Source organism: Parabacteroides sp. AF21-43 (assembly GCF_003635435.1).
In the GTDB taxonomy this organism is placed as follows: domain Bacteria; phylum Bacteroidota; class Bacteroidia; order Bacteroidales; family Tannerellaceae; genus Parabacteroides; species Parabacteroides distasonis.
In genome coordinates, this window is record NZ_QTMG01000031.1 from 1 (window position 1) to 57,671 (window position 57,671).

At 45.4% G+C, this 57,671-nt stretch carries 44 protein-coding genes (1 of these 44 running past the window's edge); 20 read left to right on the plus strand and 24 right to left on the minus strand.

What is annotated here, in order from left to right; all coding sequences use genetic code 11:
• Positions 1-146 precede the first annotated feature (146 nt).
• The 5 genes from DWX84_RS17795 to DWX84_RS17815 all read left to right on the plus strand — a co-directional run bounded on the left by DWX84_RS17795 (position 147) and on the right by DWX84_RS17815 (position 5,441).
• Positions 147-650 carry a DUF4494 domain-containing protein gene (locus DWX84_RS17795; protein ID WP_005855722.1) on the plus strand — a complete coding sequence of 168 codons (504 nt, stop codon included), beginning with the start codon at positions 147-149 and terminating at the stop codon, positions 648-650.
• Positions 651-654: 4 nt separating this feature from the next.
• Positions 655-1,323, plus strand: a complete 669-nt coding sequence (locus DWX84_RS17800) for a YggS family pyridoxal phosphate-dependent enzyme (protein ID WP_022193158.1) — start codon at positions 655-657, stop codon at positions 1,321-1,323.
• 29 nt (positions 1,324-1,352) lie between these two features.
• A complete protein-coding gene (locus DWX84_RS17805; RefSeq protein WP_005855718.1) occupies positions 1,353-2,330 on the plus strand; it encodes a dihydroorotate dehydrogenase-like protein in 978 nt (325 codons plus the stop codon).
• Positions 2,331-2,539: 209 nt separating this feature from the next.
• Positions 2,540-2,905, plus strand: coding sequence for a MarR family winged helix-turn-helix transcriptional regulator (locus DWX84_RS17810; RefSeq protein ID WP_005855716.1), 366 nt, complete (start codon positions 2,540-2,542; stop codon positions 2,903-2,905).
• 67 nt (positions 2,906-2,972) lie between these two features.
• Positions 2,973-5,441 carry an FAD-dependent oxidoreductase gene (locus DWX84_RS17815; protein WP_121961304.1) on the plus strand — a complete coding sequence of 823 codons (2,469 nt, stop codon included), beginning with the start codon at positions 2,973-2,975 and terminating at the stop codon, positions 5,439-5,441.
• A gap of 75 nt (positions 5,442-5,516) precedes the next feature.
• On the opposite strand, the gene serS is transcribed toward DWX84_RS17815, so the two are convergent.
• The 5 genes from serS to DWX84_RS17840 form a co-directional block, all read right to left on the minus strand.
• The gene (gene serS / locus DWX84_RS17820) at positions 5,517-6,791 is read right to left on the minus strand and encodes a serine--tRNA ligase (protein WP_009276314.1); all 1,275 of its coding nucleotides are present in this window, start codon (positions 6,789-6,791) and stop codon (positions 5,517-5,519) included.
• A gap of 47 nt (positions 6,792-6,838) precedes the next feature.
• Positions 6,839-7,378, minus strand: coding sequence for an NlpC/P60 family protein (locus DWX84_RS17825; RefSeq protein WP_121956657.1), 540 nt, complete (start codon positions 7,376-7,378; stop codon positions 6,839-6,841).
• Positions 7,379-7,507: 129 nt separating this feature from the next.
• The gene (locus DWX84_RS17830) at positions 7,508-8,218 is read right to left on the minus strand and encodes a LytTR family DNA-binding domain-containing protein (protein ID WP_011966047.1); all 711 of its coding nucleotides are present in this window, start codon (positions 8,216-8,218) and stop codon (positions 7,508-7,510) included.
• Positions 8,215-9,237 carry a sensor histidine kinase gene (locus DWX84_RS17835; protein ID WP_048928397.1) on the minus strand — a complete coding sequence of 341 codons (1,023 nt, stop codon included), beginning with the start codon at positions 9,235-9,237 and terminating at the stop codon, positions 8,215-8,217. Before DWX84_RS17835 ends, DWX84_RS17830 begins: the two co-directional genes overlap by 4 nt.
• A 98-nt stretch (positions 9,238-9,335) precedes the next feature.
• Entirely contained in the window at positions 9,336-11,327 is a 1,992-nt protein-coding gene (locus DWX84_RS17840) for a glycoside hydrolase family 97 protein (RefSeq protein ID WP_121961305.1), read from the minus strand.
• A gap of 82 nt (positions 11,328-11,409) precedes the next feature.
• Here DWX84_RS17840 and DWX84_RS17845 point away from each other — a divergent pair, with 82 nt between their 5' ends.
• Positions 11,410-13,149, plus strand: coding sequence for an SGNH/GDSL hydrolase family protein (locus DWX84_RS17845; RefSeq protein ID WP_121961306.1), 1,740 nt, complete (start codon positions 11,410-11,412; stop codon positions 13,147-13,149).
• A gap of 12 nt (positions 13,150-13,161) precedes the next feature.
• Here the strand turns inward: DWX84_RS17845 and DWX84_RS17850 are convergent, their stop codons facing one another.
• Both DWX84_RS17850 and tsaD read right to left on the minus strand, forming a co-directional pair.
• A complete protein-coding gene (locus DWX84_RS17850; RefSeq protein WP_005865405.1) occupies positions 13,162-13,698 on the minus strand; it encodes a CinA family protein in 537 nt (178 codons plus the stop codon).
• A 62-nt stretch (positions 13,699-13,760) separates the two neighbouring features.
• Complete coding sequence (tsaD, locus tag DWX84_RS17855; RefSeq protein ID WP_005865403.1) at positions 13,761-14,780, minus strand: tRNA (adenosine(37)-N6)-threonylcarbamoyltransferase complex transferase subunit TsaD; 1,020 nt, start codon at positions 14,778-14,780, stop codon at positions 13,761-13,763.
• A 139-nt stretch (positions 14,781-14,919) separates the two neighbouring features.
• On the opposite strand from tsaD, the gene DWX84_RS17860 reads away from it, so the two are divergent.
• Positions 14,920-19,383 carry a translocation/assembly module TamB domain-containing protein gene (locus DWX84_RS17860; RefSeq protein ID WP_005865402.1) on the plus strand — a complete coding sequence of 1,488 codons (4,464 nt, stop codon included), beginning with the start codon at positions 14,920-14,922 and terminating at the stop codon, positions 19,381-19,383.
• Here the strand turns inward: DWX84_RS17860 and DWX84_RS17865 are convergent.
• The 3 genes from DWX84_RS17865 to mtgA are packed head-to-tail and all read right to left on the minus strand — an operon-like array spanning position 19,340 to position 21,685.
• On the minus strand, positions 19,340-20,272 hold the full coding sequence (locus DWX84_RS17865; RefSeq protein ID WP_121961307.1) for a tRNA-dihydrouridine synthase family protein: 933 nt from the start codon (positions 20,270-20,272) through the stop codon (positions 19,340-19,342). The genes DWX84_RS17860 and DWX84_RS17865 overlap by 44 nt on opposite strands.
• A 1-nt stretch (position 20,273) precedes the next feature.
• A complete protein-coding gene (lipB, locus tag DWX84_RS17870) occupies positions 20,274-20,939 on the minus strand; it encodes a lipoyl(octanoyl) transferase LipB (protein ID WP_121961308.1) in 666 nt (221 codons plus the stop codon).
• The gene (gene mtgA, locus DWX84_RS17875; RefSeq protein WP_121961309.1) at positions 20,885-21,685 is read right to left on the minus strand and encodes a monofunctional biosynthetic peptidoglycan transglycosylase; all 801 of its coding nucleotides are present in this window, start codon (positions 21,683-21,685) and stop codon (positions 20,885-20,887) included. Before mtgA ends, lipB begins: the two co-directional genes overlap by 55 nt.
• A 140-nt stretch (positions 21,686-21,825) precedes the next feature.
• On the opposite strand from mtgA, the gene DWX84_RS17880 reads away from it, so the two are divergent.
• Complete coding sequence (locus tag DWX84_RS17880; protein ID WP_005855687.1) at positions 21,826-23,484, plus strand: AMP-binding protein; 1,659 nt, start codon at positions 21,826-21,828, stop codon at positions 23,482-23,484.
• A gap of 50 nt (positions 23,485-23,534) precedes the next feature.
• Here the strand turns inward: DWX84_RS17880 and DWX84_RS17885 are convergent, their stop codons facing one another.
• Entirely contained in the window at positions 23,535-24,044 is a 510-nt protein-coding gene (locus tag DWX84_RS17885; protein WP_005855686.1) for an RNA polymerase sigma factor, read from the minus strand.
• Between the two features lie 265 nt (positions 24,045-24,309).
• Here DWX84_RS17885 and DWX84_RS17890 point away from each other — a divergent pair, with 265 nt between their 5' ends.
• Positions 24,310-25,689, plus strand: coding sequence for a nodulation protein NfeD (locus DWX84_RS17890; RefSeq protein ID WP_121773445.1), 1,380 nt, complete (start codon positions 24,310-24,312; stop codon positions 25,687-25,689).
• 6 nt (positions 25,690-25,695) lie between these two features.
• Here DWX84_RS17890 and DWX84_RS17895 read toward each other — a convergent pair whose 3' ends face one another.
• The gene (locus DWX84_RS17895) at positions 25,696-26,331 is read right to left on the minus strand and encodes a helix-turn-helix domain-containing protein (RefSeq protein WP_005865390.1); all 636 of its coding nucleotides are present in this window, start codon (positions 26,329-26,331) and stop codon (positions 25,696-25,698) included.
• 70 nt (positions 26,332-26,401) lie between these two features.
• Between DWX84_RS17895 and DWX84_RS17900 the strand changes: the two genes are divergently transcribed.
• Together DWX84_RS17900 and kdsB are read left to right on the plus strand one after the other, a co-directional pair.
• Positions 26,402-28,672 carry a cation:proton antiporter gene (locus tag DWX84_RS17900; RefSeq protein ID WP_008771717.1) on the plus strand — a complete coding sequence of 757 codons (2,271 nt, stop codon included), beginning with the start codon at positions 26,402-26,404 and terminating at the stop codon, positions 28,670-28,672.
• A 17-nt stretch (positions 28,673-28,689) separates the two neighbouring features.
• Positions 28,690-29,442: a 3-deoxy-manno-octulosonate cytidylyltransferase gene (gene kdsB, locus DWX84_RS17905; protein WP_121961317.1), complete on the plus strand. Its 753-nt coding sequence runs from the start codon at positions 28,690-28,692 to the stop codon at positions 29,440-29,442.
• A gap of 16 nt (positions 29,443-29,458) precedes the next feature.
• Here the strand turns inward: kdsB and DWX84_RS17910 are convergent, their stop codons facing one another.
• From DWX84_RS17910 to DWX84_RS17925, 3 genes are all read right to left on the minus strand, one after another.
• Positions 29,459-31,183, minus strand: coding sequence for a DUF6057 family protein (locus DWX84_RS17910; protein ID WP_121961310.1), 1,725 nt, complete (start codon positions 31,181-31,183; stop codon positions 29,459-29,461).
• Positions 31,184-31,432: 249 nt separating this feature from the next.
• Positions 31,433-33,334: a membrane protein insertase YidC gene (gene yidC, locus DWX84_RS17920; protein ID WP_121961311.1), complete on the minus strand. Its 1,902-nt coding sequence runs from the start codon at positions 33,332-33,334 to the stop codon at positions 31,433-31,435.
• Positions 33,335-33,344: 10 nt separating this feature from the next.
• Positions 33,345-34,952 carry a CTP synthase gene (locus tag DWX84_RS17925; protein WP_005865380.1) on the minus strand — a complete coding sequence of 536 codons (1,608 nt, stop codon included), beginning with the start codon at positions 34,950-34,952 and terminating at the stop codon, positions 33,345-33,347.
• A gap of 417 nt (positions 34,953-35,369) precedes the next feature.
• Here DWX84_RS17925 and DWX84_RS17930 point away from each other — a divergent pair, with 417 nt between their 5' ends.
• From DWX84_RS17930 to galE, 9 genes are all read left to right on the plus strand, one after another.
• Entirely contained in the window at positions 35,370-36,914 is a 1,545-nt protein-coding gene (locus DWX84_RS17930; protein WP_008778497.1) for a DUF3078 domain-containing protein, read from the plus strand.
• A 101-nt stretch (positions 36,915-37,015) separates the two neighbouring features.
• Positions 37,016-37,432, plus strand: coding sequence for a SoxR reducing system RseC family protein (locus DWX84_RS17935; RefSeq protein ID WP_121961312.1), 417 nt, complete (start codon positions 37,016-37,018; stop codon positions 37,430-37,432).
• Positions 37,433-37,441: 9 nt separating this feature from the next.
• Positions 37,442-38,374, plus strand: a complete 933-nt coding sequence (locus tag DWX84_RS17940; protein WP_121961313.1) for a Fe-S cluster domain-containing protein — start codon at positions 37,442-37,444, stop codon at positions 38,372-38,374.
• An 11-nt stretch (positions 38,375-38,385) separates the two neighbouring features.
• Complete coding sequence (rsxC, locus tag DWX84_RS17945; RefSeq protein ID WP_005865372.1) at positions 38,386-39,717, plus strand: electron transport complex subunit RsxC; 1,332 nt, start codon at positions 38,386-38,388, stop codon at positions 39,715-39,717.
• Positions 39,718-39,729: 12 nt separating this feature from the next.
• Positions 39,730-40,698, plus strand: a complete 969-nt coding sequence (locus DWX84_RS17950; RefSeq protein WP_005855664.1) for an RnfABCDGE type electron transport complex subunit D — start codon at positions 39,730-39,732, stop codon at positions 40,696-40,698.
• Positions 40,699-40,700: 2 nt separating this feature from the next.
• Positions 40,701-41,315: an RnfABCDGE type electron transport complex subunit G gene (locus tag DWX84_RS17955; protein ID WP_008771710.1), complete on the plus strand. Its 615-nt coding sequence runs from the start codon at positions 40,701-40,703 to the stop codon at positions 41,313-41,315.
• A gap of 17 nt (positions 41,316-41,332) precedes the next feature.
• Complete coding sequence (locus DWX84_RS17960) at positions 41,333-41,917, plus strand: RnfABCDGE type electron transport complex subunit E (RefSeq protein WP_005865370.1); 585 nt, start codon at positions 41,333-41,335, stop codon at positions 41,915-41,917.
• 12 nt (positions 41,918-41,929) lie between these two features.
• Complete coding sequence (gene rsxA, locus DWX84_RS17965) at positions 41,930-42,502, plus strand: electron transport complex subunit RsxA (protein ID WP_005855659.1); 573 nt, start codon at positions 41,930-41,932, stop codon at positions 42,500-42,502.
• Between the two features lie 25 nt (positions 42,503-42,527).
• A complete protein-coding gene (gene galE, locus DWX84_RS17970) occupies positions 42,528-43,568 on the plus strand; it encodes a UDP-glucose 4-epimerase GalE (protein ID WP_005855657.1) in 1,041 nt (346 codons plus the stop codon).
• Positions 43,569-43,637: 69 nt separating this feature from the next.
• Here galE and DWX84_RS17975 read toward each other — a convergent pair whose 3' ends face one another.
• The 9 genes from DWX84_RS17975 to DWX84_RS18020 all read right to left on the minus strand — a co-directional run.
• The gene (locus tag DWX84_RS17975) at positions 43,638-46,019 is read right to left on the minus strand and encodes a hybrid sensor histidine kinase/response regulator (RefSeq protein WP_121961314.1); all 2,382 of its coding nucleotides are present in this window, start codon (positions 46,017-46,019) and stop codon (positions 43,638-43,640) included.
• A gap of 38 nt (positions 46,020-46,057) precedes the next feature.
• Complete coding sequence (locus DWX84_RS17980) at positions 46,058-46,690, minus strand: HAD family phosphatase (protein ID WP_057327143.1); 633 nt, start codon at positions 46,688-46,690, stop codon at positions 46,058-46,060.
• A 122-nt stretch (positions 46,691-46,812) separates the two neighbouring features.
• Positions 46,813-48,060: a DUF1015 domain-containing protein gene (locus DWX84_RS17985; RefSeq protein WP_005855651.1), complete on the minus strand. Its 1,248-nt coding sequence runs from the start codon at positions 48,058-48,060 to the stop codon at positions 46,813-46,815.
• Between the two features lie 72 nt (positions 48,061-48,132).
• Positions 48,133-49,056: an NAD(P)-dependent oxidoreductase gene (locus tag DWX84_RS17990; RefSeq protein WP_005855649.1), complete on the minus strand. Its 924-nt coding sequence runs from the start codon at positions 49,054-49,056 to the stop codon at positions 48,133-48,135.
• Positions 49,057-49,073: 17 nt separating this feature from the next.
• Positions 49,074-50,141 (minus strand): 3-phosphoserine/phosphohydroxythreonine transaminase, encoded by a 1,068-nt coding sequence (gene serC, locus DWX84_RS17995; protein ID WP_121961315.1) that lies wholly within the window; start codon positions 50,139-50,141, stop codon positions 49,074-49,076.
• 132 nt (positions 50,142-50,273) lie between these two features.
• Positions 50,274-51,545 (minus strand): replication-associated recombination protein A, encoded by a 1,272-nt coding sequence (locus DWX84_RS18000; RefSeq protein ID WP_005865358.1) that lies wholly within the window; start codon positions 51,543-51,545, stop codon positions 50,274-50,276.
• A 481-nt stretch (positions 51,546-52,026) separates the two neighbouring features.
• On the minus strand, positions 52,027-53,595 hold the full coding sequence (locus DWX84_RS18005; protein WP_008780940.1) for a SusD/RagB family nutrient-binding outer membrane lipoprotein: 1,569 nt from the start codon (positions 53,593-53,595) through the stop codon (positions 52,027-52,029).
• Positions 53,596-53,617: 22 nt separating this feature from the next.
• Positions 53,618-56,815 (minus strand): SusC/RagA family TonB-linked outer membrane protein, encoded by a 3,198-nt coding sequence (locus DWX84_RS18010; RefSeq protein WP_005865354.1) that lies wholly within the window; start codon positions 56,813-56,815, stop codon positions 53,618-53,620.
• 688 nt (positions 56,816-57,503) lie between these two features.
• On the minus strand, positions 57,504-57,671 hold the final stretch of the coding sequence (locus DWX84_RS18020) for an IS1595-like element ISBbi1 family transposase (protein ID WP_005807145.1). Its footprint extends 741 nt past the window's final position; only the last 168 of its 909 coding nucleotides appear in the window; the start codon falls outside the window, past its right edge; its stop codon occupies positions 57,504-57,506.

Here is a 57,671-nt window from a genome sequence, read left to right on the forward strand (position 1 = left end):
TTTTAAATTCCAACTGAAAACAAACACGCGAAATTAGACATCCTGACAAATTATATCTTTTGCGGCAAGTTGTTTTATTGACGAATAGCCACTATATTTGTACGTTGTTTTAAACAGAGTACAGACTAAATTAAAAAGTAAAGCATATGCACAATTGGTTTGAATGTAAGGTCTCTTACGAGAAAATGCTGGAAAATGGCATGCAGAAAAAAGTAACCGAGCCTTACTTGGTAGACGCCCTGTCTTTTACGGAAGCGGAAGCTCGCATCATCGAGGAGATCCGCCCCTTCATCACGGGTGAATTCACGGTAACAGACATCAAACGAGCTCGTTTATCCGAATTATTCTTCAACGAGAATGGTGATCGGTTCTATAAGATCAAGGTTTATTTTATCACGTTGGACGAGAAGAGCGGAGCGGAAAAGAAAACCGCCGCACAAATGCTTGCCCAAGCCACTACGCTGAAAGAGGCCATCGCCGTATTGGAAGATGGAATGAAGGGTACATTGGCGGATTATACCATCGCCTCGGTAACGGAAACCCAGTTGATGGATGTATTCCCATTCGATGCGAACAGTATTCCCGGCGAGAAGAAAAGTGGCGAGGAACTGATAGCGGAGCAAAAACAACAAGCTGAACAAAGAGGATAAAAACATGAGTATCGCTCAAAACATAGTACAACTGAAAACGTCGCTCCCGCAAGGGGTGACGTTGGTTGCCGTCTCTAAGTTTCACCCGGTGGAGGCTCTATGGGAGGCTTACAACGCCGGACAGCGGGTGTTTGGCGAAAGCAGGGCACAGGAACTGAGCGCCAAGCAAAAAGTACTACCTGAGGATATCGAATGGCATTTTATCGGCCCGTTACAAAGCAATAAGGTAAAAGATATCGCTCCTTTTATTCATTTGATCCATAGCATAGACTCCTTGAAGCTTTTGGCTGAGGTGAATAAACAAGCGAAAAAACACGACCGCACGATCCGGGTATTATTGGAGATCCATGTGGCGCAAGAGGAATCCAAGCACGGACTCAGTCCTGAGGAATGCAAGGAGTTGTTGCGTGACGAGTCCTTGGCCGAATTCCAGCATATTCGTATTTGCGGATTGATGGGCATGGCTACCAATACCGATGATACGGGGTTGATACGGGAAGAATTCCGCAAGATCCATGATTTATTTATCGAACTGAAAGAGACGCTCTGTAAAGATAATGTCGATTTCAAGGAGATATCCATGGGGATGAGCCACGATTACCCGATCGCTATCCAAGAAGGAAGCACCTTGATACGGGTGGGTACCAGTATCTTTGGCGAACGGGAATATTAAAGTAATTATTAAATCTAAATATAGGCAACATGATTGACATTAAAACCCAATACGCGGGGTTAACACTTCGCAATCCGATTATCGTAGGGAGCTCCGGACTCACCAATAAGGCGGAACGTAACAGGGATTTTGAGAAAGCAGGTGCTGGAGCTATCGTATTGAAATCTCTTTTCGAAGAGCAGATCGAGATGCAGAGCGAGGCTTTGATGCAAGACTCCGATTACCCCGAAGCGGCGGATTATATCCGTGGTTATGTAAAAGCGAATCAAGTAAATGATTATCTGGAACTGATCAAGAAGAGCAAGGAATTATGTACGATCCCCATTATCGCCAGCATCAATTGCTATAAGGCGGACGCTTGGATCGACTTTGCCCGCCAAATTGAGTTAGCGGGAGCGGACGCTTTGGAATTGAACGTGTTCTTCATGGAAACCGAACTGACCGAAGATTTCGAGAGTATCCGGGATACGTATGTCAGTATCATCCGCAAGGTAAAAGAGACCGTATCGATTCCGGTTATCATGAAGATCGGAAAGAATTACAGCAATATTCCTTCACTGGTTAATTTGTTGAAAGTAAACGGTGCTGATGGTGTCGTGCTATTCAATCGTTTCTACCAGCCGGATATCGACATCAATAATATGCAGATCGTTTCAGGTAATGTATTTAGCAATCATTCCGATTTGAGTGACACGATTCGCTGGACGGCTATCGTATCCGGAAAGATCCCGGGAATCAGTATCGCTTCCTCTACCGGTGTGCATGATTGGGAAGATGTCGTTAAATGTCTATTGGCCGGCGCTTCCGCCGTACAGATGTGTAGCGCTGTCTATACACATGGAGCGGAAATCATCTCCCAAGTATTGACTTGCGTGGAAGAGTGGATGCATCAGGCACATTACCAATCCCTTTCCCAATTCCAAGGCAAATTGAATTACGCCAATATCCCGAACCCGGCGATGTATGAGCGTTCACAATTCATGAAATATTTCTCCAACAGAGATTAAAAGAAATACCTAGTAGTAGAGACGGGGCGTGCCCCGTCTCATCCCAGCTAAATGGTAACTTAAAGATACTATTCAGACGGTGATGAGACGGGGCACGCCCTGTCTCTACTATAGGGTAATATACAATAGTCTTAATTATTTTCCACTAGAAAGTATTTTTATTAGAAAATAGTTATATCTTTGCATCATCAAACAAGTTATAAAGAAATATGGAACCAATTTGCGCCATAAAGGATATCTATAAGATACTGTACCAGTTCGAGAAAAATTTCTCGGAAGTACATGCTATCACCATCAACGAGGCCATGTTGCTTTGTTGCTTAAAGGATAATGAGGCAAAGTCGGCAGGAATGATTTGCGATTATATCGGTCTTTCAAACTCCCGGGTCTCAAAGGTGATCACCTCTGTCGAGAACAAGGGGTTTATCCGCAGGAACATCAATAAAGAGGATAAGCGGCAAATGTTTTTCTCGCTCACCCCAAAAGGGAAAGAGAAAATACAACAGATGATGCAGGCCGAGCTAAACATGGACAGCCTGTTCAATCAACTCAAGGAATACATACAAAAGGGATGAATCCCTTTTTTTAACTAATTATTGTCTACTAACAAATATGTATAATATAAATTAAATATAAACGGATATGAAGTACTTGATTATTGGAGGTGTAGCCGGTGGAGCTACCGTAGCAGCCCGGCTGCGTAGGATGGACGAGAAAGCGGAAATCATCCTTTTCGAACGTGGAAAATATGTTTCTTACGCAAACTGTGGATTACCTTATTATATAGGAGACACGATCAACGACCGGAATAAATTATTCGTACAAACCGTGAAAGGCTTCACGGATCGATTCCGCATCGATATCCGTACGGAGCAGGAAGCAACCCGAATCCTTCCCGAATCCAAGCAAGTGGAGGTAAAGAAACTCGGCACAGGAGAAACCTACACGGAGACTTACGATAAACTAGTGCTCTCTCCCGGTGCGGAGCCTTTGCGTCCACGCATCGAAGGAATCGAGAGTAAAAAGATATTCACGTTACGTAACGTGCCGGATACGGACACGATCAAGAATTACGTGAACACGGAAAAGCCCCGTACCGCCGTTGTTGTAGGGGGTGGTTTCATCGGCTTGGAGATGGCGGAGAATTTGCATGAGCTGGGTATCCATGTCACCGTCGTGGAAATGGCTAACCAAGTGATGGCACCCCTCGACTATTCCATGGCCGCTATCGTACATCAGCAATTGATCGGCAAGCAGGTAGGCTTGATGCTGGAAGATGGCGTATCTCGTTTCGAGGAGACTTCCAGAGGCGTGACCGTTCATTTGAAAAGAGGGAAGCAGATCCCGGCGGATATGGTTTTATTGAGTATCGGTGTCCGTCCGGAAACCCGATTGGCCAAGGAAGCGGGACTTACGATCGGAGCACTCGGCGGTATCGCTGTCAATGAATATATGCAGACCTCGAACCCGGATATTTATGCGTTGGGAGATGCCGTGGAAGTACGCCACCTCGTGACAGGCAAACCAGCCTTGATCCCATTGGCGGGTCCAGCGAATAAGCAAGGACGTATCGTAGCCGATAATATCGTATCCGGCAATAAGGAAACTTATGACGGGACGATGGGAACCTCTATCGCCAAGGTATTCGACTTGACGGTCGCCACGGCGGGAGCTAACGCTAAGCTGTTGAAACGGGAAGGAATCGCTTATCAATCCTCCTATACGCATGGAGCCTCGCATGCGGGATATTACCCGGGAGCCGTGCCTTTATCGATCAAGATATTGTTCGCACCGGAAGACGGACGACTGTTAGGGGCGCAAGTCGTAGGTTTCGGAGGCGTAGACAAACGGATTGAGATGTTAGCGCAAGTGATCCAGCGGAAAGGTACGGTCTACGACCTGGCAGAGTTAGAACATGCGTACGCTCCTCCTTATTCAGCCGCTAAAGATCCCGTAAATATGGCCGGATTCGTAGCGGAGAACCTACTTACGGGAAAAGCGAAAGCGATTCAGTGGAGAGAGATCCAGAACTTATCGCCAGATACCGTACGTATCGATGTCCGTACCCGTGACGAGTACAGCTTAGGGACAATCCCCGGCTTCATCAATATCCCGGTTGATGAGTTAAGAGAACATTTGGCGGAACTGCCCAAGGATACACCGATCGTAGTAACTTGCGCCGTTGGATTAAGGGGCTATTTGGCTTATCGCATCCTGACTCAAAATGGCTTCACGAATGTCCGGAACCTATCCGGTGGTTACAAGACTTGGAGTGTAGCGACAGCAAAGATCAAGAATGAGCCGGCCTGCGCACCTTGTTCGTCCGAAGCTGTTTCTGATAAGGCATCTGGTAAAAGTAGCTCTTGCAAATCGGCTACGGCAGCTACGACGATTAAGGTAGACGCTTGCGGATTAATGTGTCCGGGACCGATCATGCAGTTGAAAAAGAACTATGAGAACTTGCGGGAAGATGAGTCATTGGAAATCACCGCAACAGATCAGGCTTTCGGAAAAGATGTCTCTTCATGGTGCAAGATAACCGGGGCAGAGTTAGTCTCTCTGGAAAATAAGGGAGGCACGATCGCCGCCACGGTACGAAAAAAAAAAGCTGAATGCAAAATAGCGACAGGTGGTAATAGTGCCGACAACAAGACATTGATCGTTTTCAGCGATGACCTCGATAAGGCGTTGGCCTCATTCGTCATAGCGAACGGGGCTGCCTCCACCGGAAAGAAGGTGACTATGTTCTTTACTTTCTGGGGACTTAACGTGATTAAGAAACGGGAAAAACCTGCCGTATCAAAAGATATCTTCGGCAAGATGTTTGGCTGGATGCTTCCGGCAAATAGCAAAAAGCTGAAACTATCTAAAATGAATATGGGTGGAGCCGGCAGTTGGATGATGCGCCTTATCATGAGGAAGAAACGGATCGACAGCTTGGAAAGCCTTATGGCACAAGCCGTAGAGAATGGTATCGAGATGATCGCCTGCACGATGAGCATGGACGTAATGGGTGTCAAAAAAGAAGAACTGATGGATAACGTTGTCCTAGGAGGCGTAGCCACCTATCTGGAACGTGCGGAAGATGCGAACGTAAACTTATTCATCTAATTCATTCAAAAAAAATATCCCAGCATACCCACAATAAGGACAATGCTGGGATATTTTATATAAATGATCTGATGCTTATTTAATCATATCAAACCCAGTGTAAGGGATCAACGCTTTCGGGATGCGGATACCTTCGGGGGTTTGGTTGTTTTCCAATAAGGCGGCTACGATGCGAGGTAAAGCCAAGGCACTACCATTCAAGGTATGGCAAAGTTGCGTTTTCTTATTCTCGTCACGATAGCGGCATTTCAAGCGGTTGGCTTGATACGTATCGAAGTTGGACACGGAGCTAACTTCCAACCAGCGTTGTTGTGCCTCGGAATACACCTCGAAGTCAAAGCAAAGGGCAGCCGTGAAACTCATATCACCCCCACAAAGACGAAGGATGCGATACGGCAACTCCAACTTCTGAAGTAATCCCTCCACATGATTCAACATCTCTTGGTGAGATTGCTTAGAGTGCTCCGGTTTATCGATCCGAACCAACTCCACCTTAGAAAATTCGTGCAAACGATTCAAACCGCGTACATCCTTGCCATAAGATCCGGCCTCACGACGGAAGCATTGTGTATAAGCGCAATTCTTGATCGGTAACTGCTTCTCATCCAGAATGACATCCCGGTAAATATTTGTCACGGGCACCTCCGCCGTCGGGATCAAATATAGGTCGTCTACCTCGCAATGATACATCTGTCCCTCCTTATCCGGAAGCTGTCCCGTACCATAACCGGAAGCCGAGTTCACCACCGTAGGCGGCATGATCTCCAAGTAACCGGCGTCACGGGCCTCATCCAAGAAGAAGTTGATCAACGCACGTTGCAAACGAGCGCCCTGTCCTTTATAGACCGGGAAACCAGCTCCCGTGATCTTAACACCCAGATCGAAATCAATCAAATCATATTTCTTCGCCAATTCCCAGTGCGGAAGAGCGTTCTTCGGAAGTTCCGTTTCCATACCTCCCATTTTCTCTACCACATTGTCCTCGGCGGAGGTACCCTCGGGCACCTCATCGTAAGGTACGTTCGGGATCGTATAAAGTAAGTTCTGCAGCTCCTCGGCAGCCTGATCCATCTCAACCTGCAAAGCCTTGCTCACCTCCTTGATCTCGGAAACATGTTTCTTAGCGGCCTCCGCCTCTTCCTTCTTGCCCTCTTTCATTAATTGTCCGATCGACTTAGAGGTTGCGTTTACCTCCGCTAGGTTCTTATCTAATTGATTTTGTGCGATACGTCTTTTATCATTCAATTCCAACACTTTATCGATGCTTTCTTTCGCACCCTTAAAATGTTTCTTTTCCAGTCCACGGATTACGGCATCCGTGTTTTCAGTGATTAATTTGATTGTCAACATATTCTATTTATGTTTAATAGTTTTTCTAAGACGCGAATTTAGTAATTTTATTTTACCCGACCACCCGTTAACCAAGTTCTTGTATAATAAGGTTCGCTAAGGTTACTTACCATCACGCCGCTAGAAGTACTGGTATGGATGAAGCGCCCATTTTTCAAGTAAATCCCCACGTGATTCGGAACGCCACGTTTCCCGCCACGACCCGTCTTGAAAAATACCAGATCTCCTTCCTGCAATTTGGCACGACTCACTTTCTTGCAATTATACTTCAGCATATCCGCCGAGGAACGAGCCAGCTGCTTTCCGTATACCTCCCGATAAACGATCGATACGAAACCGGAGCAATCCACGCCCCGTTTCGTGCTCCCTCCCAATTTATGACGTACACCCAACCAACGGGCCCCCTCGTTGTACAAGAATATATTATCTTCCGGAGTGATACGTACCCCATATAAGCGAGCCAACTCCTTCGGTCCCTTGAAATCGGCGGGCAAAGCTACTTTTTGTTGTTTTTTGCTACCGCACGAGGTCAGACATATAAGCAGGATAAAGATCCGGATAAACCCTAAAGGAATGCTATTCTTCATATCGTTTTCTCTTAATTAAGGCACGAATATACACATAAAGTTTAGAATGCCCATTATAAGGTTCCTACAATGGGCATTGTAAGGTCGTTAGAATGCCCATCGTAAGGAGCTTTGAATGGGCATCCAAGTTCAAGAAGGTTGAGCAGCTTTCAGATAAGCGTTGAACGCCTCTTTGTAGGCATCCGTCACGTGGATGATCTCCTTCCCGATATAAACGCAATTATTCCGGTCGACGGAGCGGATCTTATCCAACGCCACGATATAAGAACGATGTACCCGCATAAAGCGACCGGTAGACAGCATCTCTTCCATGGCCTTCATCGTCACGTGGGTGATAAGCGGACGGGCCTCCCCTTCCAGATAGATCATCACGTAATCCTTCAAGCCCGTCACGTATAATATCCGGGAGATTTCCACCTGCCGCAACTGGCTATCCACCCGCACGAAAAGGCTGCCTCTCTCCTCCTTCACGCTACTCATCTCAAACCATTGGCGGGCCTTCTCCGCAGCTCCGAGAAACTTATGGTATCGGATGGGCTTCAGCAGGAAATCGAGGGCATTCACCTCATAGCTATCAAAGGCATACTCCTTAAAGGCGGTCGTGAAGATCACCCTCGTACCGGGGGGCACCATGCGGGAGAGGTTCAGCCCGTCCAGATCCGGCATCTGAATATCCAAGAAAAGCACGTCCACCGAAGACTCACGCAACGTGGAGAGTGCCAGCACCGGATCATTGAAGGAAGCCGCCAGCCTCAGATAAGGCGTACGGCTTACGAAGTCCTCCAGCATCTTCACCGCCAAGGGCTCATCGTCTACGATCATGCAAGTCAGTGTTTTCATAAGCAGTCTCGAAGTGTTATTTGAACAAAGTAACTATTTTCCCGGAGCGCTTGATCATATCGGTAACGACCGGGATAAGCCAGATCCAGCCTACGCCTCAGGTTTTCCAACCCGATCCCCGATCCGCTACGGTTCACATCCGGTTTCGGATGGTCGCTATTCTCGCAGGTAAAAACAAGGTCATCTCCTTCCGCCTTGAAACGAATACGTACGAACGACGACTTACGGCTATTCACGCCATGCTTGAATGCGTTCTCTATCAAAGAAATAAACAAGAGCGGAACGATCCTCATCGGTTTAATCGGAATCTGCAAATCTACTTCCACGGTAGCCAACTCATTGCAGCGTAATCTCATCAGCTCGATGTAATTATTCATGAACTCGATCTCGCCTTCCACCGGTACCAGCTCATGGTTCGACTCATAGAGCGTATACCGCAGCAAATCGCTCAATTGCCCGATACTTTCTTGCGCCGTATCTTGGTCTATCTGGACCAAGCTGGAAATATTATTCAAGGTATTAAAGAGAAAATGCGGATTCAACTGGTTCTTCAGCCAAGCCAGTTCCGCCTCGGCGTTTTTCTGCCGTTCCTCTTTCAAACGCATCTGCATATCGCCCCAGCGTACGATATAACGGAATCCCACGGCACATCCAACCACTAGCAAATGTAAGAAGAACGCTCCGAAAGCGACCATATACATTCCCGAACGCCATTCGTCCGGGAAATCCGCCTTAGGAGAAAATATCCATAGGTTAGCCCCCGTGATCAATAGCAAATTCATCAACCCAAAGAGCATCTTCCGATCCCGATAAAGCAAATAGGGAACCAATACATAGAAATTAGCGGTGAAAACAATAGCCAACGGAGTAATGAACCCCGTATTAATCTTCCACACCTCGAAAGCCGAACTCGGATTAAAGCGTATGAAAAAATCGATCGCAGGAGGAATCAGCCATAAGGTGATCCACAATAAAGCCTGTCCTCCCGCCAATATATAATCTTGCCTCGTGAGTTTCATAATACGTTTTTTATAAAAGTAAGCGAATCTAACGCCTGCGCCTATGAACGCAAGCGTTTATTCGACGAGTGGCAGGGTCGCTTTAGACGAAAAAAGAATTATCGTTTCTGGATACGAGCCGCATAGCCTCCACCGGGAGCCATATGGATCTTTAATTTGCGATCTGTCGGGACTGGGATTACCTCTTTCTTATAATCACGGGCAGCACGATCGGCATTTATGCCATCCTTGAATAATTCCAAAGTATAATCACCTTCGCCCAAGAAAGACAAGTCTAAATCCAGCTCCCTCGGCGTCCAGTTGGTCAACGCCCCGATATACCAATCATTACCATGACGGCGGGCGATCGCTACATACTCGGAGACCTTTCCATCCAATGAGACCGTCTCATCCCAGATAGTGGGAATGTTAGAGATAAACTCCGTACATTCCTTTTCCCTCCTGTAATTAGACGGAGCATCGCACAGCATATTGAAAGGAGACTCGAAGATCACGTAAGTAGCCAACTGGCGGCAACGGGTTCCTTGGCTCATCGGCTCCGAGTTTACCGGGCGATAATTACCTTTAACGGCGTTACGCATAGCGCCTTGCGTATAATCCATCGGGCCGGCGATCATACGGATGAATGGGATCGTGACATCGTACGTCACCATATCGTAAGACTCGGGAGACCATTTCAGTTGCTCTAAGCCATTCACACCCTCATAGTTCAATACGTTCGGATAGGTCCGTTGAAGACCTGTCGGCTTGAATACACCATGGAAATCCACAAGCATCTTATATTTCGCGCATACCTCGGAGGCCTCATAAACAAAGTTCACCATTTCCTGATCGTCACGATCCAAGAAATCCACCTTGAAGCCTTTCACGCCCATATCCGAATAATGCTTCACGACATTCTCCATATCACGGGCGAAAGCCCAATAACCCGCCCAAAGGATAATTCCGACATTCTTGAACTTACCGTAATCCACCAATTCTTGAAGATCGATCTCCGGTATTACTTGCATCATGTCCGCTTGCAGGTTCACGGCCCAGCCCTCATCCAAGATTACGTACTCGATGCCATGCTCGGCGGCGAAGTCGATATAATATTTATAGGTGGGATTATTGATTCCGGCACGGAAATCCACACCGTATAGATTCCAGTCGTTCCACCAATCCCAAGCCACCTTACCCGGCTTGATCCAAGAGATATCGTTTACCCGGGAGGGAGAAGCCAGGCGGTAGACCATATCGCAATCGGCCAACTCCTTATCATTCCGGGAGATTATAAACGCACGCCAAGGGAAAGAACGGGTTCCGGATGTTTTGGCGATATAGTTCTCACGCTCTTTCACCAACATCTGTAACTGATTATGGCCGCCTTGCTCCTTCACTTTCGGATAAGGCGCATGAACCGCTTTCAAGGAAGTTTTTCCCGTCTCGTTATTCAAGAACATCCCGGGAAAATCCTCTAGATCGGCTTCCGTGATACAGACCTTGCGACCGTCTCCCAGATCCACCAAAAGAGGCAGGATCTTCAGGCGTTTATCATTTAGGCTAGAGATCGTCTCGTTTACGTAGGGCTGCTCGAAGGAGTTGAAGAATTGCTCCTCGAACGTCGGCTTCGTACTATTCACGTAAGCGGTGAATGTCTTATAATCCGAGGGGAAGTTATAGACGGCCTCCTCGTCGGCGATAACGATCGGTTCCTTTCTTTTCGTCGTGAAACGGTAAGCGACTCCATCGTTATACACCCTAAAAACCAGCCCGTAGTTTCCCCGGAACGAGATTTGCATCTCATTATAGATATCCTTTACTACGTCCTTCTTATAGAACGGAGAGGGTATTTCCTTGTCTACCGAGGTCTTCGTCACTTTCAAGACTTTCGGGTTAGCACCAAGTACCTCACCTCCTTGTAAAGTCATAGATACGGTAGAATTCATCACCTCCGAATGATCCTGTACGATAGCGAAAGTGACTTTATCGGCTACCGTAACCTCCACCTTTATATCCCGGTTCGGAGACTGGACTTGGTAATTCTTCTGGGCGATCGACGGGATAGCGCCCATTAAAAAGAGAAAAGCAAATAGAATGTTTTTACTCATGGTTTATTGATTTAAGTTTGTTTATGAATACAAATATATATTATCTTTGTCATATTCATAACAAAAAACAAATAATACCGAAATGATGAGACTTCACAAAATCCTCTTAACGCTCGTATGTTTCACGGTTCTCTCCGCTCACGCACAATGGAAATGGCTCAACCCGCTCGAATGTGGATTCCCTGTCATACAAAACCAAGGATGGACCGAAGAGATCGGAGACCGTTACGTTCGGCTTCCCCAAAGAGCCGAAGGCAAGGTACGTAAACCCGTCTGGGATTTATCGCGCAACTCCGCCGGGTTGGCGATTCATTTTTTCAGCAACGCCCCTGAACTAAAAGTACGCTATCAAGTAAGTGGACCGCTGAATATGCCACATATGCCCACGACAGGCGTATCCGGTGTAGATCTATATAGTATCGATAGCGATGGCCAATGGAGATTTTATTTCGGCGGTTATCCTTCCGGAGATACGCTTCAATATCATTATACGAACATAGGCAAAGATATGTATCATGACAGGGGCTATGAGTTCCGCCTCTACCTGCCTCCTTATAATACGATAAAGTGGTTGGAAATCGGCGTGCCCGAAAACGATGAGCTTACGTTTATCCCCGTATCGCCCGAGAAACCGATTCTTTTATACGGAACCTCGATCGCCCAAGGCGCATGCGCCTCTCGCCCGGGCATGACTTGGGGCACGATCTTGCAGCGTTCTCTGGGATATCCGCTTATCAACCTAGGCTTCTCCGGTAACGGACGTTTAGAGAAAGAGGTATTGGATTTTATTTGTGAGATAGACGCACGCCTTTATATCCTTGACTGCCTGCCCAACCTCACGCCAAAGAGCAAAGATGAGATCACGCAACTCGTATCGGACGCAGTCAAGCAAATACGTGCCACCCACTCCTCTCCGATCTTATTAGTGGAGCATGCCGGATATAGCAACGCACTCGCTGACGATACGAAGTTACAAGATTATACACGCATGAACGAAGGAGCTAAAAAAGCATTCGAGGAATTGCAGGCACAAGGGATAAAAGATATCTACTACCTTACACGAGAAGAGTTGGGACCGCACCCGGACGCTTGGGTAGATTACGTCCATCCTTCCGACTGGGGCATGGAAACACAGGCGAACGCCGTAGAGCGGAAAGTACGGGAAATATTACGCATCCCCGAAGGTAATCTCTCCACTACACAGCCTGTCACCCAGCGCCGGGAACCCAATAATTACGAATGGCAAAAACGTCACCGGGATATTCTCTCGCTGAATCAAAGCAACCCGCCTCGACGGGTGATCCTAGGTAATTCCATCACGCATTTCTGGGGAGGAGAGCCCAAAGGACCGTCCGTGCGAGGTATGGAAACATGGGAGAAAATCATGCGTCCGGCTGGATTCCACAATCTCGGATATGGTTTCGACCGTATCGAGAACGTACTTTGGAGAGTCTATCATGGTGAATTGGATGGATACAAGGCTGAGGAAGTAGTATTGATGATCGGCACGAATAACATCGGAATCAACAATGACAACGAGATCGTGGAAGGCATTCGTTTCTTGCTTTCCGCCATCAAGCAACGGCAGCCGGAGGCCAAGATCAAGGTAATCGGCATCTTGCCCCGCCGCAACCAAGAAGAACGGGTAAGGAATCTCAATCTCCGCATCCGTCAAATGGTCGAGACCGGATGGTACACGTTCAAGAACCCGGGTACGAAGTTGCTTCAGGAAGACGGCAAGATAAACGAATCCTTATTCTCAGACGGATTACACCCGAACGAGGAAGGCTATAAACAAATCGTGGACGAGATCGCCCATTAAGCGATAGTCCCTTTACTCACGAATCAATCCGAGCAACATACGCAACGCCGCCTCTGCCGACAAGCGAATGTTCTCCATACGAGGATTCTCCCCGAAATGATAGCACTCGGAGAGAATCCTTTCCTCATAAGCGGCGGCGATCCAGACCGTTCCTACCGGTTTCGAGGGAGTCCCGCCTCCCGGCCCGGCGATCCCGGAGGTAGCGACGGCACAATCACATCCCAATACCCGCATAGTTCCACGGGCCATCTGCTCCACGACCGGCTGGCTTACGGCCCCGAAAGTGTTCAAGTCCGCCTCGGAGACACCGAGCACATGATGCTTCACCTCGTTGCAATAGGCTACCACGCCCCCGGTGAAGTATTCCGAGCTGCCCGCCATGGAGGTTATCATGCTGGCGATCTTTCCGCCTGTACAACTCTCTGCCGTACCCATCATCAGGTGTCCTGATTTGAGTGCGTCCGCTACTTCTAACTCTATTGGTAAATCATCTACTTCCATTGTTATAATGATACTAGGAGTTTCATTATGGGAAAACAATAGTTTCATTAGGAAGAAACTTTTGTTTTCCCTAGAAGAAACTTTTGTTTCTCTATAGTAAAACTATTTTCCTATAAGACAACCCTAGAAAAAGGAGCGGCATCCATCGGACAGAACTCCTTATCCATATACTTATAATATCCCGTGATAGCTACCATAGCGGCGTTATCCGTGGTGAACGAGAACTTCGGGATATGCACTTTCCAGCCATAACGTTTGGCGTGATCCAAGAATGCCTCACGCAAACCGGAATTGGCCGATACACCTCCGGCGACGGCTACTTCCTTTATATGCAAATCCTTCGCCGCCTTACGCAATTTACTCATCAAGATATCGATTACCGTAGCTTGCAAGGAAGCGCATAGGTCTCGCTTGTTCTTCTCGATAAAATCCGGATCATCTTTCAAATGATCACGCAAGGTATATAAGAAGGAAGTCTTCAGGCCACTGAAGCTATAGTCATATCCGGGGATATGCGGCTTGCTGAACGTAAAGGCATTCGGATTGCCCTCGTTCGCCAAACGATTCACGACTGGGCCACCGGGATAACCCAGTCCCATCACCTTGGCGCATTTGTCGAAAGCCTCTCCCGCTGCGTCGTCGATCGTCTGGCCGATCACCTCCATATCATTATAAGCGTTCACCTTTATGATTTGCGAGTTACCGCCCGAAACCAACAAGCAAAGGAAAGGAAACGACGGAGCATGGTCGTCGTCCGGAGTCTCCTTGATAAAATGAGCCAACACGTGAGCCTGTAAATGATTGACCTCGATCATCGGGATATCCAAGGAAGCGGCCAACCCCTTGGCGAACGAGGTCCCGACCAATAAAGAACCCATCAAACCCGGCCCACGAGTAAACGCCACGGCACTCAACTCGGACTTATCGATGCCGGCACGCTTGATGGCCTCGGCTACTACCGGAATGATATTCTGCTGATGGGCACGGGAAGCCAACTCGGGGACAACCCCGCCATAGGCCTCATGAACGGCTTGACTGGCTATTACGTTGGACAGCATCACGCCGTCACGGATCACCGAAGAGGAAGTGTCATCGCAAGAAGACTCGATTCCTAATATCGTTATACTCATATCTTCATTCTTTTTTCCGCGAATTAACGAAATCTATCGCGATATTGTTGTAGATTTGCGCTAAATAAATAGAAAAGATATCAGAGGACTTAAATACATAATCATTACCCTGCTTACATTATTCTGGATATTCTATGCGTTGCCGGGCATCTTACTGAGAATTCCTTATATTCAAAACAAAGTATCAGAAGTAGCCACAACCCAGTTATCCGGCCACCTCGGTGTGCCCGTAAAGATCGGTAACGTGGATATCGAATGGTTCAATCGTCTGGTACTGGAAGGGCTTTATCTGGAAGACCAAGACGGGAAAGTCATGTTCGAGGCGAATCATGTGGCGGCGGGATTCGAGATCATGCCGTTACTGGAAGGGAAGTTCGTCTTCACGACGGTACGTTTGTTCGGTTTCTCCTTCAATCTACGGAAACACACGCCCCAAAGCCCTTTGAACCTACAATTCGTGATCGACGCTTTCGCCAGTAAGGATTCGATAAAGAAAGAGAAGAATATCGATCTCCGTTTCAACTCCATCATGATCCGAAGAGGTAATTTCAGCTATAACGTGGATAGCGAGAAAGAGACCCCGGGAAAGTTCAACGCCAAGCATATCGATATCAAGAACCTGAGTGCCAAGATATCCCTCAAGGCTTTTAACAAGGACAGCGTGAACGCCCATATCAAGAAGATGAGTTTCGATGAGGCGTCCGGTTTCTCCTTGAATAAGTTATCGCTGAACGTGGTCGGGAACCGGGATAGCGCTTTCGTGCAGGACTTCGAGGTACGCTTGCCGCAGACAGACTTGAAGATCGGGCGTGCCCGGATCGATTTAAGCGAGATCGATAGCCTTCCCGCTCTCTTGAACAACGCTCCGATCGATTTGAATATAACACCTTCGCAAATCTGCCTGAAGGACTTATCCCCTTTCGTCCCGGCGTTCAAGAACTTCGCCGACACGATCGAGTTATCGGCCGAGGCAAACGGCTACATCAATAATTTCAACTTGAAGCGCCTCACCTTGAAATATAGCGATAAGATGCTGTTTATCGGCCAGATGGAATTAAAGAACATCACCCATCCCGAGGAAACGTATCTTTTAGGGAAGGTGAATAAGATGTATATCACGACAGACGGCATCTCCAGTTTGGCCAATAACTTCAATGAGCGTCCGAAGAGTCTCCCGGCCCCGGTCGTCAAATTGGGGACGATCAATTTCACGGGCGAGATATCAGGCTTTTTTGATAACCTAGTCGCTTTCGGAAAATTATCGTCTTCCATCGGCTCCATACAGACAGACTTGATATTCGGTAGCAACAAGGATAAGAATATAGCCGCTTACCTACGGGGACGCATCGCCTCCAGCAACTTGCGGCTCCATGAGTTATTTGGCGAGAATAATCCTTTCGGGGAGGCTCGCTTCGACATCAATATCGATACCCGTAGACCTGTTGGCGGAAATTTCTCCGGAAATATCCAAGCACAAGTCAAGGAGTTCGATTATAAAGCTTATAAATACAAGGATATAAATCTTTCCGGTAATTTCAAGAAGAGTAGTTTCGATGGGACTATCCATGTAAACGATCCCAATGGCGAGTTATACGCCCAAGGTATCTTCCAGCACCAAGGGCAAAACTCCTTGTTTAATTTCACCGCCCGCCTCGATCATTTCCGGCCGGACCGATTGAACCTGACGGACAAATATGAGGCGCCGAATATCTCCTTGGCTTTAAACGCGGATTTCACCGGAGATAATATCGATAATCTGGAAGGTAGCATCACGTTGGACAGTCTTTCTTTCGAGACCACTCCCAGCAGCTTCTTCCTTAAGAAATTCGAAGTAGTTGCCTCGGGGCATAGTCTCGACCGGCAATTAACCATAACGTCCGATATCTTGAATGGAGAGGTCACCGGGTCTTACTCATTCAACACGCTAATCCCCAGCCTTATGAATACGTTCAAGGGATATGTGCCAGCCTTGATCAACACGACCCAGAAAAAACAAATCGTGAAGGAGAATAACTTCGCCCTCCTATTAACGATCGAGAATACGGAAGCGCTTTCTACGACATTGAAACTACCGTTCACGATGGTGCAACCCGGACGGATCACGGGACATTATAATAATATTTATAATAAGTTCCGTATCGAGGCGTGGCTTCCGAAGTTCAATCTCGGGAAATCCATGTTCGAATCCGGCTACTTGGTTTGCGACAATCCGAACGATAAGGTAAACCTCCAATTAAAAACGATTAATTACAACGACAAGGGACTGCGTAATTACCTTGATCTCAAGGCAGACGCTAAAGACAATCTGGTGAATACCATGATTGGGTGGGCGAATAATAAAGAGCGGTTATTTAAGGCCGACATCTCCGCCTCTACCCTTTTTGTCGAGGAGGAAAGCGAGAAAGGGCCGGCCAAGTTACGTACGGAAGTCACGTTGAATAAAAGCCCCCTCATTATTAAAGACACGCTCTGGACCATCAATCCGGCGAATATAACAATTCGTGAGGGCAAGATCGGTATCGAGCATTTCCGGGTAGATCATGAGACCCAGTATTTATCGATGGAAGGGACGATCTCGAAAGATCCGGCAGATACTTTATTGGTAGACTTGAAGCAAATAGAGCTGAGTTATGTCTTCGACGTATTGAATATCCCAGTCTTGCAATTCGGGGGTGAGGCGACCGGTAAGTTCTATGTGAACGACTTATTCAATAGCCGCATGCTAAATACGGATCTGGAAGTAAAGAATTTCTCATTCAACCAAACCCCCTTGGGTCGCCTCAATCTCTTCAGCGAATGGGACGACGCACAGAAAGGTATCCTTATGCTGGGAAGCATCTACAAGAACGACAGCACTTGGACGGATGTGAACGGTTATGTATTTCCAGTCGGGCCCAATGCGGGGCTATCCTTGTATTTCGATGCCAATGATATCAATCTGGCCTTCTTGCAACCCTTTGTCGATACGGTCATAAAGAACTTGCAAGGCCGGGGATTCGGAAGTATACATTTGCACGGCCCCTTTAAGGAGCTGAATGTCGAGGGAGATGCCTATGTCATGGATGGAGGGGTAGGCGTTGATTTCTTGGATACGTATTATACCTTCTCCGATTCCGTCCACCTTGACTCTACGTCCGTCAATTTACGGAATATCACGGTCAAGGATCAATTCGGCAACTCCGGAAAAGTCAGCCTTAAGTTCAATCATCTGCATTTCCGGGATTATAGCTTCCTCGTAAACGTGCAGGGTAATAAGATGTTGATGTATAACGCCAACCAGAAAAAGAATCCGCTGATCTATGGAACGGTATTCGCCAGCGGAACGGCGCAAATCAAGGGCAACGGTAAGTTGATAGACTTTGATATTAACATGAAAAGCGAACCTAAGACCGCTATTTATCTGGACTTCATGAATAATAACTCGGCTACGGACTATGATTTTATCACGTTCGTCGATAAAAGCAAGTTGGCCGCTAACGTAGATTCCACGTCCACACACCCATTGAATATCGTACACGAGACAGACGAGGGAGCCGAGCTACGAATGAACTTCCTCCTTGATATCACACCCGATGCCGATATAGAGCTAATCATGGACCCGATAGCGGGAGACCGTATCAAAGGAAACGCCAGTGGAAGTTTACAAATACAATATGGAACAAGAAGTGATCTTCGTATGTATGGCGACGTGAATATCGTACAAGGAAACTATAATTTCAGCTTACAGCAAATCATCCATAAAGACTTTAAGATCAGAGACGGTAGCACGATCAATTTCCGTGGCGATCCCTTTAATGCCCATATGGATATCAATGCGATCTACAATCTGACCGCAAATATCGGAGACTTGGATCAGAGTCTCTTACTAGAAAGTTCTCGAACAAACATACCCGTCAATTGCGTCTTAAACCTTGAAGGCGCATTGCGCAGCCCGTCTATTTCCTTCGACTTAGAATTTCCGAACTCTAACGAGGAGTTAGAGCGTCAAGTCAAAGCGTTTATAGACACAGAGGATATGATGACCCGGCAAATCGTTTATTTGTTGGTGTTGAATAAATTCTATACACCCGAGTATGCCCAAACGACTTACAAGTCTAGCGAGTTAAACGCCGTGGCTTCATCCGCTATCTCAGCGCAATTATCCAATCTATTAGGTAGTTTCACGGATAAAGTACAAATAGGGACAAACATACGAGCGGGACAGGACGGTTTCAAGGAAGACACGGAATATGAGATGATATTATCCAGCCAGTTGCTAAACAACCGCTTATTGATCAATGGTAATTTCGGTATGAGAAATACGGTCACTACAGGCAAAAATAACACTTTTATCGGAGAGTTCGACCTAGAATATAAGTTGACCCCCTCCGGTGAGATCCGGCTAAAGGCTTATAACCATGCCAGAGATATGTATTTCGGCCTGAAGCAAGCATTAACCATACAAGGTGTAGGTATCATGTACCGGAAAGACTTCACGAACTTCTCTGAGATTTTCAGGAGAAGAAAGAGGCCTCTTTTACCCTTGATCCCCAAAGACTCTACGAATGTCCCTCCCGTAGTCAAAGACTCAACAAATCTTTCACTGCCGACTGATAAGAAGTAAGGGAAGTACTTTTCAATACTTTCTTGCGAAGCCTTTTATCGGCCTCCGGCAAAAGATAATCCCAGATTGTCTTCATTTTAGATAATACCTGATGCTCGCCACCTTCCAACCGGGCAGCATATTCATCCATCAACGACTCATGGAACATGACTAGTTTATCCCGCCTCTCATTCACGGTCAAGACCTGTCCGGACACAAACTCAGTGGCCAGCCAAGGAGAGGCCAATAACCCTCGTCCCAGCATGATCCCGGCAAGCCCCGGAAAACGCTCCTTTATACCTCGGATATCTTCCAGCCCCACTAAATCTCCATTATAATATAAAGGAAGTTTACATTCCTCATAAAAACGGGAGAATCCATCCCAATCGATAGCTCCTTTATATTGCTGTATCCCTAACCGGGGATGCAAGGTTATATGCTTCAAAGGTAACTTATTTAATAAGGACAGAAGCACGAATGACTCGTCCGCACACTCCCACCCCAAACGCATTTTCACAGAAAAAGAAATATCCGGGAACTCCTCAATCGTACGTAATAAAGACTCGGCCTCTTCCTTGTACCGCAAAAGTCCCGAGCCTCTATGGGCACGGACCTGCATAGGGAAAGGGCATCCTAAATTAATATCCGCTTCCCGGTACCCATTCTCTTGGAATAAACGCACGATCGACCGAAACTCGTCTGGTGTGGAAGCGATCAATTGCGGTACGACATGTACCTGCCTATTTCTATCGCAAGCGATATCCTTCAAGTCCTTATTCCGGAAACCACCTTTCTCTATCCTTACAAAAGGAGTATAATAGGTATCTACGCCCCCGAATACTCGGGTATGCGCCTCTCTATAAACTGAATCCGTATATCCTTGCAAAGGAGCGAAATGAATGACTGCCATATCAAGCGAAGATTTCCATGAAAATCGATCTCAATTGACTTTTTGCCAACTCAAAGTCTTGGGGTGCCCCCAACTCCATAGCCAAGGAGGTAACGCCTTTATCCGTAAAGCCACAAGGGTTGATCAATGAAAAGTAACTCAGATCCGTATTTATATTCAAAGCAAAGCCATGCATCGTAACGAACCGGCTGCTTTTCACACCAATCGCACAGATCTTACGGGCACACCCCGGTACCTCAGGATCTAGCCATACACCCGTCGCCCCTTCCAAACGTTCCCCTTTCAAGTCGTAAAGCGATAGGAAACGGATGATCGTCTCTTCCAGCATATGGATGTATTGTTTCAATCCCAGATTCCAATATTCCAGATCAAATACCGGATAACCGGTAATCTGTCCCGGCCCGTGATACGTTATATCCCCCCCTCTGTTTATATGGTAAAACGAGATCCCTCGTTCCCGTAAAGTTTCCTCGGGAATAAGCAAATTGGAGTCCTTGCCACTTTTACCGATCGTCAAGACCGGTAAATGCTCACAAAAGAATAATTGATTATCCTCTTTCTTTCCCGTTGCCTTCGCATCCAATAAGACCTCGAAAGCAGCTGTCTGATATTCTAACGCATCGGCATAAGCGATTCGTCCCAAGTCATGATAACGGAAGCTCTCCATTTCTTTCTTTTTTTAACCTTTCCGGTACCGGGATCAACTTGCCCGGCACCATATCCCATTTCTACTTTTATCAGTTTTCCCATTAAGGAAATTATTTTCGCTTGTCGTTTCAGCATATAAGGTGACGGTTTAGCGGAATTAAACTTCCGGGGATTTGGAAGTGTGGCCGCTATTAGGGCTGCCTCGCTTTTGGTCAATTGGTAGGCATGCTTACCGAAATGAGCCTCCGCTACCGCCTCCGCACCATAGATGCCCTCCCCCATCTCTATCGAGTTCAGATAGACTTCCATAATACGTTCCTTTCCCCATATCCATTCGATCAAGAAGGTAAAATAGACCTCGATGCCTTTCCGTAAATAACTTTTCCCCGGCCAAAGAAATACATTTTTAGCGGTCTGCTGGGAAATCGTGCTGGCACCTCTCACCCTTTTACCTTTCTCGGCCTCGGCCCGTGCCTTCTGGATTTGTTCCACATCAAAGCCATTATGCTCCATGAACAGGTTATCCTCCGACGCTATGACCGCTTGAACCAAAGGCTGGGCGATCTTGGATATAGGAACCCACTTATGATCGAGTTTCATTTTCTTCCCATCCTGATGCTGCTCATACATACGAATAAACATCAATGGCGTATAATATACGGGTACAAATTTATATACCACTACCGCCAATATACTGGATACAAACAGGAAGATCAACAGATTCCTGCACCAGATCCATATCCGTTTTACCAGAGGTGCTACCATATTCTTCTATTTGGAGAGACAAAGGTAAAGAATATTTCAGTTTCCGGCGGACTGAAACTCATAATTTACAGAAAAGGCACTATCTTTGGCTTTTGACAACTTTCCACCCTGTCATATGGTTATTTGATAAATAAATTAGTATGGAGAATCGTTTTTTAGGACTCATAGAGAATAGCATCAAGGAGCATTGGGATCTCCCGGCGTTCTCCGATTATAATGGACATACCTTCCATTATAAAGATGTAGCTCGTCGAATTGAGAAATTTCATATTATCCTAGAGCATGCCGGCATTAAAAAGGGGGATAAGGTGGCTTTAGTTGGACGGAACTCCTCCAACTGGGCGATCTGTTTCTTCGGGATCTTGGCTTATGGAGCCGTAGCCGTGCCTATCCTACATGAATTCAAACCGGATAATATACATCATATCGTAAATCATTCCGAGGCAAAGGCAGTCCTTGCCGCTTCCAGCAACTGGGAGAATATGAATGAACGCATGATGCCTGACGTGAAACTGTTCATGATGCTGGATAACTTCTCGATCATTCACAGTAAAAGCAAAGAAGTCCGGGTAGTAAGAGACCGGATCAATGAATATTTCGGTAAAAAGTACCCTCGTTCATTCACGTCGAACGATGTTCGGTATCACGTGGAAAAGCCGGAAGAATTAGCGGTACTTAATTATACTTCCGGAACCACCAGTTTCTCGAAAGGGGTTATGATCCCCTATCGGAGCTTATGGAGTAATACGCAATTCGCTTACGACAATTTACCGTTCATCCATCCGGGAGATAATATCGTATGTATGCTTCCGATGGCCCATATGTACGGATTGGCATTCGAGGTATTGAATTCCGTGAATAAAGGCTGCCATGTACACTTCCTCACACGTACCCCCAGCCCGAAAATCATAGCGGAAGCTTTTACGACAATCAAGCCGGCGCTGATCCTAGCCGTACCTCTGATTATCGAGAAAATCATCAAAAACAAGGTATTCCCCGAACTGGAGAAGCCTTTGATTAAATTGCTCTTGAAAGTCCCCTATATAGACCAGAAAGTACTGGATACCATTTCCGCCAAGTTAACGGCGTCTTTCGGAGGGAACTTCGGGGAGATCGTTATCGGAGGAGCCGCTATCAATAAAGAAGTGGAGACGTTCCTTCATTCCATCCATTTCCGATATACCGTAGGCTACGGGATGACCGAATGTGGCCCGCTAGTCTCCTATGCGCAATGGGATGAGTTTAAGCCCGGTTCCGTAGGACGTATCGTCGACCGTATGGAAGTCCGCATCGATTCAGAGGACCCGGAAAACAAGGTGGGAGAAATATTGGTGAAGGGTATGAACGTGATGCTCGGTTATTACAAGAATCCGGAGGCTACGAAAGCCGTTATGATGCCTGACGGATGGATGCGTACCGGCGATCTGGGAACCCTCGATAAAGATGGATTTTTATATATCCGCGGTCGTAGTAAAACCATGATTCTAGGCCCCAGCGGACAAAATATCTATCCGGAAGAGATCGAGGATCGCTTGAATAATATGCTATATGTAGCGGAATCGCTCATCATCTCCCAAGGAGGTAAACTAGTCGCCCTCATCTATCCCGATTGGGAGCAAGTAGATAAGGCAGGTATACAACATTCCGAAATCGAGAAGTTGATGCAGACCAACATTGACCAAGTAAACGAGGAGATGCCGAATTACAGTAAAATCACCTGTTTCAAGCTGTATCAAGAAGAATTCGAGAAAACACCCAAAAGAAGCATCAAGAGATATTTATACCAACCGGCCGAATAAAAAGAAAGCCGTCTTTTGTTAAAGACGGCTTCTTTTATATAAAGTAAATTTTATCCTTGACGAAAATCTTTTAAAACTTTTTGTAATTCTTGTCGAGCGAAAAATATACGGCTCTTAACCGTCCCCAGAGGAACATCCAGTTTATCAGCGATCTCATTGTATTTATAGCCACTCAAAAACATAGAGAATGGAACCTTCAACTCATTGTTCAAACCGTTGATCGCTTTCGTGATCTCTTGAATTTGATAAGCGCCATCCGGAGAGTCAAAACCTGAATCGTTCACGACATCCAAGTTATATAAGTCGACACCTTGATCTACGACAGTTTGCGTGCGAACGATCTTGTGATAATTGTTAATGAAAATGTTACGCATCACAGTCAAGACCCAGCCCTTAAAATTGATATTGTCTACAAATTTTTCTTGATTGTCTAAAACCTTCAGCGTTGTGTCCTGCATCAGATCTTGGGCATCATCCCTATTCGCTGTAAGCATAAGCGCAAAATTCATCATGTTTTCTTGCATGCTCAATAATTTTTTCTGAAATTGCAACGCATTCATATTGTTACTAGTTAAATAAAGTTTAATACTGTATAAGTATTATCCCTCAAACATTGAAGGATGCAACAAATATATAAATTAAAAATGGAGATATACAGTTCTTTGATAAATATTAATATTAAAAATCGCAACTTAATATTTTTGTTGTAAATCTTACTGAAAATGAGTATTATTTACAAGTTGCACAAGTTACAAAAATCAACATTTACAACAAGCCAGTTACAATTTTCAACCAAATATTAAAAACAAATATAATACAAACAAGATGAAACGTTTATTAACAATATTAACAGCTATAATATTAATACTTGCAATCTCTCTTCAATCGGAGGCTAAAGAGAAGTCCTTAATATATACGATTGATATAAAAAAAGAGATCGATAACACCACGTGGATTTATCTCCATAACGGATTATCAGAGGCCAAGCAATTGAGTGCCGATGCCATCTTATTGCATATGAACACATACGGCGGATTACTGGAATCTGCCGATTCTATGCGAACGGCTATTTTATATAGTCCCATACCGGTATATGTATTTATCGATAATAACGCAGCTTCAGCAGGAGCTTTAATTTCCATAGCATGCAAGAAAATCTATATGCGGAAAGGGGCGAATATAGGAGCGGCAACGGTTGTCAATCAAACGGGTGCGGCTCTACCTGATAAATATCAATCTTATATGCGTTCCATGATCCGTTCGACGGCTGAGGCGCAAGGGAAAGATACGCTTATACAAAACGGCGACACGATCTATAAATGGAAAAGAGATCCTTTAATCGCCGAAGCGATGGTCGATGACAGAGTGATCGTCCCCAACCTCATCGATAGTGGTAAAGTATTGACACTTACCTCTCAAGAAGCACTCAAATGGGGTTATTGCGATGGCATCGCCGAGAGTCCGGATCAAGTAATCACAGAATATATCGGATGTAAGGACTATGAGATTAAAAGTTATCAACCCTCATGGTTCGATAATGTAAAAGGTTTCTTTATGAGTCCGGTAATACAGGGCTTATTAATCATTATTATCATCGGTGGTATTTATTTCGAGATGCAAACCCCGGGGCTTGGTTTTCCATCCGCTGCCGCGATAATAGCGGCTATCCTTTACTTCGCTCCTCTCTATATGGACGGGTTGGCTGAAAACTGGGAAATCCTGTTATTCATTCTCGGCGTTATATTAATAATGTTGGAGATATTCGTGATCCCGGGCTTTGGCATAGCGGGGATAAGTGGAATTATTCTCGTGGTCGGCGGACTTACAATGAGCTTACTGAACAATACTGTTTTTGATTTTCAAAACGTATCTGGAATGGATACGGGCAGAGCCGCTTTAACGGTTCTATTAGGTCTGGGTATCGGATTCACGCTAGTGATATGGTTATCCAACAAAATAGGACATAAAGGACCGCTAAAGAAAATGGCATTAAACGCTGATTTGGAAAAAGCGGTATCCAGTCCCAATTTGACACAACTGATCGGAAAAGAGGGCACGGCCGCTACCGTTTTACGTCCTTCGGGTAAGGTATCTATCGAGGGAGAGTTGTATGACGGCGTATCGGAGTCTGGCTTCATCGAGAAAGGGACTCCTATCAAAGTCGTCAGATTCGAGAGCGCGCAAGTCTATGTAATCAACCTATAAACGAGTCTATGCGATCCGTTTATAGGCAATACATTTATCGATCACGACATATTCCATCGCTCCCATAGCCATCAAATCACTTAGGATGTTACGGGCCGCATAATAATTGATATGGGCGATATGGCAAAACTGCTTTATGCTGATATACGGATGCTCGTCGAGCCAAGAAAACAGGATCTCGACGGGCTTACTTATTTTCAGCAATGTACCTTCTTTGGTTTTCTGCTTCTTCCATGCTTGCATGAGGACTTCGTTCGCTAATATATTCTCGTCCGCAACCCGGATATAGGCCTTGTATTTATCGTCTTTATCCGGTGCCGTATGCGGTTTCTCATCGCTTGGGGCGATATAGACCTCCAATACGGTCTTCCCGTTGACATCCCAGCGCTTAGCTGTAAACGGCACCTCGGGATGCGTATACATTTTAGAAGCAGCCTCGATCATATAATATTCCTCCTCACTTCTCACACCGGAAATAGCGCCGTTATCCTTCACTCCAATCAGCAGACGCCCGCCATCTGTATTCGCGAACGCACTCAACGTCCGGGCGATCTTCTTACTGTCGCTCACCTCAAACTTAAAATCAAGTTGTTGATGTTCCCCTTGCTCTATAAGCGCTTCAATCGGATGTTTCTTCTTCATTTTGGCTTCTGTTTTGAGACACAAAATTAAAATAAATACCTAACTTTGGCAATCGAAAAAACAATAAACGATGTCTCAGATACCTGCGCTAATATCAGATCTTGCGGTCATACTCATATCCGCCGGGTTGGTTACCCTGTTATTCAAAAAGTTAAAGCAACCGGTCGTATTGGGGTATATCGTAGCCGGAATACTCGCCGGGCCTTCCATCGAGCAAATACCGACAGTTACAGATGTGGAAAGTATCCGTATCTGGGCTGATATAGGCGTTATCTTCCTGTTATTCGCTTTGGGGCTCGATTTCAGTTTCAAGAAGTTGATGAAGGTGGGAGGAACCGCCGTCATTGGAGCCATAACCGTTGTTATAGGTATGATGACAGCGGGATATATCACGGGCTTATCACTGGGTTGGGGACATATGAACAGTCTTTTCCTCGGAGGTATGTTATCGATGTCTTCCACGACGATTATCTTCAAGGCATTCGACGACATGGGATTGCGTAACCAACGATTCGCCGGTGTCGTATTCGGTATCTTGGTGGTAGAGGATCTATTCGCCGTATTATTAATGGTATTACTTTCTACCGTAGCGGTAAGTAAACACGTGGAAGGCATGGAGATGCTGGATAGCGTAGTCAAATTAGGCATTTTCCTTTTATTCTGTTTCGTCGTCGGGATCTATTTGATCCCCTCTTTTCTGAAAAAGGCAAAAAGCTTCCTAAATGAGGAGACTCTGTTGATCGTGAGCATCGGGCTATGCCTTGGTATGGTTATGATCGCCACAAAAGCCGGATTCTCATCGGCTCTCGGAGCTTTTGTCATGGGTTCGATTTTGGCCGAGACCATTGACGCTGAACGGATCGAGCATTTGGTAAAACCCGTAAAAGACTTATTTGGAGCGATTTTCTTCGTGTCTGTAGGCATGTTAATCGATCCTCAGATGCTCTGGGAGTATAAAATCCCGATTTTCATTATCACGCTCGTAGTCATGGCCGGACAGATTTGTTTCGCCAGCTTCGGAGTATTACTGTCCGGACAACCGATAAAAATAGCCATCCAGTCTGGTTTCTCGTTAGCGCAGATCGGAGAATTCGCCTTCATCATCGCAGGTTTGGGACTATCATTAAACGTGACGGATCAATATCTGTATCCGATCGTTGTCGCCGTATCCGTGATCACGACATTCTTCACACCTTATATGATCCGGCTAGCGGAACCTGCCTACAAATGGGCGGAGCGGATCATACCGGAGAATTGGAAACAGTTCTTGGAGCGATATTCATCCGGTTCCAATACGATCCGTCAAAAAAGCGCATGGAATAAGTTACTAAAAGCCTTGGTCCGCATCGTCGGTACTTATACCGCCGTCTGCCTAGTACTTATCTTTTTATGGCTACAAATCGTGACACCGTTCATCTGCAAACATTTGCCCGGCATCCAAGGAAATCTAATCTCCTTGATCTTAATCCTAGCTCTGATCTCCCCGATGTTGCGGGCGATCATGATGAAAAAGAATCATTCCGTGGAGTTCCAGCAATTATGGAACGATAATAAATATAACCGGGGTCCCCTAGTCTCACTCGTGATCCTCAGAATCCTGCTCTGTATCGGTCTCGTCATGCTTCCTGTCGCACGGTTATTGAATGCTGCGCTAGGAATTATGCTAGCGGTCGCTTCCGCCGTTATCGTATTAATGATATTCTCCAAACGGCTAAAGAGGCAGTCGATCCTGATGGAACGGCATTTTTTCAGTAACCTTGTAGCGAGGGAAGTGGAACAAGAGCGAAAAGCCCCGATCAACCAGCGTTTCGCGAACCACTTATTAGAACGAGATCTCCATTTAGCGGATTTCGAGGTGAAGCAGAATTCCCCCAGTATGGGAAAAAGCCTGAAAGAATTAAACTTCAGGCAAAAGTGCAACGTAAATATCGTAACGATTATCCGGGGAGAGAAGCGAATCAATATACCGGGAGGAGACGAGCGGCTCTACCCGTTCGATAAACTGGTAGTAGTTGGCGCCGATGATGATCTGGAGCACTTTAGGAAATATCTGGAGGAACGCTACAAGAAATCATACGCCGAGCAATCGAACACAAGAAAGGAAGAGATGAACATGGAGCAAATCATTATCTCGGAAGGTTCCCGATTGATCGGCCGCTCCATCATAGAGTCCGGTATCCGTGATAAAGCCGCTTGTTTGGTAATCGGTATCGAACGTGGAAGTAGCTCGATCAAGAATCCGCCTCCCAGTACGGTTTTCGAGGAAGGAGATATCGTATGGATCGTAGGCGAACGGGATAAGTTGATCCAGTTAAGCGAAGGAAAAGTAGTAACCAGTTAACAAAACGATATAGAATGATGAAGTTTATAGGAATTATTCCGGCGAGATACGCCTCTACCCGTTTTCCGGGGAAGCCATTAGCGGATATGAACGGAAAGCCCATGATACAACGTGTATATGAGCAAGTAAAGGATGTCTTAGACTCCGTTTGCGTAGCTACCGACGATATCCGGATAGAGAATGCGGTTAAAACCTTCGGCGGCCAAGTCGTCATGACCTCCGATCAACATCGTAGCGGTACGGATCGTTGCTACGAGGCTTATCAGAAAATAGGCGAAGGGTATGATGTGATTGTCAATATCCAAGGTGACGAGCCTTTTATCCATCCCGAGCAAATCCAGACGATCAAAACCTGCTTCGCCGACGCAAACACGCAAATAGCGACATTGGTAAAGCCTTTCCGTTCGGACGATGATTTCGAGAGTACCCTATTCAATCCCAATTCCCCGAAAGTCGTACTCAACAAAAACAACGAGGCTATGTATTTCAGTCGATCTATTATTCCTTATATCCGGGGCAAGAAATATACGGAATGGTTGCCGAGTCATACCTTTTACAAACATATCGGGTTATATGCCTATCGTGCGCAAGTGCTGAAAGAAATCACCCAATTACCTCAATCCGCTTTAGAACTGGCGGAAAGCCTTGAGCAATTACGCTGGTTGGAAAACGGATATAAAATCAAGGTCGGCATCACAGAGCAAGAAACGATCGGTATAGATACACCGGAGGACATGGAGAAAGCCTTAGCCTTCCTCGCGAACCGCTGATCACTTACACTATTATTCAATGAATATAGTCAGAGTAGTACCAATAGGTGGAGGAATAACGTTCTCGTAATTCCTCCTTTGCTTTTCTACCCGATTTACAATGGATGTAATCTTGGTAATCCTCGATAACATCTTGAGGTATCTGATAACCGGCCACCTCCTCGTCCGAGCTTTTAGATAAAACTTGTACCAAAGTCTCCTCATACAAACGGGGTACAACCTCAAATTTTCCTTTATAATAAGTATCGAACGCATTCTTAAAACTATTCAAATTCTCGTTCAGTAAATAATAGCACAACAAATAATCCAATGCCTGTTTATTTTCCGGATATTCCGCCACCAAACTTGACAGTACTCCCGGATAATCGGATATGGACATTAGTATGTCATGCTCTCGCTCCCAATCTCTTTTCCTCGGCAAACGTTTCTCCATCGACAAGGTCTCCTCACCCTTCAACTGTTCCTCCTTCGACCTTGCCCATGAGTGATAAAATAACGTCGCGTCCAATAGGTTCAGGTATTTTCTAGCCTCCTCAATATCCCCTCGCCGCATATCAATCTCCACCAGCCGCTTGATCTGCCGTACGCTTCTTTGTTTAGGGCTGAACAAGATTCCTTCGATCGCCCGGTGACGGGCCATATCCATATCTCCCAATTGATAATACACCTCATTACTGAAAAACACGGGAAGTATAGAAGACCTCAAATCGATCGGTAAGAACAAGGCGTCCGCCCCTCGTTGATAATGATCCATCAAATTCTGGGGCAACTCGTTCTTCTTGGAGAAAGCGATATTCCTATAATAACTTACCAAGATATCGGGAGAATCAAATCCGGCAGACAAATCCAAGACTCGCTCCCAATCACCCCTATAGATCGCTTGGTCTACTGCCAGAACCTTTTCCCGCTTCCGGTTCGTACCCGCTATAACAAATGAAAAGAATCCAAATACGACTAAAAAGGTAATAAGCAAGCTATGCCGGTTCAGACGTATCCTACGTATACTTTTAATCTCCAAAGCGAATATCTCTAGAATCAACGCTAAAGCGGGGAAATATACGCTCAAGCCATCCACATGGGAATATTTATAGGCCTCCTCAATGCTCAATCCATAAAAATGACGCATGAACAACGGATATAAATAACTCGATAACAAAAGAGAAAGCCAGAACCACCACCGTTTCCTATTCTTGGCTCCCTCATAGAATATCACCATCAAGGAGAAGACAAATAGCCGGCTACCGACCATGCTATAAATTATGGGAAGAAGTATAAAAGCCACCCAAACGGACGTTCTCTTATTCTTAATCCGGATGTATCCCAAGAAGAGCCATAGAACGAAAATCAACGTAAGCGTAGACGCTATACTATACGACAACCGGCAAATCAATCCCCACTCTAACGCTACCGGAAACAACGCATATATGGAGACCATATTACCATTTCCGAACTTGCGTAAAACCCGCATAGAGTAATACCATAAGAGCAACAACACGCACGTCACGATTAACGGACCTATCACAGTCAAATGGAAGAACTGTATCAAGAAATTCCCCACATAACAGCTCAACCAGGCCGGCTCATCCCAGAACGAGACAAAATAATCGGTGGTATACAAAAAAATCCTCATCTGCTCTTTGAAGAACAAATGGTTTGGGTAAATCCATTGAAAGAAAGCAAAGCATACTACGAAGAATATTCCCGCTATTACCCATTGAAGCGATCGTTCATTTTTTGTCATTGACAAAATCTCTTATTTATAACCTCCCTATTTCCTCAATATAGAAAAAATCAATTTCCTCATCAATCTTTTGAATACAAAACAATGCAAACAAACAAAAAGTTTTGAATAAATACAAATAAACAAATAGAATCATGATCAAGACGTCTTGTTTTTCAAGTAGAGGAGCCAAGATATACAAAAAAAATCCCTTTATCTACCAATAAGCAAATAAAGGGACCTTTTTCAAGGACAACAATTACTATTATCCTATCGTTTTTTCTTAGCCTCTTGTTGTTTACGCAACGTCTCCTGCTGTGCTCGTTGAGCCTCTTCCAGACGTTTCATGAAACCGGATTTCTTCATCGGTTTCCGTTTGTTTGCCTCCAACTTAGCTAACAATTTATCCTCATTGATCGTATAGCGGAAGATCAATGTCTGCACGATTGTGATCAACGTAGAGATGAAATAGTAATACGTCAAACCGGAAGCATACTGGTTGAAGAACACCAAGAACATCAACGGCATCATGTACATCATGGCCTTCATGCCCGGCATCTGTTGCTGCCCGGTATTCGTCATCTCCATATTATACTTGGTATAAAAAATATTCGTGATCGTCATCAACAAACAGAACAAACTGATGTGATTTCCGAAATACGGAGTGATGATCGGAATATATTTATTCCAGCTAAAGATAGCGTCGTAAGTAGACAAGTCGTGCGCCCAAAGGAAACTCTGGTGACGTAACTCGATCGCCGACGGGAAGAACATGAATAAAGCGATCAAGATCGGCATCTGCAACAACATCGGCAAACAACCACTCATCGGGCTCGCCCCCGCACGGCTATATAGCTCCATCGTCGCTTTCTGCCGTTCCATAGCCTTATCCTGTCCGGGATACTTAGCGTTGATCTCCTCCACTTGCGGACGCAATACACGCATCTTGGCGGACGACATATAAGACTTATACGTCAACGGGAAAAGGATGGTTTTCACGATGATCGTCATCAAAAGGATCAAGATACCATAATTATGGATAAACTTACCCAAGAAGTCGAACAAAGGGATCACGAAATATTGATTCACCCAACGGAAAATACCCCAACCTAGCGGAACCAACTTCTCCAGATCCAGTTGCTGCTCGGCAACGACACCTTTATCGAAGGACTTCAACAAGGCGAACTTATTCGGTCCGAAATAAAAGGACAGGTTCGTGGCCTCCTTACCTTGCAAGTCGAAAGGTACGGAAGTGGTCGTCTTGAATTGTTTCAATACATCCCCCTCCGGAATCGCTTTCGAGTCTAAGGTAGTAGCCTCAAAGCCCTCTTGCGAGATCAATACGGTAGAGAAGAACATATCCTTATAACCGATCCATTTCAAGCGGTTCGGGATCTGCTTGCTGTCACTCTTCGACTCGCTCAGGTGTTCCACGTCGTCCGCCATGAACTTGTAGTTCAAGGTCACGTAGCGATCCTCAAACTTACGTCCTTTTTCCTGTTGACGGATATCCTGCTCCCACAATAAATCCAAGGCATTCGTGCTCGGTGCCAAGACACCGTTCAATCCCGTACCCAGAATCTGGTATTGCACCATATAATCATCCGGTTTCAAGGTATAGGTAAAATCCAGATGACTACCCTCGCCGGTGTTCAAACGCATGATCACGGAATTCGGGTCATTCCCTTTAACCGGGGTAAAATACAAATCGCCCGTATTCACGACACGGTTCGTAGCCGTGACCAACGTGAAATTAAAATTAGACTCTTTCTCGTCGAACAAAACGAGAGGCTCGTCATTATACGTATCATACTCCTTCAAGCGTGCGTAACAAATACGTCCGCCCTTATTGCTGATACGCAGCTCGACCACGTCATTTTGCAGGGTCGTGTAATCTTCCGTGCCCACCATAGCATCGCCGAATACACCGAAGCTCTGCTGCAAACGTTGCGCCCTTACCGAGTCCGGCACGTTCTCCAACGAATCCTCCACTAAAGCACTTTTGTTCTCTTGTTTCTGCAATTCCAGTTGCTGAGCATACTCAATCTTCGCGATTGAATCTTGGTAACGGCGCTGTGCCTCCAACTGCTCAGGCGTTGGCCGGTTGAACCAGCTAAACGCAAATAATACGACACCGATCAGCAGAAAACCTATTAATGTGTTTTTATCCATTTATCACCAATTATTTTTTATTTTCGATAGCAGCTTTCACGAAGCTGAGGAAAAGAGGATTCGGATTCACCACGGTACTGTTGTACTCCGGATGATATTGAACGCCCACGAACCATTTCAAGGCGGGGATCTCTACCACCTCTACCAGATTTGTCTCCGGATTCTCACCCGTACACATCATACCGGCGGCCTCATATTGCTTCTTATACTCGTTGTTGAACTCGAAACGATGGCGATGACGCTCTTGGATATGCTCCTTGCCGTATGCCTCCAATACCTTGGAGCCCTCTTTCAGCGTACAGTCGTAAGCACCCAAACGCATGGAACCTCCCATATTGGTAACGTTCTTCTGCTCCTCCATCAAGTCGATCACCTTATGTGCCGTATTCGGCTCCATCTCCGTAGAGTTGGCATCCGCCAAACCTAATACGTCACGGGCAAACTCGATCACCATGCACTGCATACCCAAGCAGATGCCCAAGCAAGGGACATCATGCTCACGAGCGTATTTGATAGCGGCAAACTTGCCCTCGATACCTCTCTGCCCGAATCCGGGGGCGATCAAGATACCATCCATATCCTTCAATTGCTCGGCGGCGTTCTCGTTATTTAATTTCTCCGAATGGAACAAATGCAAATCCAGTTTATGATGATTGTAAATAGCGGCTTGCAACAAAGACTCGTCGATCGACTTATAAGCGTCTTGCAATTCCACGTATTTACCAACCAAACCGATCTTCACCGTATCCGTAGCCGTGCTCTTCAAGGCAAGGAATTCCTTCCAAGGCTTCAACTCCGGAGTCGGGCCGACTTCCATACCGACCTTACGCAAGACCACCTCGTCCATCTTCTGGCGTTGCAATACCAAAGGAACCTCGTAGATCGTCGGTACGTCGATCGACTGGATCACGGAATCCTCGGCCACGTTACAGAACAACGCCACCTTACGTAACAAGTTCGCGTTCAGCTCATGCTCCGTACGTAAAACCAACACGTCTGGCTGGATGCCTAACTCCTGCAATTGCTTCACGGAATGTTGTGTAGGCTTCGTCTTATACTCTTTCGCCGCGGCGATATAAGGCACGTAAGTAAGATGTACGCAAAGGCAGTTCTTACCCAGCTCCCATTTCAACTGGCGAACGCTCTCTATGAAAGGCAGAGACTCGATATCACCCACCGTACCACCGATCTCGGTGATCACGAAGTCAAATTTATACTTGCTACCCAATAATTTCACGTTACGCTTGATCTCATCCGTGATATGAGGTACTACCTGTACCGTCTTACCCAGATAATCCCCCTTACGCTCCTTGTTGATCACGCTTTGATAGATACGTCCGGTAGTGATATTATTCGCACGGGTAGTCTGGACATTCAAGAAACGCTCGTAATGGCCCAAGTCCAAGTCAGCCTCATGTCCATCAACGGTCACGTAACATTCCCCATGCTCATAAGGGTTCAACGTACCCGGGTCGATGTTGATGTAAGGATCAAATTTTTGGATAGTAACCTTGTAACCTCTTGCTTGAAGGAGCTTACCTAAAGAAGCGGAAATAATTCCCTTACCTAAGGAAGAGACCACGCCGCCTGTAACGAAAATGTACTTTGTATCTGCCACGATAGTAATATTTTAGTTATCTTTTTAATTGCACACCTGCATTTCGAAACCGCAAAGTTAGCGATTTTCATCGAGACATGCCAAATTTAATGTTTTTATTTCTCGCTGAATATCTCCAGAACTGACCCGGGCTTCGGCAGGACTCTTCCGATTCCCGACCCGAAGCACGGCACTAAAGACAGTACTTCTCATGGAATTACTTCGGTACTACGTAGGAAGTACTGAAGTACTTTGACCGAAGTATTCCAGTACTTCCAGCGGAGTACTGAGGCAAGTCCGTATAAGCCTCGCTAGACACACCTGCTTTGCCTCAGTGATCGTAACTTTTACCCAGATAAATATCAAATCGTATGTTGTATATCATTCTTTTTAGCTAATTTTGCGACCACTACAACTAATAGATGTAAATAAGGTATTATGATGATGAAGAGGCATGGTGTGTATGCGCTATTATTACTTTCACTAATTGGGAGCTCGGCATACAGCCAAGAGAACCAACTAGTTACCGGAACGATAGTTCAACGTCCCGCACAGCAAGTCGTATCGGATGATACGATTCCTGCGATCAATCTTGGCGAAGAGGAATTAGACAACATCGTAGACATTCGTAAACAATTCGAGAAACAAAACAAGACTTACTCGGCGCCCTTGGCCCCAAGCACGAATTTACTGCGTTTCTTGAAAAAAGACGAACTGGAGATCTCGGACGAGGCGATGTATTGGGCCCGTCTGGTACGAGACGCCTCCACGGCTTTCGATAATACGATGACCTTCCGAGACACCGTGATCGTAAACCCTTTATTCATGCCGATCGTTTTCCGGGGAGATTATCTACCCAAGAACTTGATATTCTACAACTTCGATTCATTGAAGGAGAGGACTCCCTATGATAACTTATACCGGACAGACTCCATCTTCAAAGATCTGGAGCGAAACAAACAGTTCGAGGAGATGGCTTACAAATATGTGCAGAACAATTACCCGACTTATTTCCGCTACTCCGAGAGGGATCTGCCCAATGAGGTGATCAAACCTAAATTCATCAAGAAGAATATTTATGAGGACTTGCCGATCAAGGTGGAGGCTGATGCCAATTTTGAGGACGTAGACGCTCCCGCCCGCTTTATCCCGGAGCGGAGATACTGGATATCGGCCTTCGAGAGCGCCGTCCAATTCTCCCAGAACTACGTTTCGGAGAACTGGTACAAGGGTGGAAGTAGCAACTTGAACCTGTTCACCAAGAACAATTTAAAATACGACTATAAGAAAGATAAGGTACAAGTAACGAACGAACTGGAATTCAAAGCCAGCGTATATACGGCACCGAAGGATACCTTAAGGAACTATAAGATCGGTGACGACGTATTCCGTATACACAGCAACGTCGGCTACCAAGCGTTCAACAAATGGTACTATACGTTCGACGCTGAGTTCAAGACCCAGTTCTTCACCAACTATCAAGAGAACGAGCACATCAAACAGGCCGCGTTCCTAGCCCCGTTCTCTATCAACTTCGGTCTCGGTATGAAATACGAGCTGGAAAAACAATTTACCGACAAGCATAAGAAGATTAAATTCAGCACCAACTTGGCGCCGATCTCCTATACATATATGTATACGACACAAGAGATCGATTATAGCCGTCACGGTTTCAAGAAAAACGAGGAAACCGGTGAGTTCAATAACAAGCTAAGCCAAATAGGTTCCACGATCCGTGCAGACCTCGCCTTCGATTTCAACCGTAACGTAAGCTGGCAATCCCGTCTTTATTTCTTTACCACTTATGGCGATCATACCATCGGGGAGTTCGAGAATACCTTGGTTCTGGCCATCAGCCGCTTTTTCTCCACACGTATCTATTTTCACCTTAGATACGACGATGGAGTGGAAAAAACAGAGGATAACAAGAGTTATTTCCAGCTTAATGAGTTGTTAAGTTTCGGTTTTAATTACAAATGGTAAGCTAGGATTTAAGATTTCGAATAATAAACTTTGTTAATCGTGACATAGTTTCTAAATTATACTTACTTTTGCCTTGATTTTGCAATGTCGAGATTACAAATATGAGCGAAAGTATAAATCATACAGGATTTGTAGAGAAGATTGATGGCGACACCGTCTTCGTCCGCATTACCCAACAATCCGCATGCTCGGGATGCCACGCACAGTCTATGTGCTCGGCTTCCGAGAAAAAGGATAAGATCATTGAGGTACCCGATCGGTCGGGACGGTTTCGCGTTAACGAGGAAGTGATGATATGCGGACAAAATTCCATGGGGCTTCAGGCCGTATTGTTGGCATTTGTCATTCCTTTGGTGATAGTCGTAGGGGCCATCGTGGTCGGTACGAATCTACAATGGGACGAGACCACGAGCGGGTTAACCGGTTTATCGCTTTTGCTGCCTTATTACTGTATACTATACTTAATGCGTGACAAACTAAAAAGACGATTTATATTTACTTTGAAAAAACTTAATTGATAATATATCATGATTTTAATTGCCGTTATTTCATTAGGAGCAATCGGGGCGGTCGGAGCGGTTTTCCTCTACGCTGCTTCCAAGAAATTTGAAGTCTATGAAGATCCTCGCATCGCTCAAGTACAGGAAGTCCTCCCCGGAGCGAACTGTGGAGGTTGCGGTTATCCGGGTTGCGCCGGATTTGCGGGTGCTTGCGTAAAAGCTGACTCATTAGACGGATTGCTCTGCCCCGTTGGTGGTGGCCCGGTCATGGCCAAGGTCGCTACGATACTGGGTAAAGAGGCGGGTACAGCCGAACCCATGGTAGCCGTTGTCCGTTGCAACGGAACTTGTCAGGCCCGCCCACGTACAAACTCTTATGATGGAACGAAAAGTTGCGCCATCGCCTCTACCCTTTACGGAGGCGAGACGAATTGTTCTTTCGGTTGCCTAGGTTATGGCGACTGCGTGAACGCCTGCGCTTTCGACGCGATCCACATCAACCCGGCTACGGGAATCGCCGAGGTGGACGAGGAAAAATGCACTTCCTGCGGCGCTTGCGTGAAGGCTTGCCCGAAGAGTATCATCGAGTTGAGAAAGAAAGGACCTAAATCACGCCGGATTTACGTGTCTTGCGTAAATAAAGATAAGGGAGCCGCCGCCCGCAAGGCTTGCGCCAACGCTTGTATCGGCTGTGGCAAATGCGCCAAGGAATGTCCGTTCGAGGCGATCACCGTAACAAACAACGTAGCTTATATCGATTATACGAAGTGCCGGATGTGCCGCAAATGCGTGGCTGTATGTCCGACAGGAGCTATTCATGAGCTGAATTTCCCTCCTCGCAAGGAAGCCGCTCCCGCTCCGAAAGCGGAGACCGTGAAACCGGCGCCGAAGGCAGAGGCTACCGTGAAACCGGAAGCCACACCGAAAGCTACAAGTGAAGAAAAAACAAATCTAAATTAAAATCTAATAGTATGCTAAGGACATTTCGAATCGGAGGTATACATCCCCCCGAGAATAAACTGTCTGCCGGTAAGAAAATTACGGCTCTCGCTACGCCTAAACAGGTGATTATCCCCCTCAGCCAGCATATCGGCGCCCCGGCGCAGGCCGTGGTGAAGAAAGGGGATCTGGTAAAGGTGGGTACATTGCTAGCCAAGGCGGGTGGTTTCGTATCAGCGAACATCCACTCTTCCGTATCCGGCAAAGTGAACAAGATAGATAACGCTCTCGACGCTAGCGGATACAAACGTCCCGCTATATATATAGATGTGGAAGGTGATGAATGGGAAGAGACGATCGACCGCAGCGAGACCTTAGTGAAGGAGTGTGCGCTGTCTTCCAAGGAAATCGTGGATAAGATCGCCGCTTCCGGTATCGTCGGTCTGGGTGGAGCGACTTTCCCTACGCAGGTGAAATTGATGCCGCCTCCCGGAAACAAGGCAGAGATCGTAATCATCAACGCCGTGGAGTGTGAGCCTTATCTTACTTCCGACCATTCGTTGATGCTGGAGAAAGGCGAGCAAATCCTAGTCGGTGTCACGATCCTAATGAAAGCGGTCAACGTGAACAAGGCCGTGATCGGTATCGAGAATAACAAGCCGGACGCTATCGCCCATCTGCAAAAGTTGGCGGTAAATTATAAAGGTATAGAGATCATGCCGCTTAAGGTACAATATCCGCAAGGAGGCGAGAAACAATTGATCGACGCCGTTATTCGCCGTCAGGTAAAAAGTGGTGCGCTTCCTATCTCGGCGGGTGCCGTGGTACAGAACGTAGGAACTGCTTATGCCGTTTACGAGGCGGTACAAAAGAATAAACCGTTGTTCGAGCGTGTGGTGACGATCACGGGTAAGGCGGTAGCTAATCCTTCCAATTTCTTGGTTCGTATGGGAACCCCGATCAGTTGCTTGATCGAGGCCGCAGGTGGCCTGCCCGAGAATACGGGTAAGATTATCGGTGGCGGACCGATGATGGGTAAAGCGTTGATCAGCGCCGAGGTGCCGGTTTGCAAAGGAAGCTCCGGCGTTTTATTACTGACGAAAGAGGAGTCTGTCCGCAAGCCGATCCGGGATTGCATCCGTTGCGCCAAATGCGTAGGTGTCTGCCCGATGGGATTAAACCCTACCCTATTGATGAACGCCACGGAATTCCAGAATTGGGAATTGGCGGAGAAGAACTATATCACCGACTGTATCGAGTGCGGGTCGTGTAGTTATACCTGTCCGGCCAACCGTCCGTTGCTGGATCAGATCCGGTTGGGTAAAGGAAAAGTTATGGGTATTATCCGGTCTAGAAAGTCATAAAACAAGAGCAACATGGAAAATAATTTATACGTATCGCCCTCGCCCCACATCCATGGTGGCGACAGCATAAGCAAAAATATGTATGGTGTACTGATTGCCCTTATCCCGGCTTTCTTGGTATCCCTTTATTTCTTCGGTCTGGGAGCGTTGATCGTTACGGTCGTATCGGTTCTGGCCTGTATGATATTCGAGTATTTGATCCAGCGATTCCTGATGAAAAAGGAACCGACCCTTTGCGATGGCTCCGCTATCCTGACGGGTGTATTGCTGGCCTTCAACCTACCTTCCAACCTTCCGGTCTGGATCATTATTATCGGAGCGTTGGCAGCGATCGGCATCGGCAAGATGTCTTTCGGTGGATTAGGTAATAATATTTTCAATCCGGCGTTAGTCGGACGTGTATTCTTATTGATCTCCTTCCCGGCACAGATGACGACTTGGCCGGTGGTAGATGCCTTGAACGTTTTCCCGATGACTTATACGGATGCCCAGACCGGCGCAACGGTATTGTCGTTGATGAACGAAGGCGTGACCGAGCTTCCGTCTTACGGGAACATGCTTGTAGGAGCTATGGGAGGTAGTCTCGGTGAAGTGAGCGCCGTGGCCTTGATCCTCGGTCTTTTATTCATGCTATGGAAAAAGATCATCACTTGGCAGATCCCGGTATCCATCTTGGCTACCGTATTCGTATTCACGGGCATCATGCACTTGGTGAATCCGGTACAATACGCCAGCCCGTTTGTTCACTTATTATCCGGCGGTTTGTTATTAGGCTCCATCTTTATGGCGACCGACTACGTAACCTCACCGATGAGCAAGAACGGAATGCTTGTCTACGGCGTGGGAATCGGAATCCTTACCACGGTGATCCGTTTGTTCGGGTCTTACCCGGAAGGTATGTCGTTCGCTATCCTGATCATGAACGCATTTACTCCGCTAATCAACAGCTATATCAAACCTAAACATTTCGGAGGAAAGTAAGCATGGCAAAATTAAAATCAACATTACCCAATATGCTCCTTTCACTAACAGGCATTTGCTTGGTAGCAGGGGCGATCCTAGCCGGAGTGAACCAGTTTACCGCCGGCCCTATAGCGGTAGCTAAAGCGACCGCCTTGGAGGAAGCGATTAAAGCCGTTGCTCCCGAGTTCGACAACAAACCGACTGAGGACGTCTATATGGCCGTCTCCTCCGATGGTGATTCCCTCAAGATTTATCCTGCCAAGAAAGGCGGACAAGTCGTTGGCGGAGCCGTAGAGAGTAATACGAAAAAAGGCTTTAGCGGTGAGATACGGGTTATCGTAGGTTTCGATATGGATGGCAAGATCTTGAACTATTCCGTATTGCAACACGCCGAGACTCCGGGTTTGGGAGCCAAGATGCAAGAATGGTTCCGTGCGGACAAGAACAAGCAAAGTGTCTTGGGACGTACGATTCCGGACGGAGGCTTAAAAGTAACAAAAGATGGTGGCGACGTGGACGCTATCACGGCAGCGACCATCTCCAGCCGTGCGTTCCTCGATGCCGTGAACCGTGCGTATAGCGCATTCGCAGGCGTAGACGGATTAACGGGTGCCACTTCAACTGATAACAAATAAAAAGGGAGGACAGAGCAATGAGTAATCTAAAAATATTGATGAATGGTATCATCACGGAGAACCCGACATTTGTATTACTGTTAGGTATGTGTCCTACCTTGGGAACGACCTCTTCGGCCATCAACGGCATGAGTATGGGATTGGCTACGATGTTCGTATTGATTTGCTCGAATATCGTGATCTCCGCCTTGAAAAACGTAATCCCCGACTTGGTGCGTATCCCGGGATATATCGTTGTGATCGCGACGTTCGTGACCGTAGTGCAGATGTGCATGGAAGCATTCGTTCCGGCTTTATACGCTAGCTTAGGATTATTTATCCCGTTGATCGTGGTAAACTGTATCGTACTAGGACGTGCCGAGGCTTTCGCTGCGAAGAACGGCGTAATCCCATCCGCTTTCGACGGAATCGGTATCGGACTGGGCTTCACGATGGCTCTTACACTGCTGGGCGCTTGCCGTGAGTTCTTGGGAACCGGTAAGTTATTCAACGTAACCTTGATGCCCGAGGAATACGGTTCGTTGATCTTCGTATTGGCTCCGGGAGCGTTTATCGCCTTGGGTTATCTGGTAGCAATAGTAAACAAACTGCGTAAAGCATAATAAACGGATCATATGGAATATATATTGATATTTATCGCCGCCGTATTCGTTAATAACGTTGTACTGGCACAGTTCTTGGGAATTTGTCCGTTCTTGGGGGTATCTAAGAAAGTGGAGACTGCCGCAGGCATGGGAGCCGCCGTTACGTTCGTGCTTACGATCGCCACGATTGTTACATTCCTCGTGCAAAAATACATATTGGACGCTTTCGGATTAGGGTTCATGCAGACGATCAGTTTTATCCTGATTATCGCCGCCTTGGTACAGATGGTGGAAATCATATTGAAGAAGGTCTCTCCCGCCCTTTATCAAGCGTTGGGTGTATTCCTTCCGTTGATCACCACGAACTGCTGTATCTTGGGTGTGGCTATCCTTGTAATCCAAAAAGAGTATAATTTATTAGAATCTGTGGTATATGCTATCTCGACCGCTATTGGATTTGCGCTAGCTTTGATTATCTTCGCGGGTATTCGGGAGCAACTAGCCATGACGCATGTTCCGGAAGGCATGAAAGGCACTCCTATCGCCTTGATAACGGCCGGTTTGCTAGCTATGGCTTTTATGGGATTCTCGGGTATCGTATAACAAACTTATCTAAATGAACACTAGAATGAAAAAGAAGATTTTAGTAGCGGGCGGAACCGGTTATATCGGCTCACACACCACAGTAGAATTGCAGAACGCCGGATATGAGGTAGTCATTATCGACGATTTGTCAAACTCGAATATCGAGGTGCTCGATGGTATCGAGAAAATCACGGGCATCCGTCCGGAGTTTATCCAATTGGATCTAAAGGATAAGGAAGGTACTCGCAAGGCATTGGAAGCTCATCCGGGCATCAAAGGCATTATCTTGTTCGCCGCTAGCAAGGCGGTAGGAGAATCCGTACAGCAGCCTTTGAAGTATTATCGCAATAATATTGTCACTTTGGTGAACTTGTTGGAGATGATGCCTGAATTCAATATCGAAGGTATCGTATTCTCTTCCTCTTGTACGGTATACGGACAACCGGACCCGGAGAACTTGCCGGTAACCGAGAATGCCCCGATCAAACCCGCTATGTCTCCTTATGGAAACACGAAGCAGATCAACGAGGAGATTATCCGGGATACGATCCACGCAGGAGCGCCTTTCAAGAGCATCATCTTGCGCTACTTCAACCCGATAGGCGCTCACCCAAGCGCAGAGATCGGCGAGTTGCCAAATGGTGTTCCCCAGAACTTGATCCCGTACTTGACACAGACGGCTATGGGTATCCGCAAGGAACTAAGCGTATTTGGCGATGATTATGATACAGCAGACGGTTCTTGCATCCGTGACTATATCAATGTCGTAGACTTGGCGAAAGCACATGTAATCGCTATGGACCGTATGCTTGAGAATAAGTCTGATGAGCATATCGAGATATTCAACCTAGGTACCGGCAATGGTGTTTCTGTCCTTGAACTGATCAATACCTTCGAGCAGACAACAGGCGTTAAGGTTCCGCACAAGATCGTGGGCCGTCGTGAAGGTGATATCGAGAAGGTATGGGCCAATCCGGAGCACGCGAATAAGGTATTAGGCTGGACCGCCAAGGAGACTTTAGCCGACACCCTGCAATCCGCATGGAACTGGCAGAAACGTTTGAGAGAACGTGGCATCCAGTAAATAACACAAAAAAAGAGGCCGTATCTGATAGCGCTTAGCTAAGATACGGCCTTTTTTATATCCTTATATCTACAAGTACTTCTCTAAGATCTCAAGAACCTTCCCGAAATCGATCGGCTTAGCGATATGCTCATTCATTCCGGATTCTTTACACAACTTGATGTCTTCCGCAAATGCGTTCGCAGACATGGCTATTATCGGCATGGACTTGATATCCGGACGTTCTAATGCCCGAATATGGCGAGTAGAGTCGTACCCGTTCATGACCGGCATCTGGATATCCATAAATACCAAGTCATAATATCCCGGACTAGAGTTTTTTACCATATTCACCGCGACAAGGCCATTTTCCGCCTCCTCTACCACCGCACCGGTCTCTTCTAGCAACACAGTCGCTATTTCCCTATTCAAGCTATTATCTTCCACCAGCAAGATCCGCTTACCCTCAAAGTTACCGAAAGGATATTGAGGCTTCTCCGTCTCTTCCTCTTTTTTCTCTTGCTTGATAGCGAAACTTTTCATCAAATAAAATAACTTGGATTTCATCAACGGCTTACTTATGAATCCATCGACACCGGCTCGTTGGGCTATTTCCTCAAAATGCGGACAATCATAAGCGGAAAGAATAATGATCGGAATATCCCGGCCAACGACTTTTCGGATACGGGTAGCGGTCTCGATCCCATCCATTCCCGGCATTTTCAGATCAAGGATAACGGCAAAATAGTCATCATTAAGATGATGTGCCCTCTCTACTTTCCCGATAGCCTCCTCACCAGAAATGGCATACTCGCCTTTCATACCGATCTCGTTAATCCTCATACATGCGTTCTCGCAACACACGATATCATCGTCTACCACGAGAACCGGTAAATCCCTTAAATGATCATCCTCAAAACACCCTTGATCCTGCAATTTCAACTGCATCGTAAATGTAAAAACGGAACCTTTGCCATATTCACTCTCCACCAGAATCTCACCATTCATCATATGAGCGATATTACGGCTTATCGCCATGCCTAAGCCGGTTCCTTGTATATTCCGCAGGGTTGCGTCTTCCGCACGTTCAAATGGCTCGAAAACCTTGTGTAAGAAATCCGGCTTTATCCCGATACCATTGTCTATAACCGTAACCTCAAATAAACCATAATCACCATTTTTAATTGGCTTTTCCCGTATCTCAAGTGTTATTTTCCCATAGTCCGGCGTATACTTTATGGCGTTCGACAGCAAATTCAACAATACTTGCTGAATCCGTTGCACATCGCCAATCAGCTTTTCATGTTTGACTTGAAACAAGTGAACCCGGAAATCCTGAAACTTCTGACTGACCGAAGTCTGAACCATAGTAATTACGCTTTGCAATAACTCGCCCATATCGAACTCCTCGTCTGTCAGCAAAATATGTCCGCTCTCTACCTTAGACATATCCAAGACCTCATTGATCAAGTTCAATAACAATTTGGAAGAAACCATAATTTTCTTCAAGCAATCCACTATACGCTCCCGATCGTCGATATGCATACTGGCGATAGTGGTCATACCGATAATGGCATTCATCGGAGTACGTATATCATGGCTCATACGGGATAAGAAATCCGATTTAGCCTGATTTGCCGATTTAGCCACTTGTAGGGCATCTTGAAGTAATTGCCTTTGCCGCTCTTCCTCACGAACCTCCATAATATCGGTCCGGGTCAAAAGAAGTATATTCCTCTCCTTATCGAAAAAGCTAAAACGCATCTTCTTATCCCTAAAAACGCCATTCTCCATCACCTGACAGAACAAGACATACTCACGGGAATTTCGTAAGACAGATAAGACATGATCTAGGGAAAGATTTCGGGTTAACTCATCTCGCTGATCCTCCGGCACATATTTGTGGTGGAACTCGGCTACCTCTTTTTCATAGTCATTACTCGCTATCGGGGGGACCGGCGTCCCACTTTCACGATTGGAAGTATACATGACATAGCTATTCGTGTTTGCCTCTATATAAACGACATAATCATACTCAGTCTGAACGGCAGCCTCTACGATCTGTGCCTTGCGGCAATGATTCACATAACGGCTGGAAAGAATGATACGATCCGGAATTCCACTCTTATCTTTCAAGATACGAATAAAAGCCTCATGCCACTCAAAACCAAACAAATCATTACAGAAACGCATGTCTAACTTCTTATTCGCTACGCCGCTAGCCGCCATTTGCCGCAATGAATTCAAGGATAAGATCTCCTCCCATTTCCCTAAATCCGCAGGATATACATATTCTTGAATGTAAGTCTGGCAAAGTTCTGTATAATCCAAACATTCTCCTTCCCTTTCGGGAGTCATCGAATCTTTGATTATCTCAACCTTTTCATTACCTAATGTGACGATCCAAAGCGTATCGACTAGCTCGTTTACACCACAGAGTAGTTCTTCCAAATTTAAAGTAGTATTTGTCATTTTCAATGATATAGATTTAATTAAGAGGAATAGAGATCCTATGATTTTGAGAGTATTTCATCAAGCCTCCCTCTCCAATCCTCTCCATTCAAAGGCTGATAGGTATGGAACCCTAGTTCCTGCCCCACTACGATATTATTCTTACCATCATCTACAAATAATGTTTCCTCTGGTTTGATTCCTGAATCCAAGACCATGCGATCAAAAATTTCACGATCCGGCTTCGTGACACCGATCTCATAAGAGAGATACAATTTATCGAAATAATCATTTAATGGACGGCCCGCCGGCGTAAACTCTTTTGTCTGTGCCCATTCAAGCTGTATGATCGGATTTGTATTGCTCAATAAATAGACTTGATATTTCTCACGGAGTTTTAATATGTAGTCCAATTTATATTGGGGAACGCCGCCAATGAAGCCAAACCAAGCCCAACAAATATCCTCATAAGAAAGGTCTTTACCCGTATACTTCCGTAAATAGCGACAAAACTCCTCTACTCCGATCTTTCCGGTCTCCAAATCTTGAAAAACCCCTTTTTGTTCGTAAGGATCTATCAATCCATCGGCATCTTTGACCCCAATCTCTATTAAACGGCGAACAGGTTCATCCCGGTCCAAATCTATGATAACGCCCCCCAGATCGAATACTATATTTTTTATTTTACCCATTGCGATACTATTTAAGTCCCAAAGATACAATTTATTCCGTATATCTAGGTTACAAGGATAAAAAAGGGTATAATCTTCAACGATTATACCCCAATCCAAAGCTATATTTATGTATATAAGACTTAATCCAATTTATGGATCACCAAACCAGAGCGAAGCTTCGGTTCGAACCACGTCGTCTTCGGCGGCATGATATTACCCGTATCGGCGATATCCATCAATTGCTTCATCGTAACGGGATACAAAGCCAAGGCAACCTTCATCTCACCGCTATCCACACGGCGTTTCAATTCACCCAGGCCACGGATACCTCCCACGAAATCGATTCGCTTGTCCGAACGTAAATCCTTAATGCCTAAAATCTCATCCAGAATCAAGTTCGAAGAGATCGTGACATCCAATACGCCTATCGGGTCATTATCATCGTACGTACCGGGCTTAGCGGTCAAAGAATACCATTTCCCTCCTAAATACAGGGAGAAATTGTGCAAGGCACCCGGTTTGTAAATAGCAGAGCCCTTCTCCTCTACCACGAAGTTTTTCGTTAATCTCTCAACGAATTGTTCCTCGGTCAAGCCGTTCAAGTCTTTTACCACACGGTTGTAATCGATAATGGTCAATTGGTTGGCCGGGAAGCAAACAGCCATGAAATAGTTATACTCCTCGTCTCCCTTATGATCCGGGTTTTGCTTGGCCTTCTCCGCTCCTACCAAAGCAGCAGCGGCGGAACGATGATGTCCGTCGGCAATATACAACGCAGGCATCTCCCCGAATAACTCCGTGATGCGGGCGATGTCCTTATCCTCATCGATAATCCAGAACGTATGGCCGAAACCGTCTAATTTCGCCACGAAATTATATTCGGGCTCACGAGCCGTATATTTCATAACGATAGCGTCTAACTCTGAGTTGTCGGGATAAGCGAAGAATACCGGCTCGATATTAGCGTTGTTGACACGTACGTGCTTCATGCGATCCTCCTCCTTGTCACGGCGGGTCAGCTCATGTTTCTTGATCGTGCCATTCATATAATCGGGAACATAAGCCCCGACTACCAACCCATATTGAGTCTTGCCATTCATGGTTTGGGCATAAACATAATAGCATTCTTTCTGATCCTGAACCAACCAACCTTTTTCCTGAAAATTATTGAAATTGGCGGCGGCCTTCAGGTAAACAGCCGGATCATGCTCATCCGTCCCTTCTGGGAAATCGATTTCCGGTTTAATGATATGGTAAAGGGATTTCTCGTTTCCTTCCGCTTCCGCACGAGCTTCTTGCGAGTTCAATACGTCATAGGGACGGGAAGCCACCTCCTCTATAAATTCTTTTGGCGGACGAACTCCCTTGAAAGGTTTTATTTTTGCCATGGTAATTAAATCTAATTGGTTTATGTATCAATGTAGAGACGGGGCGTGCCCCGTCTCTACAACCGGATATTCTTATTTATTAACCCGATACTTTTCATTGCCATTCACCAAGAAATCAACGATCTGCTTGGCGGCGGCGATACCAGCGTTGATATTAGCCTCGGCGGTCTGGGCACCCATCTTTTTCGGGGTGCTGAAATAACGACCGGCATATTTCTCGGCCAATTCCGCATGGATAGCGGGCATAATATCTGTCAAGTACTTGAAGTCCGGACGCTCTTCCAACATCTTAGCGAGTCCAGCCTCATCCATCACCTCCTTACGAGCCGTATTCACTACGATAGCTCCCTTCGGCATGGAATTCATCAACTCGAAATTGATAGAACCCTTCGTCTCGGCCGTAGCCGGAATATGCAAAGAGACGATTTGGCAAGCCTTAAACAAATCGGCTGTAGAAGCTACAGCCTTCACACCATCGGCCTCAATCACGGAAGCCGGACAGAACGCATCGTAAGCGTAAACCTCCATACCGAAGCCTTTAGCGATACGAGCCACGTTACGGCCCACGTTTCCATAAGCCAAGATACCCAATTTCTTTCCTTTCAACTCTGTTCCGGAAGTACCGTTATAGAAATTACGAACCCCGTACACCAACATACCGAATACCAATTCGGCGACAGCGTTAGAGTTTTGTCCCGGCGTATTCATCACGCATACCTTATGGGCAGTAGCCGCATCCAAGTCCACGTTATCATACCCCGCACCGGCACGAACCACGATCTTCAGGTTCTTAGCGGCATCCAATACCTCAGCGTCCACCTTATCGCTACGGATAATCACGGCATCGGCATCCTTAACCGCATCCAGCAATTGCGCCTTCTCTGTATATTTCTCCAAAAGAGCCAGTTCCATGCCAGCGCCTTCCACTACCTCCCGGATGCCTTTCACAGCGACAGCGGCGAAAGGTTTCTCTGTAGCAACTAATATCTTTGCCATGTCTGAATCCTCCTTAATTAATATTGTTTCTCGAACTCTTTCATGCAAGCTACCAAAGCCTCCACGCTGCTCTTCGGCATCGCGTTATAAAGAGAGGCACGGAAACCACCTACAGAACGGTGTCCCTTGATACCTACCATACCAGCAGCAGTAGCATATTTACTGAACTCGTCCTCCAACTCCTTATACTCATCATTCATCACGAAACAAACATTCATGATCGAACGATCTTCCTCCGCTACCGTACCACGGAACAACTTATTGCGATCGATCTCATCGTATAAGATCGCCGCGTTCTCAAGATCCTTCTTCTCCATAGCGGCGATACCACCTTGTTCCTTATACCATTTCAAGGTCTGTAAAGCCGCGTAAATAGGCAATACAGGAGGTGTATTGAACATGGAATCCTTTTTAATATGGGTAGCGTAGTTCAACATGGTCGGGATCGGACGGTCTACATGTCCTAAAGCGTCCACACGAACGATAGCCAAAGTCACGCCGGCAGGAGCCAAGTTCTTTTGAGCACCCGCATAGATAATATCATATTTGGAAATATCGATCGGACGAGAGAAAATATCGGAAGACATATCGCAAACCAAACGTTGCTTCACATCCGGATCCTTACGCATCTCTGTTCCGTAAATCGTATTATTAGAAGTAAAATGGAAATAATCCGAGTCATCAGCGATCGCATAACCCTTCGGGATGTAAGTATAGTTCTTGTCTTTGGAAGAAGCGACAACATCTACCTCCCCAAACAACTTAGCTTCCTTGATAGCGTTCGAAGCCCATGTGCCGGTATCCAAATAAGAGGCTTTCTTATTCAACAGATTGTAAGGAACCATACAGAACTGCATGCTGGCGCCACCGCCCATGAATACAACCTCATAGCCTGCCGGAACATCCAGTAATTCCTTGATCAACGCACGTGCCTCGTCGTTTACGGCTACAAACTCCTTACTTCTATGAGAGATCTCAAGAAGTGATAACCCCATACCCGCAAAATTTTCTACCGCAGCGGCTGTATTCTTAATTGTATACTCGCTCAAGATAGAAGGACCTGCATAAAAATTGTGCTTCTTCATACCAATGTCTTTTTAGAATGTTATTATAAATAAAGTAACTATTTTTTCAAAAACAGGCGGCTAATGTAACTATTTTTTCTCATTTGCCGACACTTTTCGAGCATTTTTTAATTTACAATCAGAATATGTCAATTAAAAACGATCTCCCCAAAGGCGCCTCATTTGCTCAATTAGTTTGTGCTCGGCCGGATTTTCCTGTCCTTTCCACAAACGTTCGCCCAAAATTTCCTTCGGAAGATACTCCTGCTTTACAAAATGATTTTCGTAGTCGTGCGCATATTTATATTCCTTGCCATACTCCAATTCAGCCATTAATTTGGTAGGCGCGTTGCGTAGATGAAGCGGTACGGGTAAATTCCCAGTCCGGTTAACAAGTGCCAAAGCGTCGTTGATCGCCATATAGGCCGAATTACTTTTCGGGCTGCAAGCCAGATAAACGGTCGTCTCGGCCAGGATGATCCGGCCCTCCGGCCAGCCGATCTTCTTCAAGGCATCGAAACATGCGTTCGCCAGCAAAAGCGCATTCGGATTCGCCAATCCGATATCCTCAGAAGCGGAGATCACCAACCGCCGTGCGATAAACTCAGGGTCTTCTCCCCCGGCCACCATACGGGCGAGCCAGTAAATGGCGCCATCGGGATCGCTACCCCGGATCGACTTGATAAAAGCGGAGATTATATCGTAATGCATCTCCCCTCCCTTATCATACGCCGCAGGGTTCTCCTGCAACCTCTCCACTACCTTCTCATCCAGAATCTCAATATCGTCACTCTCCTCGGCAGACACCACCAGTTCCAGAATATTCAGCAACTTCCGGGCGTCTCCTCCCGAGTAACGTAACATGGCATCCGTTTCCGTCAGCCTTATGTTTTTATCCTTCAGAACGACATCCTCGGCGATCGCCTTATGCAATAGCGTAAGCAAGTCATTCTTGTCCAGCGATTTCAACACGTACACCTGACAACGGGATAACAAAGGACGGATTACCTCGAACGAGGGATTCTCCGTGGTTGCCCCAATCAGCGTCACCACGCCCGTCTCCACGGCGTTCAGCAATGAGTCTTGCTGCGACTTACTGAACCGGTGTATCTCATCAATAAACAATATCGGTGATACCGTATTGAAGAAGCGGTTGCTCTTGGCCTTCTCTATCACCTCCCGCACGTCCTTCACTCCCGAACTGATCGCGCTTAACGTATAAAAAGGCGCATCCAACTTATTCGCTATGATCTGCGCTAAGGTAGTCTTCCCTACTCCCGGCGGCCCCCACAATATAAAAGAGGGAACCCGTCCCGCATCAATCATCTTCCTCAACACGGCTCCCTGGCCTACCAGGTGCTTCTGTCCGATATAATCATCCAACGTCTTCGGACGTAATCTCTCTGCTAATGGTTGACTCATCATGGAAGCAAAAGTCGGACATTTTATTTACTTTTCAAAGGATAAGTCAAGAAATTTATCGTATAAAAAGAATGTTAAACAACAGGAAATAGTGACATAATGAAAGAGTAATCATCACAAACACACTTTTACCCATATAATATACTAACATTATGACAATAAAAATTTAACATTCCCTTAGTTCCCTATCCTTTTTATCCCATACTTTTAGCGATATCTTCTTAACACATTATACCTTCTTTCTTGAAGCATTAAATATCTATCAACTGGTGCATGATCGTCCAACAGTTGGTGCATGATCATGCAACGACTGTTAGATGATCATGCACCAATTGTTAGATGATCTATATTTCCATATAAAACCAATAAGCCTTCCAAGGAAATGGGATAAGGGAAGCTATCAAAACATGTAAGATATATAACAAAAAAAGATGCCCCTCCATAATCGGAGAGGCACCCTATACATTATATTATATATGTTAGATTAGCGAGTTCCGCCAGCCCACCATACAGGCTCTGAATATACGTATTGACCGTCGCCATAAGCGGCTTTTACTTCCGGATTTGATACCACGTCACTATTACCATAAGGCATACGAAGAGGGAATTTTTTCGTATTCGCCAATGTCACGAAATTCTCTCCTAATCCTTTCATTCTACGGATATCATTAAAAGTCTCGGTAGCCTCTCCCGATGCCCCCCACAAAGCCAGATATTTCTGGATCATGGTCTCTTTCAAAGGATTTACAGCAAACAGCGGTTTAACTTGGTTCTCGAAATATGTATTGGCCGTCTCCTCTGTCATTTTTTCTGAATTCACGACCATTTTGCTACCCATATAAGTGATAGCAGAAGAGACACTTCTTTCAGCATTTGCGATTCCGGCAGCTACCGCCTCTTTCAACGCTTTCTCGGCGTCAGACGTACGGTTTAAGCGACATAACGCCTCAGCTTGCAAGAATTTCAACTCATGATAACTCATCAACATCGTAGGAGCCGTGTTTGAATATACAAAGGCGGAAACACCATATTTCTGCATATTCTGCTCAGGAGTACCATTCGGGGCCGGAACTAAGTTCTTATCAGCAGAGCCTGTAACCTGTACGCGTTTCTTGTCAGCCGTAGTAGGAGAAAGCATCACTCTTTCCAATCGAGGATCTTTACGCTCAATCAACTTGTCCGTCAAGCTCTGGCTATTGGCAAAACCAGCGCGAGAATCGAAGTAACCAAAGAATGGGTTGATATTATTCGCATCATAGACAGCGTATGCAGCCTCGTCATCCGCAGAAGTAAAAGATTTTGATACATAGTCCAAAACCTTATTCAAGTCAGCTTGCTTATCCGTGGAACGATTGATCAGACGCATCGTATAACGAGCCTTCAAACCATAAGCGAATTTAATCCATTTCTCGGCATCTCCATTATACAAATAATCATACGTACCAACCGGTGAACGATCAGACTGATTCAAATCCTCGATCGCCTTGTCCAAGGAGGCCATTATAGAGACATAAATCTCCTCTTGCTTATCTATTTTAGGATTCATATTCACCGGTGAGCCATTCTCATCCAATAAAGAAGCTTCACTATAAGGTGTATCTCCAAATATATCCGCCAATAGAGCGCCATTGTAAGCTTCCATGACCTCAGCGATACCTCTCGTCACTAAATTTCCCTCATCACGCTTACCTTCTTGACATTGACCGATAATAACACGAGCGTTCTTCAAGCTTGTATAAACATTTCCCCACGTATTCTCAAACGTAGAAGAGGCAGAAGGCTCATTCAAACGAATTTCCGCGTTATATAACTGGTTTTCGATACCCACTTCATATTCCACGTAGGAAGATGAATAGGTATTGAAGTCTCCGCTAACGTTGGAAAATGCAGTAGAAGTAATCAAGTCGGCCAAGATAAATTTGCCATCCACGCTATTTGTATGGCTCGTATCTTGGTTAATCCGATCCATTACATCCTCGGAACATCCAGCCAATGCCAAGGATACGGCCGACATAACAGCCAACCCTTTAAATGATTTTATTATTGTATTCATATATATCTGTCTTCTTTATAAATTAGAAATTTACGTTGACACCAAAACCGTAGCTAGATGTACCCGGTAAGGAGAAACGCTCGAAAGCGCCAGCCATATTGTTATTTCCTTGAGTAGCCTCCGGATCGAAGCCTTTTATCTCAGACCATACAATGATATTACGGGCGAAAACATTCACGTTTACATTCAAGTTATCTTTCTTATATACAGGATATGACAATGAAAGTTCACGCAATTTCAAGAACGAGTTGTCATAGACATAGGCTTCGTCAATGCCCCTCACGCTTTTGAAATACTCCTCTGCATCTGATCCTTTCACTCCACCCGTATAGGGAACATAGATAGGTTTACCATCCGCATCTACGCCCTTCTGTTCAACAGCAGCATAGTCAAAATGATATTTATCACTCTTACGAACCTCTCCAGATAACTTACTTGTACCGTAGAAGTTCGTCTCACCAGCCGTACCACTATACATTTGTCCACCTTGCTTCCAGTCAAATACAGCAGCCAAACGGAATTTATACAACTCGATATTCGTATTGAAACCCAAACGGAAATCAGGAGAAACCTTACCGATTACTTGGGTCTCACCAGCCTCTGGTATACCTTTTTCGTTTACTACAATTCGTCCTTCGCCATCACGTTTGTAACCAACACCATAGATTACCGGGAATTTATCGCCGATACCTGCACGTACTTGAGGAGTCACGAAACCACCCAACATAATGCTCTCTACGCCCGGAGCCAACTCGTCTACATAATTGTCGATCTTTGAGAAGTTAAAAGCGAAGTCCAGCTTGAAATTCTTCGTATCAACCGGAGAGATACCTAATGTAATCTCATGTACGTTTGAGTGCATCTTTCCACCATTCATCATCATACTGGAAGCACCTGTGGAACCAGCCAAAGGCACCTCGAAGATTTGGTCTTTCACGTTCTGACGAGAATACGTATAATTCAATGAAACTAAACCGTTCAAGAAAGTCAAGTCAGCACCAAGCTCATAAGACTTCGTGTTCTGAGGCTTCAAGTTCGGATCATAAACCACGAAATAAGGAATATACGCCATATTTCCATTAATCGGATACATAATAGGTGTTCCCTGGAAGAAACCACCACCATAACTTGGCGTATAATAATAAGACGGCACATATTCTCCTGCCATACCTACCTCTGCGTAAGAGCCACGGATCTTACCAAATGTCAAGATATCATTCTTCAAGGCTTCCACTTCCGTGAATACCCATCCAAGGGATACGGAAGGATAAAAGAACGAACGGTTATCTCTCGGCATAGAAGACACGATATCGTTACGTCCCGTAACATTCAAATAAAGCATATTCTTCCAAGCCAAAGATAAGCTAGCGAAGTTACCTACCGTACGTTTTCTCTTATACTCATGAGAGCTGTTAAATACAGAAGCGTTGTTCAAATGGTTCCAGCCCGGGAAGTTGAAGCTATATCCCACGGCTTGAGTATTACTGATTCGCTTATCTACAAGCTCATTACCCAACAAAGCATCGAATACGAAGTCCTCATTGATATTCCAGTTATACGTAAACGTCAACAATGAGTTCATCTCATTTACCGTAAAACCGTATTCGCTAGCATAACCATTCGCATAACCAGTTGTACCGTAGCCGTAAATATCAGAGTAATTGGTCGTATAAGCGTCATCACCAATTTGGTATTTCACATCCAATTTATGATTGTCCGTACCAAATTTAGTAGAATACTTCAAGAACGCATTCCCGAAGAAACGTTGAGATCTCTCCGTAAAGCTATTATTGTCGCACGCCCAGTTTCCATCATCGATCCAGTTCTCACGGAACGTATTCTGAGTATAAGGATCACCTTCGATATGGGAAGGTATGCCCGCCATAGTATAACTGATAGGAGCCGTATAAACCGTAGCGGTAACACCGTCATTAGCGGTTCCTTGCTTCTTGATCTTTGATGTCACGAAGTTTCCGTTAAAACCAGTCGTCCAGTTATCATGCAATTGTGCCTCACCCGACAGCTTCACGTTATAACGATCCATTCCCGTAGAACGAACGATACCATCAGAAGTCGTATTACCCAAAGAGAATGAATAGTTTCCTTTATCGAAAGACTGAGCTACATTCACGGAGTTACTCCAAGTAACGCCAGTCTGGAAGAAATCTTTCGCATTATTATAAGCTTGGGGAGTAGCCCATGGATCCAATCCTGCCGCAGCACGCTGAGGCACATAGTATTGTCCATTATGCAATCCACCTTTCGTATATTCATTTTGTACATTACCGCCATATACAGGATCATTCGCCAAGTCAGAGATAGACGGTCCCCAGCTAAATCCCGAATATGGGTTATAAGCACCTTCATTACCTTGTCCATATTCAGTTTGTAACTCAGGTAATGTAGAAACCTTATCAAACGCAAGATTCGTGTTGAATGAGATCTGAGGTTTTCCTTTACGAGCACCTTTTCCGCTCTTTGTAGTAATAACGATCACACCATTAGAAGCACGCATACCATACAACGCAGAAGCAGCTTGTCCTTTCAAGATGTTGATACTCTCGATATCGTTCGGATCTAAGTCTACGGCACGGTTCGCATAGTCAGCTCCACTAACACTACCATTATTCATCGTATCCGTATTAACATCCGCCGTAGAAGCGATCGGCATACCATCGATCACATACAAAGGAGAGTTATCCCCTGTAAATGAACGGGCTCCACGGATCATGATCTTGGAAGATGCGCCTGGCATACCCGATGAGGAAGCGATATCGATACCGGATACTTTACCTTGCAAAGCCCCAGACAAACTAGTGTTAGCACCTTGTGTTAACTCATCCGATTTTACATCTTGCACGGCATAACCTAAAGCTTTCTTTTCCTTTGAGATACCCATAGCCGTAACCACGACCTCATCCAAGTTTTGGGTATCAGACATCAATGTTACATTTACATTGGGAGACACAACTACCTCCTTGGATTTCATACCGATGTATGAAATAACTAATTGCTTACCATCACTAGGAACATCCAAAGTAAAATTACCGTCAAAATCCGTAACTGTTCCCACAGTCGTTCCTTTTACGATAATGGACGCACCGATCACCGGCTCACCATCTTCTCCGACTACCTTACCGGTAACCTTCGAGGTCTGTGCCGAAACTACTCCTACGCTCATCGCAAGAAATAGTAGCACAGAAGTCAACTTTTTCTTCATAGACACATTCTTTTTATTTAAACTAAACTAGAAATTCAATTAAGCTTTCGTGGACTATAGTTCATACAGAACTACCAATTTTCAATTTTTTATTTAGTGTAGTCATATGAAAAAAAAATTATCATATAAGTTTAGGTCTGTTAAAATTCTGTAATAAATATATTGGATTTGAGAGATATTGTTTATCAGCCATATTGGGAGGATAAGAAAAGCCAGCCGTTTTTCACAAATATCTACATAAAATAAAGTTGTAAATATTTTTAGTGATAAGCTATATGCTATAAAATATCCAGAATAAGTTGATATCAAGTCCAATATCATGCCTATAAAGAGTAAGCTCACTATTTGTTACGATAAAATTAAGATAAAAATAATTTTTTTATTTGTCAAAAAGAAACTATCGGCAGCGATAACTCATTGATTTGTGATACGATCATGTCACCTGAGTCGATTTAGACAGTGGTTATATTGCAAATTGACAGATTTAACAATTAAGAAAACAAAGGAAATATATCACAATAATAATAATTTGTTGTTTTTTTCAGGTATAATTTATAGTTTTGCAACCGTTTTTCATTTAATAGGTATGTCGTAAAACATAAAATGGAGTAGTTCTGTATGAACTTAGTTAATCAACCATTAAAATGCAGAGAAAACATTTTTAAGTATATAGTTTCTGATTATCCGTTTATGCACCTGTTATATTCGCAATTACTAGTCTGTCAAAGAGTTTGTCTCCAAAATACCGTCTGTTTAATTTGTAAATAAACTCGTTGAGATACAACTGTAAGTATTTCCTTTTGATTTTATGGTAGTTGCCCAGCAATGTCCGTTTTGCATTACTGATTGCGATATG

What these genes read in the sequence shown, in the direction of transcription:
- DWX84_RS17795 (WP_005855722.1), top strand. Translation starts at nt 147, where the DNA reads ATGCACAATTGGTTTGAATGTAAGGTCTCTTACGAGAAAATGCTGGAA.
- DWX84_RS17800 (WP_022193158.1), top strand. Translation starts at nt 655, where the DNA reads ATGAGTATCGCTCAAAACATAGTACAACTGAAAACGTCGCTCCCGCAA.
- DWX84_RS17805 (WP_005855718.1), top strand. Translation starts at nt 1,353, where the DNA reads ATGATTGACATTAAAACCCAATACGCGGGGTTAACACTTCGCAATCCG.
- DWX84_RS17810 (WP_005855716.1), top strand. Translation starts at nt 2,540, where the DNA reads ATGGAACCAATTTGCGCCATAAAGGATATCTATAAGATACTGTACCAG.
- DWX84_RS17815 (WP_121961304.1), top strand. Translation starts at nt 2,973, where the DNA reads ATGAAGTACTTGATTATTGGAGGTGTAGCCGGTGGAGCTACCGTAGCA.
- serS (WP_009276314.1), bottom strand. Translation starts at nt 6,791, where the DNA reads ATGTTGACAATCAAATTAATCACTGAAAACACGGATGCCGTAATCCGT.
- DWX84_RS17825 (WP_121956657.1), bottom strand. Translation starts at nt 7,378, where the DNA reads ATGAAGAATAGCATTCCTTTAGGGTTTATCCGGATCTTTATCCTGCTT.
- DWX84_RS17830 (WP_011966047.1), bottom strand. Translation starts at nt 8,218, where the DNA reads ATGAAAACACTGACTTGCATGATCGTAGACGATGAGCCCTTGGCGGTG.
- DWX84_RS17835 (WP_048928397.1), bottom strand. Translation starts at nt 9,237, where the DNA reads ATGAAACTCACGAGGCAAGATTATATATTGGCGGGAGGACAGGCTTTA.
- DWX84_RS17840 (WP_121961305.1), bottom strand. Translation starts at nt 11,327, where the DNA reads ATGAGTAAAAACATTCTATTTGCTTTTCTCTTTTTAATGGGCGCTATC.
- DWX84_RS17845 (WP_121961306.1), top strand. Translation starts at nt 11,410, where the DNA reads ATGATGAGACTTCACAAAATCCTCTTAACGCTCGTATGTTTCACGGTT.
- DWX84_RS17850 (WP_005865405.1), bottom strand. Translation starts at nt 13,698, where the DNA reads ATGAAACTATTGTTTTCCCATAATGAAACTCCTAGTATCATTATAACA.
- tsaD (WP_005865403.1), bottom strand. Translation starts at nt 14,780, where the DNA reads ATGAGTATAACGATATTAGGAATCGAGTCTTCTTGCGATGACACTTCC.
- DWX84_RS17865 (WP_121961307.1), bottom strand. Translation starts at nt 20,272, where the DNA reads ATGGCAGTCATTCATTTCGCTCCTTTGCAAGGATATACGGATTCAGTT.
- lipB (WP_121961308.1), bottom strand. Translation starts at nt 20,939, where the DNA reads ATGGAGAGCTTCCGTTATCATGACTTGGGACGAATCGCTTATGCCGAT.
- mtgA (WP_121961309.1), bottom strand. Translation starts at nt 21,685, where the DNA reads ATGGTAGCACCTCTGGTAAAACGGATATGGATCTGGTGCAGGAATCTG.
- DWX84_RS17880 (WP_005855687.1), top strand. Translation starts at nt 21,826, where the DNA reads ATGGAGAATCGTTTTTTAGGACTCATAGAGAATAGCATCAAGGAGCAT.
- DWX84_RS17885 (WP_005855686.1), bottom strand. Translation starts at nt 24,044, where the DNA reads ATGAATGCGTTGCAATTTCAGAAAAAATTATTGAGCATGCAAGAAAAC.
- DWX84_RS17890 (WP_121773445.1), top strand. Translation starts at nt 24,310, where the DNA reads ATGAAACGTTTATTAACAATATTAACAGCTATAATATTAATACTTGCA.
- DWX84_RS17895 (WP_005865390.1), bottom strand. Translation starts at nt 26,331, where the DNA reads ATGAAGAAGAAACATCCGATTGAAGCGCTTATAGAGCAAGGGGAACAT.
- DWX84_RS17900 (WP_008771717.1), top strand. Translation starts at nt 26,402, where the DNA reads ATGTCTCAGATACCTGCGCTAATATCAGATCTTGCGGTCATACTCATA.
- kdsB (WP_121961317.1), top strand. Translation starts at nt 28,690, where the DNA reads ATGAAGTTTATAGGAATTATTCCGGCGAGATACGCCTCTACCCGTTTT.
- DWX84_RS17910 (WP_121961310.1), bottom strand. Translation starts at nt 31,183, where the DNA reads ATGACAAAAAATGAACGATCGCTTCAATGGGTAATAGCGGGAATATTC.
- yidC (WP_121961311.1), bottom strand. Translation starts at nt 33,334, where the DNA reads ATGGATAAAAACACATTAATAGGTTTTCTGCTGATCGGTGTCGTATTA.
- DWX84_RS17930 (WP_008778497.1), top strand. Translation starts at nt 35,370, where the DNA reads ATGATGATGAAGAGGCATGGTGTGTATGCGCTATTATTACTTTCACTA.
- DWX84_RS17935 (WP_121961312.1), top strand. Translation starts at nt 37,016, where the DNA reads ATGAGCGAAAGTATAAATCATACAGGATTTGTAGAGAAGATTGATGGC.
- DWX84_RS17940 (WP_121961313.1), top strand. Translation starts at nt 37,442, where the DNA reads ATGATTTTAATTGCCGTTATTTCATTAGGAGCAATCGGGGCGGTCGGA.
- rsxC (WP_005865372.1), top strand. Translation starts at nt 38,386, where the DNA reads ATGCTAAGGACATTTCGAATCGGAGGTATACATCCCCCCGAGAATAAA.
- DWX84_RS17950 (WP_005855664.1), top strand. Translation starts at nt 39,730, where the DNA reads ATGGAAAATAATTTATACGTATCGCCCTCGCCCCACATCCATGGTGGC.
- DWX84_RS17955 (WP_008771710.1), top strand. Translation starts at nt 40,701, where the DNA reads ATGGCAAAATTAAAATCAACATTACCCAATATGCTCCTTTCACTAACA.
- DWX84_RS17960 (WP_005865370.1), top strand. Translation starts at nt 41,333, where the DNA reads ATGAGTAATCTAAAAATATTGATGAATGGTATCATCACGGAGAACCCG.
- rsxA (WP_005855659.1), top strand. Translation starts at nt 41,930, where the DNA reads ATGGAATATATATTGATATTTATCGCCGCCGTATTCGTTAATAACGTT.
- galE (WP_005855657.1), top strand. Translation starts at nt 42,528, where the DNA reads ATGAAAAAGAAGATTTTAGTAGCGGGCGGAACCGGTTATATCGGCTCA.
- DWX84_RS17975 (WP_121961314.1), bottom strand. Translation starts at nt 46,019, where the DNA reads ATGACAAATACTACTTTAAATTTGGAAGAACTACTCTGTGGTGTAAAC.
- DWX84_RS17980 (WP_057327143.1), bottom strand. Translation starts at nt 46,690, where the DNA reads ATGGGTAAAATAAAAAATATAGTATTCGATCTGGGGGGCGTTATCATA.
- DWX84_RS17985 (WP_005855651.1), bottom strand. Translation starts at nt 48,060, where the DNA reads ATGGCAAAAATAAAACCTTTCAAGGGAGTTCGTCCGCCAAAAGAATTT.
- DWX84_RS17990 (WP_005855649.1), bottom strand. Translation starts at nt 49,056, where the DNA reads ATGGCAAAGATATTAGTTGCTACAGAGAAACCTTTCGCCGCTGTCGCT.
- serC (WP_121961315.1), bottom strand. Translation starts at nt 50,141, where the DNA reads ATGAAGAAGCACAATTTTTATGCAGGTCCTTCTATCTTGAGCGAGTAT.
- DWX84_RS18000 (WP_005865358.1), bottom strand. Translation starts at nt 51,545, where the DNA reads ATGATGAGTCAACCATTAGCAGAGAGATTACGTCCGAAGACGTTGGAT.
- DWX84_RS18005 (WP_008780940.1), bottom strand. Translation starts at nt 53,595, where the DNA reads ATGAATACAATAATAAAATCATTTAAAGGGTTGGCTGTTATGTCGGCC.
- DWX84_RS18010 (WP_005865354.1), bottom strand. Translation starts at nt 56,815, where the DNA reads ATGAAGAAAAAGTTGACTTCTGTGCTACTATTTCTTGCGATGAGCGTA.